This is a genomic window from Shewanella sp. SM74 (genome assembly GCF_025653725.1).
In the GTDB taxonomy this organism is placed as follows: Bacteria; Pseudomonadota; Gammaproteobacteria; order Enterobacterales; family Shewanellaceae; genus Shewanella; species Shewanella oncorhynchi.
Genome location: NZ_JAKKRZ010000003.1, coordinates 346,028 through 403,698, shown reverse-complemented (window position 1 = coordinate 403,698; position 57,671 = coordinate 346,028). Strand labels below are relative to the sequence as shown.

The following is a 57,671-nucleotide window of genomic DNA, read 5'->3' as shown; positions in this document are numbered from 1 at the left end:
TGCCGCTTCAATGTCTTTCGGATCTTTACCCGAATAGGTACAAAGGCCGCCAAACAGCAAACGACGATCTGCCGATAAGTGAAAGTAATCTAGGGCAATTCGCATATCTGCGAAGGCCATGTTTTGCGGGATAATACTCGCGCATTGGGCCTCAGTTAAGGGCTCTGTTGCCAATAAATAACTGCCTGCAGGTAATACTTTCCCCCCTACAAAGCTATTAAGTTTGTGGCCGATATAGGCATTGCCCGCCAGCACTAAGTATTGGCATGTGACTTCGCCCTTAGCGGTAATGACCTTAGGTTTGGCGCCTTGAATGATTTTTTCAGCAGCGCTGTACTCAAACAACCTAGCGCCGAGATTACGGGCGACGCGAGCTTCACCCAGAGCAAGATTCAGCGGGTGTAAATGGCCGCTACCCATATCAACTAGCGCGCCTTGATAAAAGTCTGAGCCTATGACTTCACCTAATTGCGCCTTAGTTAACAGCTTGATTTCTTGCTGATAACCCATGGCTTTGAGTGCGCTAAATTCTTCTTTAAGCTCATCCATGTGACGAGGTTTAACCGCTAAGTCGCAGTAACCCATTTGCAGATCGCAGTCGATACTGTGTTCTTGTATGCGATTTCGCACTATCTCGACGGCTTCAAAGCCCATCTGTTGAATTGCTTGAACACCTTCAATGCCGATTTCACTTTGAAATTGTGCAGGGTCATGGCCTATGCCGCGAATGAGTTCGCCGCCATTACGCCCCGATGCGCCCCAGCCAATTCGCCTCGCTTCTAACAGCACAACACTCATACCGCGCTGCGCGAGTTCTATGGCGGTATTGATACCGCTAAAGCCGCCGCCCACGATACAGACATCGGCATTGATATTGCCTTCGAGTTGTGGATGAGCGTAAATTTCTTTAGCAGTATCAACATAATAAGAGTGTGGATACTGTTCACTGTGCACTGGAGGTTTGCTTGCCATTATGGCTCCCAAAAATTGTTTTTATTGTAAATTGGACTTGTCTCAGTATACTCATCACACTTTTAACATGACGCAAAAAAGTGTTCGTTTTATTTAACACGCTTTTTATGTAGAATACAATGAAAGCAGTAAAACACGCGCTTTTTGGGCGAAAATGCGTTCTGGATGGTGTTTATCCTGAACAACCTGTTCGTCATCTATCGGGATTGACCCGAGCCTTTAGGGGGATGTGAAATTTGGATATTGGAGCCAGCCTCAAAACTGTTCGAAAAATGAAAGGCTTATCTCAACGAGAATTAGCCAAACGTGCTGGTGTGACTAACAGTACGATTTCAATGATCGAGAAAAACAGTGTTAGCCCGTCAGTCAGCTCTTTAAAAAAAGTGCTGTCGGGTATCCCGATGTCTTTAGTGGACTTTTTCTCCATTGAAGCCTCAACGGATAGTGAGCAAAAGGTCGTCTATCGATCCAATGAATTACTGAATATCGGTACTGGACCACTTGAATTTAAACTGATTGGCCGTGATTACCCGAACCGCGCAATGTCAGTGATGAATGAGATTTACCCACCCGGTTCAGATACGGGTGAAGAGATGCTAAAGCACGAAGGTGAAGAGGCCGCTATGGTGATAGAAGGTAAATTCGAACTCACTGTTGGGGATGAAGTGTATATTTTGGAAGCGGGTGACAGTTATTATTTTAACAGTGAATTGCCCCATAGATTCCGCAATCCCTTCGATGAACCTTGTCGCCTAGTGAGTGCGACTACGCCTGCAAACTTCTAATTAAGTCATTAACTTACCCTATTATTCAACATATTAGGCCACTTACTCACTAAAAGTGAGTGGCGTAATACTGTTATTCAACATTACTGCGGATTTATACCAATCACATTAAATATCTAATCAGTTCAGAGCCTCACAGGCATTTCAATCCAAGGCGCATTGACGCAGAAATGGTCATTCCCTTTTAAGTCAATGCAACACGGGAGTGGGATGCCTGTGAGGCTCCCGAAGGGCGGCTGATGTTCACTACATGGCAACGCGCTTTATACTACGTTCAAGGTTTTCGACAGAGCACCACTATGCCTTCAAGCCTTCGCCTTGTCTAAAGCGCGTTGAACTCCCGCTGAATGAACAGATATTTAATACGATTGGTATTACCTACTTTCTAACCCTGTCATATTGGTTATGTATCCTCTTCTTTGTGTAAATAATATTGGTTCAAATTTGCTTCGAATACGGTTTAATTTACTCGGTAACAAGTGAGTTTTATGCTGGTGTAACTGCCGGTTTATATACATGAATTAGCCTGAAATGGGGTAAATATATATTTAACTACATGTTATTTATGCTTATTAAGAATAAGTGGATTAAATAACCTTTAACAAGTGTTTAACCTCTTGCCTAGTGATAAATTTCGGTGTACTGTGTGAAAAAATGAACATTTAAAGGCAAAGTGTTCGTTATGCTAGTAAAATCAATTCTAAAGGTGAGATATGTCAGCCGATTTACCCCTCATAGGTGTTATTGCATGCAATCAACAATTGGGATCACACCCCTTTAATATTGTTGGTGAAAAATACCTTTTAGGCGTAGTTAATGGCGCGAAAGGCTGGCCGTTAGTGATCCCATCTTTAGGTGGCGATTTACCGATAGACGCTATTTTAGATCGTCTTGACGGTATTTTGTTTACTGGCTCTCCTTCTAATGTAGAACCCCATCTTTATGCAGGCCAGCCGAGTGAGCTTGGTACACTCCATGATCCTAAACGTGACGCGACAACTTTGCCGCTGATCCACGCTGCTATTGCTGCTGGGGTACCTGTATTAGGTATTTGTCGCGGTTTTCAAGAAATGAATGTGGCTTTTGGTGGCAGTTTGCATCAGAAGCTCCATGAGGTGGGTGGCTTTATTGAACATCGAGAAGATAAAACCACATCCTTAGATGTGCAGTATGGGGCTTCTCACAGTATTACTGTTGAGCCCGGGGGGCTTATTTACGAGGCCTGGGGCCGTAACTCTGCAGAGATTAACTCTGTACATACTCAAGGCGTGGAGCGCCTGGGTGTTGGGTTGCGGCCAGAAGCTTATGCTCCAGATGGGTTAGTGGAGGCTTTCTCCGTAATTGGTACTAAAGAATTTGCCCTCGGTGTGCAATGGCATCCAGAGTGGAAGGTGAGCGAGAATCCGTTTTACCTCTCCATTTTCAATGCCTTCGGTGATGCATGCCGACGTAGGGCTACAACTCGAGTGAAATAATAATGAATAAGCTAATCGCTTTTTTAAAAGAACGAAAAATCACAGAAGTCGAATGTGTTATCAGTGACATGACTGGCATCGCCCGCGGCAAGATTGCTCCAGTCGATAAGTTTCTCGATGAAAAAGGCATGCGTTTGCCCGAAAGTGTGTTGTTGCAAACTGTGACGGGTGATTTTGTCGACGAAGAGATTTACTACAGTTTGCTCGATGCAGCCGACATCGATTTTGTTTGTGTACCCGATGAAAATGCCGTTTTTATGTTGCCTTGGACCATCGAAGCCACGGCACAGGTTATCCACGATTGCTACGACAGAATGGGTAATCCTATTGAGCTTTCACCACGTAACGTATTGAAAAAAGTCTTGTCTCTCTATGACGAACAGGGCTGGGAACCTGTTATCGCTCCCGAAATGGAGTTCTATTTGACTCGTCGTAGTGACGACCACGATTTACCCCTAAAGCCTCCAATTGGTCGTTCAGGCCGCCCCGAAGCGGGTCGCCAGTCATTCTCTATTGATGCTGCCAACGAATACGATCCTATGTTTGAAGACATGTACGATTGGTGTGAGCTTCAAGGTTTAGATATCGATACTTTAATCCATGAAGATGGTCCCGCACAGATGGAGATTAACTTCAGCCATGGCAACGCATTATCTTTAGCTGATCAAGTGTTTATCTTTAAACGCACTTTACGTGAAGCCGCGCTGAAGCACGATGTTTGCGCCACTTTTATGGCAAAACCCGTGACGGATGAACCTGGCAGTGCGATGCATATTCATCAAAGCGTGATCAATAAAGAGACTGGCAAGAATATTTTCACTAATGAAGATGGTACTAAGAGCAAGCTATTCTTGGGATATATTGCAGGCCTACAAAAATTCATTCCTGAGTTACTGCCACTGATGGCGCCAAATGCGAACTCATTTCGTCGTTTCCTCCCCGGCACTTCGGCACCTGTAAACTTAGAATGGGGCGATGAAAACCGTACCTGTGGTTTACGCATTCCAGAATCTTCACCACAAAACCGTCGCATTGAGAACCGCATTCCCGGCGCCGATGCTAACTGTTATTTGGCGATTGCCGCGAGCTTGTTGTGTGGCTATATCGGCATGGTTGAGTCGCTAAAACCTTCGACGCCTGTGCAAGGTAAAGCCAATGAAAGCCGTAGCAATAATACCCATTGTTTACCGCTGACATTAGAGGAAGCATTAGCGGCGATGGAAGAAAGTGATGCCTGTAAGCAATATTTAGGCGAATCCTTCACCACTGGATTTGTGGCGGTAAAACAGGCTGAACTTGAAAACTTCCGCCGTGTTGTCAGCTCATGGGAACGTGAATTCCTATTACTCACTGTGTAATGTTTTGGATTGATTGCACTGACCGTGTTACCGCGTTAACCCAAGGAATAAGGGGTTAACGTTGGCCATAACGATACTGATGCGTGCACTGTTTTAGTGAGGTTGCACTTAACTGGTGCAACTCGCTTGTTAAATAATATGATGGTTTTTAATGGCTTGTCCGTTAAAGTGATTATTCAATTCCATTGCTTGTCTGCAAGGGAAGTAAAATAGGCTTAACAATTTTAGGTTGTTCGCTTACTAGCGTTACTAACTAATTGTTAGTCATATTTAAAATGTGTTTATCTAAGTGTTTTTTTGCGATTGCTTAGGGACTTGAGGCATTTGCCTTAATGTTGCAAAATGTACAAGCAGTGTCATATCTAGTCTATTTTTTTGAGTGTTAATGCAATACCGATGCCTCGAAAATTTGGCACGAAACCTGATACTTAACAAATTGCAGCAAGATATAAAGTAGGCATGGTTATCATGCCGTAGAGACTGCCGATGCGGTTTTTAAGGTGTAGCATTGGTCGAAAATAACAACAATATCCGGGCAGCCCGGTGACACAATGTCAGAATTTGCTTAAGCAGTTCTGCTACCCGAGAAAGGAGAAAGCATGAAGCTATTTAATAAGATGACCACATTAGCGCTGGTGACTGCGAGCGTATTTGCGAGCGCAGTGGCCCAAGCGGAAGAAGTGGTTCGCGTGTATAACTGGTCAGATTATATCGCGGAAGATACCTTAGAAAACTTCAAGAAAGAAACGAGCATTAGGGTAATTTACGATGTATTTGATAGTAACGAAGTGCTTGAGGCTAAATTACTGTCTGGTCGTAGTGGCTACGATATCGTTGTACCTTCTAACCACTTTCTCGCTAAGCAAATCAAAGCGGGTGCTTTCAAACCTTTAGACCGCGCTAAGTTACCTAACTTTAAAAATTTAAATCCAGCCCTGATGAAGTTGCTTGAAAAAGCCGATCCGGGTAACCAATATGCCGTGCCTTATTTATGGGGAACCAATGGCATTGGTTACAACATAGATAAAGTGAAAGCCGCTGTGGGGGAAGATGCGCCATTTAACTCAATGGAACTGATCTTCAATCCTAAATACGCTGAAAAAATTTCTAAGTGTGGCTTTGCTATGTTGGACTCTGCCGACGATATGGTGCCACAGGCGATGATTTATTTAGGCTTAGATCCTAACAGCACTAAGGCTGAAGACTATGAAAAAGCGGGTGAGTTACTGGAAAAAATTCGTCCTTATGTGACGTATTTCCATTCTTCACGTTATATTTCTGACTTAGCAAACGGTGACATCTGTGTCGCTTACGGTTTCTCCGGTGACGTATTCCAAGCGAAGGCCCGTGCTGAAGAAGCAAAAAATGGCAATAAGATTGGCTACTCCATTCCAAAAGAAGGTGCCAATCTGTGGTTCGATATGTTAGCTATCCCTGCTGACTCAACGAACGTCGATAATGCACTGACGTTGATTAACTATTTTCTGCGTCCAGAAGTCATAGCGCCTATCTCTAACTATGTGGCCTATGCTAACCCGAACGATCCCGCTCAACCTCTGGTTGATGAGGCTATCCGTACCGACCCTGCGATCTATCCACCACAAGAAGTGTTAGACAAACTTTATATCGGTGAAATTCGTCCTTTGAAAATTCAGCGCGTATTAACCCGTGTTTGGACCAAAGTGAAGTCAGGACAATAGTCGATAGGGGGCAAGCCTAGCTTGCCCCCAGCTTGGCAAACTTCTATGTCCAATCCTATGCATAGTTAATCCACGTATAGGATTTGACACAGTTTGTTGAACCACTTTTCATTCATTAATCGTGTTGAACCTAGAGTTTGAGCGTATCTACGCCTCATTTTCGGGTGGAGAAGTACTATGGCAATCACCTCGAGCGTCACCAATAAACCGACAACAAAGACGCAAGAAAAAGTACTGCTCAAGATTGAGCGGGTAAGCAAATTATTTGATGACGTGCGGGCTGTCGACGATGTGTCATTAACTATCAATAAAGGCGAAATTTTTGCCTTACTTGGCGGCTCGGGCTCGGGTAAGTCAACACTACTGCGCATGTTGGCGGGTTTTGAAAAGCCCACCTCTGGCCGTATTTTCCTTGATGGGGAAGATATCACCGATTTACCGCCATACGAACGTCCCATCAATATGATGTTTCAATCCTATGCTTTGTTTCCCCACATGACAGTGGCACAAAACATTGCATTTGGTTTGAAGCAAGACAAGTTGCCTAAAGCCGAAATTGAACAGCGTGTGCAAGATATGCTGAAACTCGTGCATATGGAGCAATACGGTAAGCGTAAACCGCATCAGTTATCTGGTGGTCAGCGCCAGCGTGTTGCACTGGCCCGTTCACTGGCGAAACGGCCTAAATTATTACTGCTCGATGAGCCTATGGGCGCATTGGATAAAAAACTGCGTACCCAAATGCAGCTAGAAGTGGTTGAAATCCTTGAGCGTGTCGGCGTGACCTGCGTGATGGTGACTCACGATCAGGAAGAAGCCATGACAATGGCAGGTCGAATTTCGATCATGAGTGATGGCTGGATTGCTCAAACTGGCTCACCAATGGATATTTACGAAAGCCCGAACAGCCGCATGATTGCTGAGTTTATCGGTACTGTGAATTTGTTTGGTGGCGCGATTGAAGTAGATGAAGTCGACCATCTGATCATTAAATCTAATGATTTGGCCCAACCTTTCTATGTCGGTTATGGCGTCACGACTAACGTTGAAGATAAGAATGTTTGGTTAGCAGTGCGTCCCGAAAAGACCATTATTAGCCGTGAACAGCCTGAAGGTCAGTACAACTGGGCGAAAGGAATCGTGCATGATATCGCGTATTTAGGCGGTATTTCAGTCTATTACATTCGTTTAGAGAATGGTCAAATCGTACAGTGCAGTATGACTAACCGTGAACGCCGCGCCGATCATGCCACATGGGATGACGAAGTGTTCATTAGTTGGGAGGACACCAGTGGCGTGGTGTTGAGATCATGAAGAAACCCATTAAATTAAAGTGGCTTAAGGGCCGCTTCTGGACCATAGGTATTCCCTACGCTTGGCTGCTGCTGTTTTTTGCCTTACCGTTTGCGATTGTCCTTAAACTGAGTTTTTCGACGGCGGCGATTGCTATCCCGCCCTATGAAGCAACATTCCAATATGCTGACGATGTATTAAATATCTTCCTGCATTTGGGTAACTATTTGATGTTGCTCGATGATTCGCTATATTACATGGCTTATCTTAGCTCATTGAAAATGGCGTTAATTTCGACCTTGGGCTGCTTGATTATTGGCTACCCAATGGCCTATTCCATTGCCCGTGCCCCCGCGCGGTTGCAAACCGTGCTGCTGCTGTTAGTTATGTTGCCTTCTTGGACCTCATTTTTAATCCGTGTTTACGCTTGGATGGGGATCTTAAGTAACACAGGGATCATTAACAATTCACTGATGTGGTTGGGGATTATTTCTGAGCCGTTACAGATCCTCAATACCAATATTGCTGTGTATATCGGCATCATCTATGCGTATTTACCCTTTATGATTCTGCCCTTGTACGCCACCTTAGTGAAACTTGATATGAGTTTGATTGAAGCTGCGTCTGACTTAGGTTCAAGCCGTTTGAATACCTTCTGGAAAATCACTTTCCCGCTGTCAAAAAGTGGTGTGATTGCTGGTTCTATGTTGGTGTTTATTCCTGCCGTGGGTGAGTTTGTGATCCCAGAGCTACTCGGTGGTCCCGATTCCTTGATGATAGGTCGAGTGTTATGGCAAGAGTTTTTCAATAACCGTGACTGGCCTGTGGCTTCGTCACTGGCGATTGTGATGTTGGGTCTATTGATTATTCCGATCACTTTATTCCATCGCTATCAGGCGCGTAGTTTGGAGAAAGACCTATGAAAAAATTAAGCTTTTCTTCAGTGATGCTCTGGTTTGGCTTGTTTTTCTTGTATGCACCTATGTTAGTGCTGGTGATTTATTCCTTTAACGACTCTAAATTAGTGACGGTATGGGGCGGATTTTCACCTAAATGGTATGGCGAGTTATTTCAAGACCAACAGATTTTAGATGCAGTATGGACCAGCCTGCGGATAGCGTTTTATAGCTCAACTATGGCGGTCATTATCGGCACTATGGCAGCCTTTGTGATGACACGCTTTAAGCGTTCATGGGAAAACTGACCCTGTCGAACATGATTACTGCACCGCTGGTAATGCCTGAAGTGATCACTGGTCTGTCTTTGCTTTTACTGTTTGTGCACATGGCAGATTTGTTGGGCTGGCCTAGGGAGCGTGGCATGATGACAGTGTGGATTGCACACTCAACATTTTGTGCTGCCTATGTGGCTGTGGTGGTGTCTTCAAGATTGCGCGAGCTTGATATGTCAATCGAAGAGGCGGCAATGGACTTAGGGGCAACACCGCTCAAGACTTTCTTCTTGATCACTGTGCCTATGATTTCGCCGGCGCTGGTGGCGGGTTGGTTGTTGTCATTCAGTTTGTCCTTAGACGATTTAGTGATCGCAAGTTTTGCCTCTGGTCCTGGTGCAACGACCCTGCCTATGGTGGTGTTCTCTTCGGTACGTTTAGGAGTTTCTCCTAAGATCAATGCCTTAGCGACGCTGATCATACTGTGTGTTTCACTCATCGCTTTCCTTTCTTGGTATATGGCAAGGCGGGCAGAGAAACGCGACCGTACACCAATGAACTAGTTAGCTTAATTTTGGGATGGCTTTGGTATTGCCAAAGCCATCCTTGATATTTGTCACCGCTCCCATCACCCGCTTTGCTTTGCAGGCTAGTCCTGTTACTCAAGATCACCAGAATTGAATCACAGAGCTAAAAATAATCGCGTGTTTGATATATCAAACAAAATGTAAATTATTACGCTTTTCTGGCTAGTGTTTCGTTTTATGAAGGTGTAGGATGTGATGGCTGTTTAAAATAATGAACATTAGAATTCAAGGGAACAACATGTCTGCCATCGCTCACGCTGGATCATATTATGCGGCATCGGCCAACGATAAGGTTGAACGTCCGCGTCTACAGGAATCGATTGAAGCCGATGTTTGTGTGATTGGCGCAGGTTATACAGGCCTTTCTGCCGCGCTGCATTTATTAGAATCTGGCATGAGTGTGGTGGTGTTAGAAGCCGCTCGCATCGGCTGGGGCGCCTCGGGCCGTAATGGCGGACAAATTGTTAATAGTTATAGCCGTGACATTGATACTATTGAAAAAACAGTCGGTAAAGAACAAGGTAAACTCTTTGGCCAAATGGCCTTTGAGGGCGGGCAAATCATCCGTGATCGTATTGCTAAGTATAATATTCAATGCGATCTAAAAGATGGCGGCGTGTTTGCCGCGATGAACGAAAAACAAATGGGCCATCTACGCCATCAAAAACAACTGTGGGAAAGCCACGGCCATGTTAATCAGCTCGAACTTCTCGATGCTAAAGGTATTCGCGGTGTGGTAAATACTGAGCGTTATGTCGGTGGTCTACTCGATAAAAGCGGTGGCCATATTCACCCGCTTAATTTAGCCCTAGGCGAAGCGCGCGCGGTTGAATCCCTCGGCGGTAAAATTTTTGAAGACTCATCAGTGCTGAGTGTCGATGAAGGCGATAGCCCAGTTGTGCATACGGCGCAGGGCAGTGTCAAAGCCAAGTTTGTGGTCGTGGCGGGTAACGCCTATCTGGGTAAATTAATGCCAGAGCTGCAGGCAAAATCTATGCCCTGCGGCACGCAAGTGATTACCACAGAGCCTTTGAGTGCCGATCTGGCTGCGAGCTTATTACCACAGGATTACTGCGTCGAAGATTGTAACTATCTGCTCGATTATTTCCGTCTGTCTGGCGACAAGCGGATGATTTACGGTGGCGGCGTAGTGTATGGCGCCCGCGATCCGGCGGATATCAAATCGATCATTATTCCGAATATGCTCAAAACCTTCCCGCAATTAAAGGATGTGAAGATCGATTATGCGTGGACAGGTAACTTCCTCCTGACGCTATCGCGCCTGCCACAGGTCGGTCGTATCGGTAAGAACATCTATTATTCACAGGGTTGCAGTGGCCACGGTGTCACTTATACCCATCTGGCGGGCAAGTTACTGGCCGAGATGCTCAACGGCCAAGCCACGCGCTTCGATGCCTTTGCTGCATTGCCACATTATCCTTTTCCCGGCGGTCACGCACTTCGCGTCCCTTTTAGTGCTATCGGAGCTTGGTATTACACGTTAAGAGACAAACTAGGTCTCTAACATCATCACTTTTAAGAAGCTAGGTAGCTTCACAATACGAGGAAATCCTTGTGCAATTAAATGATCCGAGTTTGCTACGTCAACAGTCTTTTATTAATGGTCAATGGTGTGATGCCGTTTCTGGTGACACGCTAAAGGTGGTTAATCCCGCAACCAATGCCCTGATTGGCTACGTTCCTAATATGGGACAAGTTGAAACTGAAATGGCGATTAAGTCGGCAGAAGCGGCTTTACCTGCATGGCGATCGCTCACAGCCAAAGAGCGCGGTGCTAAGTTAAGGCGTTGGTTTGAATTACTCAATGAAAACAGTGATGACTTAGCATTACTCATGACGACTGAGCAGGGTAAACCGCTGGCAGAAGCGAAAGGTGAAGTAACCTATGCCGCTTCGTTTATCGAGTGGTTTGCCGAAGAAGCGAAACGTATTTATGGCGATACCATTCCTGGGCATCAAGGGGATAAACGCTTGATGGTAATTAAGCAGCCTGTCGGTGTAACTGCTGCGATAACGCCGTGGAACTTTCCTGCCGCGATGATCACCCGTAAAGCCGCTCCAGCGTTAGCTGCGGGTTGCACTATGGTGGTAAAACCTGCGCACCAAACACCCTTTACCGCATTAGCGATGGCTGAACTTGCTAAGCGTGCCGGTATTCCTGCGGGCGTATTTAGTGTGTTAACGGGTGATGCGGTGCAGATTGGTAATGAAATGTGCAGCAACCCGATAGTGCGTAAGCTGTCTTTCACTGGCTCAACCAATATCGGTATTAAATTAATGGCGCAATGTGCGCCTACCTTAAAAAAACTGTCGCTAGAGCTTGGCGGCAATGCACCATTTATCGTATTTAACGATGCCAATATCGATGCCGCTGTCGAAGGCGCCATGATAGCTAAATATCGTAATGCCGGCCAAACCTGCGTCTGCGCTAACCGCATTTATGTGCAAGACGGTGTATACGACGAGTTTGCCTTAAAACTTAGCACTGCTGTTGGCAAGCTTAAGGTCGGAGAGGGCATCAACGAGGGCATCACTACGGGTCCGTTGATCAATGCTGCCGCGGTCGAGAAAGTACAAAGTCACCTTATCGATGCTATCGCTAAAGGCGCCTCTGTGATCGCGGGCGGCAAAGTTCATGATCTTGGCGGTAATTTCTTCGAGCCAACCGTGCTCACCAATGTCGATAAAAGCATGCTTGTTGCCCGCGAAGAAACCTTTGGTCCACTCGCGCCGCTGTTTAAATTCAGCGATGTCGACGATGTGATTAAACAAGCTAATGATACTGAATTTGGCCTCGCCGCCTATTTCTATGGTCGCGATATTTCATTGGTGTGGAAAGTCGCCGAAGCATTGGAATATGGCATGGTTGGGGTCAACACTGGCTTGATTTCGACGGAAGTCGCACCTTTTGGCGGGATGAAATCTTCAGGGCTTGGCCGCGAAGGCTCTAAGTTCGGTATCGAAGAATATCTAGAAATCAAATACATCTGCATGTCCGTTTAATACGGCCCGATTTGGCGAGTGAGGAAGACTAAATGACAACAACCAATGATTCATTGATGGCACGTCGCCAAGCCGCAGTTGCGGGTGGTGTCGGGCAAATTCACCCTATTTTTACCGCCCGCGCCGAAAATGCGACTGTGTGGGATGTTGAAGGTCGCGAGTTTATCGATTTTGCGGGCGGCATTGCCGTGCTCAATACGGGTCACCTTCATCCTAAAGTGAAGGCGGCGGTTGCGGCTCAGCTGGATAATTTTTCCCATACCTGTTTTATGGTGCTCGGCTACGAGAGCTATATCCAAGTATGTGAAAAGCTCAATCAACTGGTTCCTGGGGATTTTGCCAAGAAGACGGCACTATTCACTAGTGGTTCAGAAGCGGTTGAAAACGCAGTTAAAGTGGCGCGTGCCTATACCAAACGTGCTGGCGTGATTGCGTTTACCTCGGGCTACCATGGTCGCACTATTGCGGCTTTGGCATTGACCGGAAAAGTCGCGCCTTACAGTAAAGGTATGGGGCTGATGTCGGCGAATGTGTTCCGCGCTGAGTTCCCGTGCGAAATGCATGGCGTGTCCGATGATGATGCTATGGCCTCCATTGAACGTATCTTTAAAAATGATGCCGAGCCGAGTGATATCGCCGCCATTATTTTAGAGCCAGTGCAGGGCGAGGGCGGTTTCTACGCTGCATCGCCCGCCTTTATGCAACGTTTACGCGCACTATGCGACCGTGAAGGCATTATGCTGATCGCCGATGAAGTGCAAACAGGCGCGGGCCGTACTGGCACTTTCTTCGCTATGGAGCAAATGGGGGTTGCTGCAGATATCACGACCTTTGCTAAATCTATTGCGGGTGGTTTTCCACTCTCGGGCATTACCGGCCGCGCCCAAGTCATGGATGCAGTGGGTCCCGGTGGTCTTGGCGGTACTTATGGTGGTAATCCGTTAGCGTGCGCCGCTGCGCTTGCTGTCATTGAAGTGTTTGAAGAAGAAAAGTTGCTAGAAAGGGCTAATGCCATTGGTGAGCGCATTAAGTCTGCCCTAAATGTGATGCAGGTCGAACATCCACAAATCGCCGATGTGCGTGGTTTAGGCGCTATGATCGCCATCGAATTGATGGAAGAGGGTAAACCTGCACCGCACTATTGCGCGCAAGTGTTGAGCGATGCCCGTGACCGTGGATTGATTTTATTATCTTGCGGTACTTACGGTAATGTGCTGCGTATTTTGGTGCCATTAACGGCGCCGGATGCACAAATTGATGCAGGCCTTGGTATTCTTAACGCCAGCTTTAATGCCGTACTGAAAAGCTAATATCACTTTGATATAAAAACGGTTTTAGATAAAAGCTTTGCCCAATAAAAATCCCGCTTCGGCGGGATTTTTATTGGGGGCGATTGTTTTGGAATTGGCTGTTTTTACTGCTAGTGACTTTTAGTACCTATGACGGTTACTGAATCGCTACTTTTTAATCTCCATTAGGATCTGTAATGCTTTTTTGCGTTTATCAAGGTCATACAAGTCGTTGGTAAAAATAAACTCATTCACGCCGAGTTCTTTTACGATCATTTCCAAACGATGCTTAATCGTCGCTGGGCCACCAGTAACGGATAAACCTAAGAAATTATCGACATAGGTTTCTTCTTGCACACTCCATAAGCCATCCATAGTGTTAACCGGTGGCTTTAGCCATAACTCGTGACCACGGATAAGTGCCAGCACGCGCTGTTTTGAGGTCGTGCCCAAATATTGCGCCTCTTCATCTGTATCGGCGGCAACTAACGGTAAGCCAAGCATCACATACGGCTTATCAAGCACTTGAGAAGGTTTAAAGTCGCGGCGATAGATTTCAATCGCATCGTAGAGAAAACGTGGTGCAAAGTGGCCCGCAAACACATAGGGTAAACCGCGCTGCGCCGCTAACTGTGCGCTAAAGAGACTCGAGCCCAATAACCAAATTGGCACATTAGTGCCTTCTCCGGGAATCGCTCGCACCGCATGGCGACCATTGTAAGGGCCAAGTAGAGTTTGTAATTCACTGACTTCTTCGGGGAATTGTTCGGCGCGACTGGTATCACGGTTCAGTGCTCGACTGGTAATTTGATCGCTGCCGGGCGCGCGGCCCAGTCCTAAATCGATTCGACCAGGATATAAGCTTTCAAGGGTACCGAACTGTTCGGCGACCACTAAAGGCGCATGGTTTGGCAGCATAATCCCACCCGCGCCGACGCGAATACGCTGAGTATTGCCAGCAATATAGCCAATTAATACCGAGGTCGCCGCGCTAGCGATACCGGGCATATTATGGTGTTCGGCAAACCAAAAACGATTAAAGCCGAGTCTGTCGGCTTCCTTGGCATACTGCAAACTGCTGTGCAGCGTTTCACCCACGGTTGAGCCTTGGCGCATGGGCGCGAGTTCCAATAGCGAGAAGGGAATATCGGCCAATATTGATGTCTGTTGTGACATAGTGTCTCCAAGTGACTGCCGTTTTTGCTAGCAACAACAAGAGGCGCTAACTGTGTTAGGCGTATTGTTTGTTGCATTGCTAGCTAGGCTCATTGCTAAGAAAAAGCGTTAACGGCTCAGTCTTAATGAATAAAAGGTATTCAGTGTTATTGATATGGGGCTAAGTTCCGTGCTTCTCAAGCTTGAACGGCTAACTCTTTTCCCTTCGTTATTTCATTAGTCATGTCAATTTGAGTTTGTACTTGAGCAGCGCTATTAAACCGAGTGCGTCCGAGTTCATACTTTCTTTGTAACAAATCGAGACGGTGAAGTCATCCCTGTATGAGGGCCGATAATGTGGAACTGAAGTTCTTATTCTCAGCAACTCAGCGCTAAGCCAGTCACAGTGGGATTGCATGACTTTCGCTAAAGCTCATTTGGCTATGAGTAGCAATATAAGGGTATAAACGATGTTGAATGAAGTGATAAAAAAACTGCCGATAGCAGGGCTATCGGCAGTTAATGTTATGCAATAGATAAATCGCTATTGTCAGTCGAGCATTACTGCTCGGCTTTCACATCCCGTAGCGATGCTGCAGCACTTTCATTAATATCATGATCAGCCGCATTGCTATGTGAATGGTGAGTCTCAGTCAGGCGACGCATCAGAGGTAATACCGCAAGTGCGATAAAGGTACAGACCACAGCGGCTATACCTAGTTTATTAAACAGACTTGTGTATACGGGTAAGGTTTGCAGTGGGTCGACTAAATCCTTGGGTACACTGGCGAAGTTAGCAACCACACCGCCTAAATACTGGGAAATACCTGATGCGACGAAATAGGCACCCATCATAAAGCCGCCCATGCGTGCAGGTACGTAACGAGCAATCATGGCAAGTCCAAGACCACTCACCAGCAATTCCCCTAAAGAGTAAGAGGCATAGCCCCAGATCATGATCCATGAAGAGGTTTTACCATTGACGGCAAATTGGCCCGCAAAGCCATAGATAAAGAAGCCAATCGCCACAACGGCAAAACCGAGAGCAAATTTCGCCGCGATAGAAAAGTCTTTATCATTGCGTCCAGCCCACGAATAGCTCCATGCGAGTACTGGACTTAATACCATAATCCATAATGGATTTAATGCTTGGAACTGGGCAGGTGACCAAGTCCACAAGTGGGTACCAAAAACTTGAAAATCCCAATCCACGTTACGCAGGGCAAACAGCGCGAGTGACGTTGACATTTGTTGATAGAAAATAAAGAAGAACACAGTTTGCACGGTAAGGATCAGTGCTGCAATCAGTCCCGCTCTTTCACTGGTTTCGCTGGTGCGGATCAAGTGGAAGAAGATTGCCAATACGGCTACGCCTGCTGCATAAACGAAGACGCGCGCAACAGCTTCGTATTCAAGAATAATGGCTGAAGCGACAACCGACAATGCGGATAGACCCAATACAATCGCGAGGTTTTTCTTGTTCACTGGGCGAGTATCTGGCTCAGAACCGTAATGGACTAGACTCTTACGCATGAGTGCATAGTTACCTAACCCCACCAATATACCGACACAGCACACAGCAAAGGCCGCGTGCCAGCCAAATTCGTTGCCATATTGGGCGTTAACGTAATCTTTAATCCAAGGCGTGAGCAACATAGAGAAGGTCGAACCCACGTTTACCGCCATGTAATAGATGGTAAAAGCACTGTCGATTTTAGAATCGTCACCTTCGTAAATCTTACGAACTAAGTTACCCGCATTCGGCTTGAATAGGCCGTTACCGACCACAATCACGCCGAGCGCTGAAAACATAAACCACGTATTTTCAGTGGGTACGGCCATTAGCGCATAACCCAGAGAGAGGATCCCCGCACCGAGCAGCATAGTGCGTTTGGTGCCGAGAATTTTATCCCCAACCCAGCCACCAATCGCTGGTGATACATAAATAAGTGCCGCACAGGCACTCCATACTAAGTTTGCACGTGAGTCATCAAAGCCAAGGCGCTGCACCATAAAGTACACAATCAGCGCTTGCATGCCGTAATAACCAAAGCGTTCCCATAATTCGATAAGAGACACTGTCATAAATGAATGTGTTTTACTTACCGGAGCAGTCCCAATAGTCATATCGCTTGCTTCCAACATTGTTGTTTTAATATTTGAGCTCAAAAGTATAAGGCGATAACCAATTCAAACCAATGGCAGACATAGGCAAAAACAGACTTTGTTACAAATGACCTTATCAATTTTAAGGTGGATTTAAGCGGAGACAGTTTTATCCAAGTTTTTCTGCTGCGGATAAATCAAGGAACATTCGCAGTACTATCGGATAAGCAGATAATGGCATGTGCGGGTATGCGCTATGGTGTATTTAAATACATTGAGGTTGATTGCTGTTTGTCCAGCAGGCATAGTGCGCTTGGAAATTCTAATGTAGATCACTTTAAAACGAAAAGTTCTACTTAGCAGCGTCTCTACAGTTGCAGATATGCATCAGGTTGTTAATGCACCGCTTTGCGTTAAATATATTTAAACGGAGTATATGAATGTTACGAATTGGTATCGATCTTGGTGGCACAAAAATCGAGGTAGTCGCATTAGATAGCGATGGTAACGAAGTCTTTCGTAAACGCATCCCGACACCGAGAGAATATGTTGCGACAGTCAATGCTTTGGTTGCATTGGTAACTGAAGTCGAAGACAGCCTGCAGCAAACCGCCACTATCGGAATAGGTATTCCTGGGGTTGTTTCTCCTTTTACTGGCCTAGTAAAAAACGCTAATTCAACTTGGATCAATGGTCATCCACTTGATGTGGATCTGGGGACTCGATTAAATCGTAAAGTAAAAATTGCTAATGATGCGAACTGTTTTGCCGTATCAGAAGCGGTAGATGGCGCTGCCGCAGGAAAGTCAGTTGTATTTGGTGCCATTATTGGAACGGGATGTGGTGCTGGTATCGCAATTAAAGGCCAAGTACATGACGGTGGCAATGGTATTGGTGGTGAGTGGGGCCATAATCCTTTACCGTGGATGAAAGCCGATGAATTTAATACCACGACGTGTTTTTGTGGTAATAGAGACTGCATCGAAACGTTTATATCTGGAACAGGCTTTGTTCGCGACTTTCGCGCTGCGGGCGGTGTTGCTGACAGCGGTATTGAAATTGCCCAAATGATGCAAGCGGGAGATCCGCTGGCAACTCAAGCATTTAACCGTTTTATTGACCGTTTAGCCCGTTCATTGGCCCATGTGATCAATATGATGGATCCTGATGTTATCGTCCTTGGCGGCGGTGTGTCTAACATTGATGCTATTTACACCGAATTACCAAAAATTTTGCCGCTATATGTGGTCGGCCGAGAGTGCCACACTCCCGTTGTTAAAAATTATTATGGTGCTTCATCGGGAGTGCGTGGCGCCGCTTGGTTGTGGGGACGCTAATCCTAGACTCAATCAAGAATAGTGTTTGATATTAAAGGCTGAATTCATTTATTTGAATTTGGCCTTTTTTTGATTTAGTCATTCAAAAGTTTTACATTCCATTGACAACTCTTTATCTTAAGTACTGGTAATTCTTACCCTAAGTGCTATTTTTAATGCTGTATAGAAAGTATAAAAATAAAGTAGATCAAAATAATTACGCTATTGTCGTTCTCTTGGGAGTTTACTAGATGAAGCATTTGTCCATCAGTACTAAGTTGTTGTGGATTACATCAGCATTATTTTTATCGATAGTGGCTATTTTATCTATCAGTTTATGGTGGACACTGTCGGCTCAAAACGCGCAATTATCGGATCAAGTTCAAAATACCCTACAAACTGAAACGCGGGATAAACTCGAAGCCCGCGCTGGTGAATATGGCGAAATGGTCGCTGGATTTATTAACGAAGCCTATCGTATTCCTTACTCTTTTGCCGGTATGGTGGAGAGTACGGCAGAAGAACTTCCCTTAAAGCGTGATCGTTTAGAACTCACTGTGGCGGCTGTGCTTAAGAAGAATGCGCAAGTTTCCTCCATGTATGCCCAGTTTGAACCTAATGGTTATGATGGGCTCGATACTGAGTTTCTGAATATTAATTCCAGCCACAGTGTAACGACATCAGGTGCCCTAGAGGTTTACTATACCCGTGATGACAATGGCACTGTTGCACATCAACAGGTTGAAGATTCGTCAGAAAAATACCTTACTAGCCTAAATGAATTTGGGATCCGTGATGCAGAATGGTATTTATGCGGTAAAGAAACCTTAAAGCCCTGTCTAATGGAGCCGTATTTATACGAAATCACTCCCGGTAACAAAGCATTAATGACCTCGCTAACTGTTCCTGTGCTTAAGCGTAAACAGTTTATCGGTGTGGTCGGTGTTGATTTAAACTTACCCGTCTTTCAAACCCTTATCGATAAGTTATCTAAGAGCCTCTACGATGGGCAAGCGAAAGTAACTTTATTGAGTACCCGCGGTTTAGTGGTTGCAGCAAGTCATTACAGTAAAAAGGCTCGTCCTTTAGCTGAGTCTATAAATCCAGCTATTGCCTCACAAATCATATCGTTACACAAGAACTCGGGTTACATGGTTAATGATGATGAAATTATTGTTGCCTACCCAATTAAGATCCCTTTAGCGAATGCCGAGTGGTCCTTAGTGATCCAAGTGCCGACTGCGCAGGCGTACAAGAGTTCGATTGTGTTGAATAATGATATGGATGAAATGGCAACTTCCTTGGGAAGTTTGTTGCTCATGGTCGGTGTTGTCGTGTCGATTGCTGCTGTGATTACGATTAGCCTAGTGATCCGTAGCATTATTTCACCCTTAAAGATGATCCAAGGGCGTGTAGAACACTTGGCAAGCGCTGATGGCGATTTAACGCAATCGATAGAAGTGGACTCCCATGCAGAGTTGATTGCGTTAGCAAAAGGTTTCAACTCCTTTATTTATAAACTGAAAAACCTGATTGCCGAGCTTAAAACCCTCGCGAGTCGTTCTCAGGAAGAAAGCCAAGCTTCAGCGAAAATTGCCCAGCTCACGCGTGATAGTGTCAATCGTCAATATGGTGAAATTGAGAGTGTGGTAACGGCCGTAAACCAAATGAGTGCCACCGCACTTGAGGTTGCTAAGGCGTCTGAGCAAACCGCTGCAGAAACAGAAGCTATGTCACGCAACATTCGTCACAGTGAAGAAAGTCTGACTAAGGCGATGGGCTTTGTGGCGACTATGTCTAAAGAGTCAATGGAAGCTAAGCTGGCCGTGAGTAAAGTCGCAGACAGCAGTATGAATATTAGTCGTATTCTTGAGGTGATCAGTTCCATTGCCGCACAAACAAACCTGCTGGCATTAAATGCGGCGATTGAAGCGGCGAGGGCGGGTGAACAAGGACGGGGTTTTGCCGTGGTGGCTGACGAAGTCCGTGCGTTGGCATCTAAGACTCAAAGCTCGACGAATGATATTAGTACTCTTATTGATGCACTACAAAAAGAAGTTCAAAGTGCTTCTGGCATCATAGATAAAGGCGCGGAACGGGCACAAATGGCCGTATCTCAAACTGAGCAAGCGCTGAACTCATTGAACTCTATGGTGAGTCAGATTGAAGAAATTTCGGGCCAAGTGACCCATATCGCGGCAGCAGCAGAAGAGCAGAGCGCGGTGACTGAAGAGGTTAATCGCAATATTACAGGCATTTCTGATTCGGCTTCTGAACTTGCGCGTCTTGCGGGTGAAGCGCAACAGAGCAGTGTAGTTTTAGCAAACTTAGTGAAGCAGCAACATGAGCAGTTAGGCAAGTTAAAAACCTAGCACTCAGATATTTGTGGAGTTAGCTCATTGATTTTAAATAGGCTTTTTGATTGTGTTGCAGCTTAACACTTATCAAAGAGCCTATTTTTATGGATATTTAAATAGCATCGAATAGGCTAAAAATTTAAAACAGTTCAGCGAGGGGAATGTGTAAATACACGGATATTGTGTGATAAATTGCGGAGATCAGTTTTTAGATACGAAAAAGCCCATTGAATCAATGGGCTTTTTCGTTGAATCGGGTGGTGGCCCCTCACGGACTTGAACCGTGGACCTAACGATTATGAGTCGTGTGCTCTAACCAACTGAGCTAAGGGGCCGACTTAAGGTAATCGTCATTACCTGAAGCGGGAGGAAGTATACTAAGCTTACTTACGCTTGTCACCCGTGTTTTGGCTGGAAATTCACGCAACTGATTCAATTGGTTATCTGTTAATCAACTTAAATGCTATCGTTGCCTAAATTTAAGGCTTCGATACTGTGCTTGTACATAAATTGAGGTGATAAAGACAATAAAAAGCCCTGCATGGGCAGGGCTTCAATCCATCTTAGATGACTTTAGGCTTCAGCCTATTCATCTAGGAACGATTTTAAGATTTCTGAGCGTGAAGGGTGACGCAGTTTGCGCAGTGCCTTAGCTTCAATCTGACGAATACGTTCACGGGTCACGTCGAACTGTTTACCCACTTCTTCAAGTGTGTGGTCAGTGTTCATATCGATACCAAAACGCATACGCAGTACTTTCGCTTCACGGGCGGTTAGACCTGCTAACACTTCGTGAGTGGCGTTTTTCAAGCTTTCGCTGGTCGCTGAATCCAGTGGTAATTCGAGGGTAGTATCCTCGATAAAATCACCTAAATGCGAATCTTCATCGTCACCGATTGGGGTTTCCATGGAGATAGGTTCTTTAGCTATTTTCAGTACCTTACGGATCTTATCTTCCGGCATCATCATACGCTCAGCCAGTTCTTCAGGTGAAGGCTCGCGGCCCATTTCCTGTAGCATTTGGCGAGAGATACGGTTCAGCTTGTTGATCGTTTCGATCATATGTACTGGAATACGAATCGTGCGCGCTTGATCGGCGATAGAACGGGTAATCGCCTGACGGATCCACCAAGTTGCATAGGTCGAAAATTTGTAACCACGACGGTATTCGAATTTATCTACGGCTTTCATTAAGCCAATGTTACCTTCTTGGATTAAGTCCAAGAATTGCAGACCACGGTTGGTGTATTTCTTCGCGATAGAAATTACTAGACGTAAGTTCGCTTCAACCATTTCTTTCTTCGCACGGCGTGCTTTGGCTTCACCGATTGACATACGACGGTTGATGTCTTTTATGGCAGAAATCGCTAAGCCAGTTTCTTCTTCTACTGCAGCAAGTTTGCTGCGACAACGAATGACATCATCTTCAACCATTCTTAGGCCTTCGGCATAAGGTTTCGTTGAGGCTTTCTCAGTATTGAACCAATCGAGGTTGGTTTCGTTGCCGGTAAAGAATTTGACGAAGTTTTTCTTCGGCATTTTGGCTTGTTCAACGCACAGTTTTAATACTAAACGTTCTTGAACACGCACGCGGTCCATCATAGTGCGCATGCTTTTGACTAAACGGTCAAACTGCTTAGGCACTAAGCGGAATTCTTTGAAGATTTCGCCGATTTCGAAGAGGGCTTTTACCGATTCAGGGTGTTCACGGCCCTTAGCTTCGATAATTTTCAGTGCGCTTTCGTAAGCGGCTCTAAGTTGACCGAATCTTTCTCGAGCTTCTTCAGGATCAGGCCCTTTGTTGCCTTCTTCTTCATCTTCGCTGTCATCGTCATCCTCTTCGTCATCTTCATCGTCCAGCTCTTCTTCAGATAATTCTGAGCCGATGTGAGTGGCCGTCGGGGCGACGTCATCTTCGTCCGGGTTTACAAATCCAGAGATAATATCAGATAAGCGCAGTTCGTCGGCTTCAAATTGGTCGAATTGCTCAAGGATCATAGCGATCGCTTGTGGATATTCGGCGACTGAACTTTGAACTGTGTTGATGCCTTCTTCGATGCGTTTGGCGATAACAATTTCGCCTTCGCGGGTCAGAAGCTCAACGGTACCCATTTCACGCATGTACATGCGTACGGGATCGGTTGTGCGGCCAAGTTCGCTTTCTACTGTTGCCAGTGCTGCGGCGGCTTCTTCTGCTGCATCTTCGTCTGTGTTGTCTTCCGACATCATCATGTCATCGGCATCGGGGGCTTCTTCGAACACCCGGATACCCATGTCATTTATCATCTGGATAATATCTTCGATCTGGTCAGAATCGACCATGTCTGCAGGTAAGTGATCGTTCACTTCTGCATAGGTTAAGTAACCTTGCTCTTTACCTTTGGCAAGCAACAGCTTAAGTTGCGACTGCGGAGTATGATCCATAGATATCATCCAAGTTGGGAAACTGTTACAACGACGGACACTTAGCATAAGCCAAGTGCCGCGCAAATCGTCAATTATAGCCGTGTGCACATATCTGTGCTAGTCACTGGGGTAGCGAATGAGGACATTTTTGCCTCAGTTTAACCCTTTCATGACTGAGATCAGCTTCGAGAGCTGCATCTTCTCTTCTTTTGTATGAGTCTGTTTTAGACTCAATTCCTGATATCGTTGTTCAATATATTGATTGTTCAACCAAACCAGGGTTTGTTTAAACTTTTCGAGCAAGTTTTCATCCGCCACTTGATGGTCCCATTGGGCCAATTTATGGAGAGTGCCGCTGTAAGGGTGCTCTCTGAATTGTTCAAGTAGTTGTGCGCTGTTTAACGTTTGCTCTCGAGTCATCTCCAATAACAGTGGCAGCAATTCTATGCCTGGCATCTGCAAGTGGGCGAGTGCGGGTTGTGGGGGTAAACCCATACCCAGTTTAGGATGTTGTACTAGCAGTGCGATGGCGAGTCGCAATGGTGTACCGCGTCCTTTTAATCCTTTACTTGCCATTGGTTTAGCTTGTTTCACGCTAAAGCCTAGCTTCTTTTTCATATCTTCAGAGCTGTTCATTCCTAGCTTGTGAGCTAAGTTCTCAAGTAGTAAATTTTGCAGCACAGTGTCTTGAATTTTTTCAATTAAGATAAAAGCTTGTTTCGCTAAGTTGCCTTTATCTGTACCGTATTTTGTCGCTAACGTATCAAACAGAAACTCGGGTAGTGCAATGGCAGAGTCCATTAAGGTTTCAAATGCATCTTTACCAATTTTACGTACCATAGAATCAGGATCTTCGGCCTGAGGCAGGAACATAAATCGCACTTGATCGCCCGGCTTTAATAATGGCAATGCTGTTTCTAAGGCGCGCCATGCCGCTTCAATACCTGCCCTGTCGCCGTCGTAACAGCAAATCACTTCTTTAGCGCTGCGCAGCAAAAGCTGAAATTGCTCTGCTGTGGTCGAGGTGCCTAATGATGCGACAGCGTAATCGACGCCAAATTGCGCTAATGCCACCACATCCATATAGCCTTCAACGATCAGTACTTTGTCTGGATCGCGATAGCGCTGCTTTAGTTCATAGAGACCATAAAGCTCATTGCCCTTATGAAATATGGGCGTTTCTGGAGAATTCAAGTATTTGGGTGTGCCATCACCTAAAACTCTGCCACCAAAACCAATGACTCGTCCGCGCCTGTCGCGGATAGGAAACATGAGGCGGTCACGAAATCTGTCGTAACGTTTCCCACTGTCGTTGCTAATTAACATACCTGCAGTCAGTAACTTATCCTGTACATCTTGATTCTGACGATAGCGGCCCAATAAGCCATCCCAACCGTCTGGCGCAAAGCCAATACCAAAATGTTCTACTACATCATCGGATAAACCGCGATAGGCAAGATAATCGATAACTTTTTGTTTATCTTGGTGTTGTCTAAGTTGGTTTTGAAAGTAAAGGCTCGCTTCTTCCATGAGTTGATATAAGTCACGACTTAAACCGTCATCATGTCGCTTGCCTGTGCCTTGTTCTCTGGGAACCTCTAATCCAAGCTGGCCCGCCAAATCTTCAATGGCATCAATAAAATCGAGTCGGTCATACTCCATCACAAAATCGATGGCGTTGCCGTGAGCACCGCAGCCAAAGCAATGATAGAACTGTTTATCACGGCTGACGGTAAACGAAGGTGATTTTTCGCTATGAAAAGGACAACAGGCCGAGTAGTTCTTACCCGCCTTTTTCAAGGGCACTTTACGATCGATAAGTTCGACTATGTCAGTGCGAGCGATTAGCTCATTGATAAAATCACGAGGTATTGCCATTGAGTGCTTAAAATCCCGCCTTGCGCGAATTTAAACAAACAAGCCGCGCATAGGCACGGCTTGTTCATACAGTGAAACGCTAATTATTGCAATTTAGCACGGATCATAGCGCCAATAGCGCCCATGTCTGCACGTCCTTGCACTTTAGATTTCAATGCTCCCATTACTTTGCCCATATCCGCCATGGCGGATGCACCTACTTCTACAATAGTTGCATCGATGAGCGCCGCGATTTCCGCCTCTGTAAGAGGGGTAGGCAGGAAAGCTTCAATAACTTGAATCTCTGCTGCTTCCACGTCGGCCAACTCGTTACGACCCGCTGCTTCAAATTGAGCAATCGAGTCACGACGTTGTTTCACCATTTTGGTTAAGACCGCTATAACCTGTTCATCAGTCAGAGATTCGCGGGTATCCACTTCAATCTGTTTGATGGCGGCTAATGCCATACGAATAGTGCTCAAGCGCGCCTTCTCTTTGGCGATCATGGCCTGTTTCATATGGTCTTTTAGCTGATCAATTAGGCTCATATGAGATTAATATAAACGTACGCGACGTGCGTTTTCGCGAGAAAGCTTCTTAGCTAAACGTTTAACTGCAGCTGCTTTTGCGCGCTTACGTGCAGTAGTTGGCTTCTCGTAGAATTCACGAGCACGCACGTCGGCTAAAATACCAGCTTTTTCACAAGAGCGCTTGAAACGACGCAGAGCTACGTCGAATGGTTCGTTTTCACGTACTTTAATAATTGGCATACGCCATCACCCCTTAGGTGTAGGTTGTTCTGGTTCAATTGCTCGAACCAAGTCTATTTAAAATGGTGCGGAATTTTATACCGAGACACCTAGGCTTGTAAAGCCCTAAAACTGAGCTCAGTCCTATAGTGGGCTCAATATGGTCTGCGCGACTGGAGTAATCGAGCGCTTGCAGGTAGAATTGGCGCCCTTTAGTTAGCAATTGATGAGACACCATGCGGGTTTTAGGTATTGAAACATCCTGTGACGAGACAGGTATCGCCGTCTATGACGATGAACTGGGCTTATTATCGCACACTTTATACAGTCAGGTTAAGCTGCATGCTGACTATGGTGGTGTGGTGCCTGAGTTGGCGTCGCGTGACCATGTACGCAAAATTGTGCCGCTTATTCGTCAAGCGCTGAAAGATGCAAATACTGAAATGGTTGATCTCGATGGGATTGCCTATACCAAGGGGCCTGGTTTGATTGGTGCTTTGCTTGTTGGCGCTTGTGTGGGGCGGTCACTGGCGTTTGCTTGGGACAAGCCTGCAATCGGTGTTCACCATATGGAAGGACATCTACTGGCGCCTATGCTTGAAGATGACGCACCCGAGTTCCCATTTGTGGCCTTATTGGTCTCTGGTGGCCATTCTATGTTGGTTAAAGTCGATGGAATTGGCCGCTATGAAGTATTAGGCGAGTCTGTTGATGATGCTGCGGGTGAAGCGTTTGATAAAACAGCTAAGCTAATGGGGCTGGATTATCCCGGCGGTCCGCGTTTAGCAAAGCTTGCTGCTAAAGGTTTACCTGCAGGGTATAAGTTTCCGCGGCCTATGACCGATAGACCTGGACTCGATTTTAGCTTTTCGGGTCTAAAAACTTTTACCGCTAATACCATTGCTGCCGAACCTGACGATGAACAGACTCGAGCCAATATTGCTCGTGCTTTTGAAGAAGCTGTGGTTGATACGCTAGCGATTAAATGCCGCCGTGCACTGAAGCAAACAGGCTATAACCGCTTAGTGATTGCCGGTGGCGTGAGTGCGAATACGCGCTTAAGAGAAACCTTGGCTGAAATGATGAGCTCGCTTGGTGGACAAGTGTTTTATCCCCGTGGTGAGTTTTGTACCGATAACGGCGCCATGATTGCCTTTGCAGGATTGCAGCGTTTAAAGGCGGGGCAGCACGAAGATTTGGCGGTAAAAGGTCAGCCAAGATGGCCGTTAGATACCTTGCCACCTGTGGCATAAAACGCCTTTGATGTTGATAGGTTATGTTGAAACAAAAAAACTGCGCTTATAGCGCAGTTTTTTATTGGGATAATGTTGTCACATTAAGATTTTTTAGGCGTTTTTTTTACGTGAAACTTTGGACTCTTCACCTTTAAGTAGCCGTTGGATATTGTCTTTATGACGAATAATGATAAGCGTCGATAGCATGGCAACGGGAATGGTAAATCTGTCGTCTAACCACCAAGTATAAAGTGGTGCAAGTAAGGCCGTCAGAATGGCAGCAAGGGACGAGTAGCGGCTAATTAAGAGGAGGACAATCCAAGATGCCATTAAGCAAATGGCTAAATCATCGCCAATGGGAGCCATAGCACCAAAAGCTGTTGCGACACCTTTCCCCCCCTTAAATCCAAAAAATACGGGATAAATATGCCCAAGGCAGGCGGCGATAGCGATAAGCCCGAGTGATACTGCATCTATGCCCATCAGATAGGCTAAATAAGATGGCAGGGCGCCTTTGAGCATGTCAAAAAACAACACCATGGCAGCCGAACTCGCGCCGCCAATTCGCAGTACATTGGTAGCTCCCGGATTACCTGAACCCTGTAATCTTGGATCGGGTAAACCCCTCATTCTACAAACCAGCACAGCACTCGAGATTGAACCTGCCAAATAGGCGGCCAAAATCATCAAAAGTGTCAGTGTTAATGAACTCACATTGGTTTCCTTACGCGTCTTAAGGTATTATCGCGCAACAATTTAAAAAGCTGACTCAGTTGTCAATCCCGCTATAGGTTTGTGGAATAACTCGCCCATTTGAGGTTGAGATATTTTCTGAATGAGCAAATCCTTTTAGGGCGTTATCCTACTGTGGATTGGCTCGAGTAGAAAGCAAATTAGTTATCTGTCAGAAGATTGCGGATTATACAGCTAGGATCGCTTTTAGCTTATCAGACCTCATAGTAGTAAGTTAGTTGGAGAAAGCATGGATAAAGTACTTATACGGCAATTACGCGTTGATACTGTGATTGGTGTCTATGAGTGGGAAAAGACAATCCATCAGAGTCTGTTGCTAGATTTAGATATGGCGTGGGATAACAAACCTGCCGCCGCGACAGACGATTATCAATATGCGCTTTGCTATGAGACAGTTTCCAATCGATTAACAGAACTTATTACTGAGCATCCAATCGAGTTAATCGAAACGGTTGCCGAGCGCGTAGCGGATTGCTTACTTCAAGAATTTAACGTGACTTGGGTGAAAGTTGTCGTGATGAAGCAGGGGGCGGTAGCGACTGCCGCATCGGTTGGCGTTGAGATAGAGCGTTCACGTTAGATAAGAGTTTGATTAACTTGACTGTTGATTAAGAAATCATGTTTATCTTCAGATAAATCGGACATTGCATGGCACGTATTTATATCAGTCTAGGTAGCAATATCGAGCCTGAACAGCATCTGCAAGCGGGATTAATATCGCTGCGAGCGTGTTTTGGGCCGCTGCGCCTCTCTTCTATGTATGAAAGTGAAGCGGTAGGTTTTAGTGGCACTAACTTTTTGAATATGGTTGCTAGTGTTGAAACTGACCTTAATATTGCTGCGGTAGTTGCGCAGTTTAAGCAAATCGAGCAGAATCACGGCCGGCTTGTCGGGGCGAAGAAATTTAGCCCAAGAACTTTAGATTTAGACCTGCTGCTTTATGACCATGTGGTATGTGAAACGCCCGTTACGCTCCCCCGTGCAGAGATAGTTAATAATGCCTTTGTGTTATGGCCATTAGCCGAGTTAGCGCCGGAATTGATTCATCCTGTGGTTGATAAAAGCTATGCCAGTTTGTGGCAAGAGTATGATAAAGAGTCGCAGCGGCTTTGGCCTGTGATGTTTGAATGGCCCCAAGGGCTGACGTTTTAATTTATTGATAGGATTGTCATGGATACGTTTCAGGTCATTATTTTAGCGCTTATTCAAGGGCTAACTGAGTTTTTGCCTATTTCTAGTTCTGCCCACTTAATTCTGCCTGCTCAGCTTTTAGGCTGGGAAGATCAAGGTTTGTCATTCGACGTGGCGGTGAATACAGGGTCGTTATTTGCTGTGGTGATTTATTTTAGACACGAGTTATGGACTATGTTTAATGCTTGGGTTGCAAGCATTTTTAAAGGTCAGCAATCCGAAGACAGCAAGCTGGCATGGTGGATTATTCTGGCGACGTTACCCGCTGTATTTTTTGGTTTTATGGCTAAGGATTTTATTGCAACTCACCTACGTAATACAGAGGTTATCGCGGTCACGACAGTCGTTTTTGGTTTATTGCTGTGGTGGGCTGATAAGATGTCGCGCCGCGATTTAACAATCTATCAGACTGGATGGCGCAAAGCCTTGTTAATTGGTTTCGCCCAGGCGCTTGCTTTAATCCCTGGAACTTCACGTTCTGGTGCCACTATGACCGCGGCGCTAATGCTAGGTTTGAGTCGAGATGCTGCGGCTCGCTTTTCATTCTTAATGTCAGTGCCTGTGAGCTTAGGCGCGGCAATTTTAGTGGGTAAAGATTTGGCGGAAAGCGCGCTGCCAATTGATTATCAAGCATTGATCTTAGGCACTTTGATCTCCTTTGTTGCAGCTTATGCATGTATTCATTATTTCTTGAAAATCATCAGCCGCATGGGAATGACCCCGTTTGTTATTTACCGTTTGGCACTGGGTGCTGTGTTGTGTGGATTTATTTTTTTGTAGTCATTCCAGTTTAGTCATTATAGTGAAATTATGAATAATAGAATCGGGTCAAGTACCCGATTTTTGTTTTTGGAGCTTCCTCTTTTTTCTGAAGCTTAACTTATTTTTGGAGCTTTATATGGGTCTCGAATATCAGTGTCCAACCTGCGGACTTGCATTAAAACAACACAAAGCCTCCCAAGGTTTTTATTGTGCGAATAAGCATCACTTTGATCGAAATGAGCAAGGGTATTGGGTTTTTACTAAACCACAACGCCAAAAGCCGACAGGGGATTCGCGCGAGCAAGTTAGGGCTAAGCGTTTTCTTCTCGAATCAGGCATCTTTTCGCCTTTAATCGATAAATTGGCTGAGTTAATCACCGGCTCTATCAAGCCTGACGCTTGTTTATTGGATTATGAATGCGCTGAGGGCTTCTATTTGCGCGCTTTAGCTTCCAAGTTGGCAGAGGTCGAAAATCCGCGAAACGTCCAGTACGTGGGTGTAGCGGACGCAGAAAATGCTATTTTTGCTGCAGCAAAAGCGCAGACTCCTGGGATCTTGTGTTTAAGCTCTTCTAAAAAATTACCCTTTGCCGATAATTGTGTGGATTTTATTACTGTTATTGATAGGCCGTTAAAGGGAAAAGAGTCTGTCAGGGTATTGAAAGATGATGGGACCATGTTACTGGTTATGCCTGGGCCACGACATCTATGGCAACTCAGAGAATATATTTATTCCGACTTGGCTGAAAAACCTTTCCAAGTGAATTTACCCTCAGCATTATTGGTAAAAGAAACTCAGTCACTGCGCTTTACTTTATCAATTACAGGTGAACAGGCATTAACGTTATTGGATATGGCACCCTATGCGTGGCGTGCAACTGACAAGATGAAACATGATATTCAAGCTAATCATTTTGAGTCGCTAGAAATTGACTATGTATTAGTCTTGGCACATAAACGCGTGAGTGAATCGCTATAGGTTAAAACTTGCAGTCGATGCAGTTAATTTTAAGACAATTCATAGGTTTAGTTAGATGGTTTTTTGATGCTTTAAAAGGCTATATTACTCAAACCTATGATTCTGTTTGATGTTTTTATGTTGCTCTTATGTTGGATAGGCTGAAGGTGTTATTATTTTTAACTTTAGGCCTATTTGTTCAGTGACAAAGACAACCTTCTTATTGCTTTTGTTTTCCATATAGCCTCGATTTTTTTATCTATAGCTGTTCTTTAAATTACTAGCTTTCACTTCCCATAAATACATTTTTTATGATAAATGAGGCTGATTGTTAGGGATGCTTAAAAACGCAAACGAGAACTTTAGATTAATAACGCGACTTTATTTAAAAGAGGAATAACACTCGTTTATACAGAAGTATGTCAAGGCTAACTTTTAGAGGGAGGTAGGCGAATCGCCTTTAACATGCCTTTGGAAGTTTAAAACCAATTTAGCGATTTTGTATTGTCGCATTCGCTATTCTTAGCATGGCAATCTTGAATTGCAGGCATAAAAAAAGGCTTAGATTGATGTGCTTATCGCTTTCATCTTTCTTAAGCCTTTTGTCTTAACTTACTAAATAGTAAGCTAAATTACCTTTCATTACTTCTTGTAACGAGAAGCAACGTTGTCTAAACGGTCGTTTGCGCGTTTAGCTTCTGCTTGTGCGTCCATAGATGCTGCTTTTGCATCTTTAACGTCTGCAGACAGTTTGCTTTGCTCTGATTTCAGAGAACCAACATCAGCTGACAATTGATCAACTTTGTTGCCCAGAGTTGCAACGCTTTCTTCCAGAGCAGTAGTGTTCGCGCAACCACCTAGTAGGGCAGTCATTGCTAAACCAGCAATCATCAGTACTTTTTTGTTCATTGTAAAAAATCCCTTAAAATAGGTTGGATTTGAATGTTTCGTTACTTTGTAAGCGAAACTGCCTAATTATGACATAGCTATTTTAATTTGCTACGAATATTAATGTGTTTAACCACTATAGGCATATAAATTTTTTTTAAAAGCTTTTTTTCTATGTGATATCGACATTTCTAATCGTAAAAAGGGGCATTATTCACCATGCAGTGATGCACGACTTACAAATCCTTTACAAATTACTGGTTGTCCATCGGCAGTTTTGTTTGCATTTTTTGTTTAAACTGACTGACGGCTTCAACTCGATGTAAATTTAAGGCTTGTTTTATCTCTGCGCCTTGGAAACCAGTGGCAATGATGGCGGCAATATCGACATTATTGGCGACAGTGAAGCACTGAGTTAAATACTCTCCCTGAGGATATGGGATGTTTTCAAATCCTGTGCGGCCGCGCATATCTGCGGTGCAAGCTAATATAAGTTGCGTTAAGCGCTCTGGTTTACGCCAAAAGTCAGCTTTATCGAATATTTTAACGATAGTTTCGGCTCTGAGCTCGAATGCCTGATGGACGTTCTGATGTTGGTCGCTGACGAGTAACGCCAGATCGCGTGCCTCATTGGGTACTCGTAAACGTGTACAGAGGGCTTTTATGAGTGGCAAGCCTTTCTGGCCATGGCCGTGATGCTTTGGTAAATGCTCTTTTGGACTCAGTGCTTTGCCCAAATCATGTACTAGGGCGGCAAACCGAACGCTTTTATCCTCAGTCAGCAGTGCGGCTTGAGCGAGCACCATTAAGGTATGCACGCCAGTATCTATTTCAGGATGCCATTTTTCAGGTTGAGGTATGCCAAATAAGGCGTGAATTTCAGGGAATAGGACTTCGAGTGCGCCACATTGGTGAAGTACCTCAAAAAAGACCTCTGGGTGAGGTCCGCCTAAACTTTTATCAACTTCTTGCCAAACTCGCTCCGCCGTTAAAGCGCTAAGCTCATCGCTTGCGCTAATTTGACGCATCAGTGCCAGGGTTTCTGCGGCAATTTGAAATCCTAAGGCATGAAACCTTGCGGCAAAGCGGGCGACGCGTAACACTCGCAGTGGATCTTCAACGAAAGCATCCGACACATGGCGTAACAGGCGCGCGTTAATATCCTCAATACCATTAAAAGGATCATATAAGTTGCCCTTTTCATCTTGGGCGATCGCATTGATGGTTAGATCTCGGCGCAACAAATCTTGTTCTAAAGTCACATCAGGGCTGGCGTGGCAGCTAAAACCACCATAACCCAGACCAATTTTTCGTTCGGTTCGGGCTAAAGCATATTCTTGTTGATTTTTGGGATGTAGAAATACGGGGAAATCTTTACCCACTTGGCGGTAACCCTGATGCAACATTTGTTCTGGTGTTGCTCCAACGACGAGGTAATCTTTATCTTTAATGGGAAGATTGAGCAGGCTGTCACGTACAGCACCGCCGACGAGATATATTTTCACAGGCAAGATTCGGCTAATGTGTCATAAACATAGCTTATCACGCTCATTAAGATGATGGATAAAGTCGTCGCGAGATATTTGCGCACTTATCTGTCACATTGATGTTGCAGATATTTTGACAATAACATTGGGACGCTTTAACGTGGGGCGTTATTTTTAAATTAGGATGATTGGTGGTATGTACAAGGCCTTTTACGGACTCAGCGATAACCCTTTTTCAATTGCACCCAATCCCCATTATTTGTTTCTGAGTGATAGGCACAGAGAGGCGTTAGCCCATTTAACCTATGGGTTAGGGGAAACGGGCGGCTTTGTGTTGTTAACAGGGGAAGTCGGCACGGGTAAAACAACAGTATCTCGCTGTTTACTTGGGCAATTGCCCGACAATACCGATACTGCTTTTATCCTTAATCCGTCGTTAACTGAGCTTGAATTACTCGCAACGCTTTGTGATGAGCTTAAGATTTCCTACGGCGACAATCCTACACTCAAGCAATTGACTGATCACTTGAGCCGTTTTTTATTGGCGAATCACAGCAAAGGTCGTAATACCGTGCTCATTATCGATGAAGCACAGCATTTACGTCCTGAGGTGCTGGAGCAATTGCGTCTTCTGACTAATTTGGAGACGGACACTAAGAAGTTATTGCAGGTGATTTTAATCGGTCAGCCGGAATTACAGCTGTTATTGAAGCGCCAAGAATTGCGTCAGTTAGCCCAGCGGATCACGGCTCGTTATCATTTATTGCCGCTCAATGAAGATGAAATCGCCCTCTATGTGCTGCATCGTTTGCAAGTGGCTGGGCGGTTTGAGCCTTTATTCACCCGTAAAGCCGTTAACGTTTTGCAGAAATACAGTGGCGGCATCCCTCGATTGATTAACCTTTTATGTGAACGTTCACTGATGGCAGGCTATGCACAATCGCGGGTGCCCATAGATCATCATATGGTGCGGCAAGCCGCGGCTGAAGTATTTGGTGAAGAAGAACCGACTCAAAATAGGTATTTGTGGCCGACAGCAACCGCTGCGGCGTTATGTGTTGCGTTTGGTGTGTCTTATTGGTTATTTACTGATAAGTCAGTCAATACGATGCCAGCGTCCAATTTGGTTTCTGAGTCTGTGCCAACTAATGTGGCGTCATTAAATGCTCAAACCTTAGGCGGGGAAGACATCGCTGATAAGTCAGTAAAACCGACTAATCAACCAAGCGGCCAGACTTCCATTCCCGATCCTAATCAACGTCTGTTAAACGAGGCGATTAATCAGAGTCGCAATATTGATACTGCTTTTGCAGGTTTGTTTAGCGTGTGGGGCAAAGTGCCCTATAAAGGCTTGACGGCTTGCCAATCGGCGGTTGAGCAAGGATTAGCTTGCTATCAACAGCAGGGTAACTGGATGTCACTGACTCGGCTTAATTATCCGGCTGTCGTGTATTTGGTTGATGACAAGCAACAAGATTTTTATGGTGCAGTGCTTGCGGTAGAGGGGGAACAATTACTGATGCAACTGGGTGAGCAGCAACTTTGGGTTGATAGAGCTTGGTTTAATCAACATTTCAGTGGCACCTTCGAAATATTATGGCAAGCACCTAATTTGCCTATGATGGATATCAGTCAAAAATCGAGTCCTGGTCAATTACAGTGGTTAGAGAATGCGTTAGCCCATGTGAATGGTCGTAGCCCCCGTCGGGTTAATCAATTTGATGTGCAATTGGAAAATGATCTTAAAACCTTCCAAAGTCAGCATGGATTAAAAGCCGATGGTATTGCAGGGAATCAAACATTAGTGAGATTAAATTTGTATTTAAGTCAGCAAGGCCCACGGTTAACTGATGATGGGGCGCGCAGCTGATGTCCATTTTACTCGATGCCGTAACCCGCAATAAACAACAGCAACAATCACCGTTACCTGATGCTGTGATGACGCCAAGGGCGAATTATCCACAGCCTCGTAAATCGGGTGTGCCGATAGGAAAACTGTCTTTATTAGTCGTCGCAGTTGCCGCAGGAATCGGTGTGGCTTGGGGATTAAGCGTTTGGAATAAAACTCGACTTCCCCAAAGTGATACTGTGGCAGTGGCTAATGTACTGCCATCAACTTCATCATTGCCACCCACGACTGCGATTAAAAATGAGCTTCAGTCTACGGTAGGAGCTGCCTCTGAGCTCCAAGTTGAGCCTAGTGCTGCTTCAGGTGTTCGGCTTGCTGGGAAAGTGGCGCTTCCTCGGACGCAGACTTTACCCGAGCTAACGGTATCGCCACAATTTCAGGCTGAGACTGTAGTATCAAATGCGCCTCAAATGAATGCTAGCGCGAATATAACGACCAATTCTGTTGGCATGCCGGCTCAAAGTGATAGCAATTCGGGTTTTAGTGATTCAAGCTACGCAGATTATATGTCGACGTCAGCCCAAGTCGATGCGGCAATTCAGGAAGCGGTTGTGCCAGCAGAGACGCAAGCACAGCAGCCTATGATGTTAGGTGCTAATGCCAATGAGTCGGGTCTAGCGAGTCTTGAAGCCCTGCGTCAGCAAGTCAGTGCCGCGGCGGAAGATGTCGGTTTAGAGACCAATAAAAGTCGCGATGAAGATAAGTTAGTGGCTTCCTTTCAAAATGCATTAAAGGATGTGGAATATGTTAATGCTGCAGAGACGAATGTCACTGAAGCTAAATTAGATCCTATCCCCAAAACTGCTGTGGATGAAATTCCGAAATACGGCCAATTACCTGCAGGTCTGCAATTACAAGTGCCTGAATTTAATATCGTTGCTCATGTTTATTCCAGCGACCCTGCCCAGAGATGGCTGAATGTAGACGGTGCAGAGTTACAAGAAGGGGATATGATTGCTGGTAAGCTGAAAATCATCTCTATTCGTCCAAGGGACATAGTGTTAGATATTCAAGGAACCCAGTTTAAGGTGCCCGCAATCTAATCAGGTATTACGATAAGTCATGCTAGCGGTTATTTGTGGTAACAATAAATAAGTAGTTGATAAAAAAGGCGCACTAGGCGCCTTTTTTGATCTTAGTGAATCTCAACTTAATCAAACAGTCTGTTGGCTAAGAATAGGGTCAGTGCGTAACCGACGCTGTAGCAGAGGAAAAGTGCAGGAACATATTTCAAGTAACTCACAAAAGTCAGTTCTTTTACTTTACTCATGGCTACAATACCTGATGCTGAACCGATAATCAGCAGTGAACCACCGACTCCGACGCTGTAAGTCAAGCCAAGCCATTCAGGAGTACTCAGCACTGGATTGGCTTTTAACAATGCCGCTGTTAGCGGTACGTTATCAATTAAGGCTGAGCCCATACCCGTGACGAAGTTAGAGATGTTTGGATTAAACTGAGTATAAGCTTCAGTCAACATGTCTAAGGTGCCAATTTCTTTAAGCATACCAACGAGCAGTAAAATACCTAAGAAGAACAACAGGGTGTCGTATTCAACTTGGCGAATATACTCTAGGATCTTGATTTCTTCTTTATCACTGCGCGTGGTATGGCCAATCAGGAACATAATTGATAGACCCGTTAAGAAGGTTAACACTGGCGGGATACCAAACAATATGTTGAGTAGCATGGTCATTAAAATGGTGCAGAAGAAGACGAGGGCAATCAATACATCAACGGTTTGATAAGTATGTTTGATTGGCGTCGTGCTCACAACACCTTCGGCTTTGAGTGAGAACAGGGTTGCCAGTAAAATCACGCTCACGGCCGATGGGATAAATAACATCAGCAGTTCAGACATATGCACATGTCCAGCTAAGAAGATCATCAGTGTCGTCACATCGCCAGTGATCAGGGCTACACCGCCTGAGTTCACCGCGAATATAATCAACACTGCCATTCTACGGCGCATTTGCTTGTCGAGTTTAAAGGTGGTTAATAAACCTAAAGACACTAAAGTCGCGGTGACGTTATCACAAAATGCTGAGAGCACGAGTGCAAATAGGGCGACTTGGATCATTAACATACGCACTGATACTTTCTGCGGAAACAGCTTTTGCACCATGATTTGGATCATACCCTTAGCATTCAAATATGCTACGAAGGTCATGGTCGACATCAGAAAGAGCCAAAGTGTGGCAATCTCGAGCAAATTTTCATTGAGCTGATGGGCAACGATTTTCTCATTAGCCGGTTCCCCTGCAGCCATAAACAGCGCTACCCAAGAGATACAACCAAAGAATAAGGTGGTTTTTGCTTTATTAAGGTGGGTCACTTCTTCGAAAATAATACTGAGCAATGCGAGCACGGCCAGTAAGATGAGAAAGGTATTTAACATAACTGCAATTCCAACTGCTGTTTTGATGTCGTAGGGCGACTTGAGTCAACCTAAAGATTGGGCATATCAAGGCTAAATTAAGCTAGCCGTGTTAGCGCGTGCGGATCAGAACATAATGGGCTAGAGAACGCAACTGTTAGCTGTAACTCAATTTAATGCTTCTTTGTGATGTCTATCTCATGCTTTTGGGTTGCGAATTAGTTTTATATATTGTTTATTGTGATTATTTTAGCGTTATTAACTGTATTGTTTGATTTGATTACCGCGTTAAAAGTGAGATCTACGATTAAAGTCTAAGCAGTTAGTTTGCATATTCTTTAATTAATTTTTATTCAGGTCGATATTCCTGAATTGTCATGCCTATGTAGGCAGGCATTTTTAATGCTTGCCTTTTGAATTAGTGCCCGCTCGGAAGTAGAGTGCTCTTAGCACTCAGTCCTGCAGAATTCTGCGTCTTGAGCTTGTTTGGGTATCAATACTGGATATTGTGTTTTTGAAGTAGAGGAAAATGACATTTGTTATCTGGAGTCTTTTGCTTTTAGGCTCACTCGTTTAGTTAACGTATTGTGGTAAGCAACTTATTGCGCTGGGCGTGATGGGTTGGCCTTAGCACGTTATTGAGCATATCCATTTGACCTTACAATTCATGGTGGCTGCGAAAATATTTAAATCGGCTTTAGGTTCTAAAAAGTCTGATCGTTATTAAAGTGACACAAAGCTAATTAAATCGGATAAAAGCAAAGGGACGCATTGGCGTCCCTTTGTTATGTTTAAACGGCTTAAATACTAAAGCTTAGGCTTAGCTTGCCGCTTTCATGCTAGCCAATACGCGATCTGCCGCTTCTAAGGTTAAGCGCATCTCTTCTTCGCCATGGGCCATTGACAGGAAGCCAGCTTCATAGGCACTTGGTGCTAAGTAAACACCTTCATCTAGCATGCCGTGGTAGAAAATACGGAACTGTTCGATGTTGCATTGGGTCACTTGATCGAAACGAGTGATCTTGGGTTGTTCCGTGAAGAAGAAACCGAACATGCCACCAACATAGTTGATCGCCATTGGAATACCGTGCTTATCCGCAGCCGCTTTAAAGCCTTCTGCAATACGTTTGGTTTTCGCGCTCAGCGCTTCGTACAGACCTTCTTCACACAGGGCCTCCATTTGTGCCAGACCCGCTGACATCGCAATGGGGTTACCCGATAACGTACCCGCTTGGTAAACCGGACCCGTAGGGGCGATAAATTGCATCACATCTTTACGGCCGCCGAAAGCCCCCACTGGCATACCGCCACCAATCACTTTACCGAGTGTGGTTAAGTCTGGTGTGACGCCGTAGTAACCTTGAGCGCCACTTAGTGATACGCGAAAACCTGTCATCACTTCATCGATAATCAACAGCGCGCCAAACTCATCACACATATCACGCAGGCCTTGAAGGAAACCTGGGACAGGTGGAATACAGTTCATGTTGCCAGCAACAGGCTCTATGATGATGCAAGAAATCTCAGTTGGATACTGCTCGAACAGGGTTCTAACTGAATCTAAATCGTTATACACAGCGGTTAAGGTGTGCTTGGCAAAATCTTCAGGAATACCGGGTGAGCTAGGTTGACCTAAAGTTAGAGCACCAGAACCTGCTTTCACTAACAGGCAATCGGCGTGGCCGTGGTAACAACCTTCAAATTTTAAGATCTTGTCACGACTGGTAAAACCGCGCGCTAAACGAATGGCGCTCATAGTGGCTTCAGTACCTGAGCTCACCATACGAACTTGCTCGATAGAAGGCACCATAGAGATGACTTTTTCGGCCATTTGCACTTCAAGCTCAGTTGGCGCACCAAAAGATAAGCCATTTTCCACCGCCGCTAATACTGCAGCACGGATTTTAGGGTGGTTGTGGCCGAGGATCATCGGGCCCCAAGAACCGACATAGTCGATATAAGCTTTGCCATCGGCATCGTAAATATAAGCGCCGTTAGCTTTTTCAATAAACAGGGGCGAACCGCCTACACCATTAAATGCACGAACCGGAGAGTTAACGCCGCCGGGGATGGTTTTTTTAGCCTGTTCAAATAGCGCTTCGGAACGGGTCATGTTTAGTCCTTAAAGTCTGTAGCCAATTAGCGATCGGCTTTACGTGAATACCAATTAACCGGACACTCATATTTTTCGAGTTGATTATCAACGCCGAGTGTCAATGCAAACAAAGCCATGCGAATTAACAGCCCATTATCCGCCTGTCTGAAGATAGCAAGATTGGGATGGCTATTTAAATCATTATCTAACTCATTGGCTTGCGCACGTGAATCCCTTGGAAGCGGATGCATAATGACAGTGTTAGATTTGCAATGCTGAGTGTAAATACTGCGATTTAAGCGGAACTTGCCGCGATACTTATTTGCTTCTTCCTGTGAAGGGAAGCGTTCTTCTTGAATGCGAGTGAGATACAAAATATCTGCTTGATCTAAATGGCCTTCAAGTTGGTCGGTTATTTTGATGCTATGGCCAGCATTTTCAATGTCGGAGATCACATAATCAGGCATAGCTAATTCAGCAGGTGAAATCAGTGTGAAACTGATGTTCTTATACATGCAGAGTAAGCGCGACAGTGAATGCACAGTACGGCCAAATTTTAAGTCGCCGACCATAGCGATGTGCATGCCATCGATACCGCGGCCAGCACACTTGAGTTCTTTTTGGATAGTGTATAAATCGAGTAGAGCTTGTGTCGGATGTTCGTTCGAACCATCGCCGCCGTTGATCACTGGGACGCGGCTGCCTTCAGCAAACTCTTTGACCGAGTAAGAGTCTGGATGGCGCATGGCAATGACATCAGAATAGGTGGATAACACCCGCGCCGTATCGTACAGGGATTCACCTTTAGATAAAGACGATGAAGCCATGCCTGTGGTTTCACGTACATGGCCGCCGAGCAAGTTAAAGGCACAACCAAAACTCACGCGGGTACGGGTACTCGGTTCGAAAAACAGGTTACCTAAAATGGCGCCATCGAGCACATTATTGCGCTTCTCTCGAAGTGCATAGGGCATCATGCGGCTAGCGACATTAAAAATAGTTTGGATTGAGTCAAGATCTAACTGGTTTACGGAGAGGATATGGGATCCTTCGAACTGATTCATCAGCCTGTTTTCCAATTTGCTAGGGGGCATTTTAAGCTGCGGTATCGCGCTTATCTGCCCTGATGTTATGTAGGGTGGCTGAGGCGCGATTGTAGCAGAAGCACTGGGGCAACGAAATAGCCACATTACCACTGTGTTAGATTTTTGCGATGAAGCCCAAAGCTTTTAATCTGCCGCCTCAGGTTTTGAAGCGATATTAGGCTTGGCCTGAACGAATCTCCTGTTGTAGGTTCGACCAACTGATCACTCCAACCACATTGTCTGGTGTATCTTGATAGATAAACACCTCACCGCAGCGTTTGGGCGACAATAGTGAATAGACTTCATTGAGGGTGGTGCTGTCGCTTAGCCCTTGCATGGGATTGCGTGATAGCGTGGTACTGTCATCATAGGATTGAATTTCAAGACTAAGCATTTCGATAATGCCATCGGCATTGCGGACTAGCACAGGGCGACCTTCGGCGCGTTTTAGCACTTCGAGTAACAATTCATCGTTGTTTTTGACGATAACAAAGCGTTTATCCATTAAGGCTCGTACGCCTTTTTTCTGCAGTGCTAAATTCACAGGGGCGACCTTATAACCTAGTCCCATAATTTCTAATTGCTTAAAGAAAATGGAGTCAGTCTTAAAACCCTGATAAGCAATTAAAAAAGCCGGAATTGTTACAAACATTGCCGGTAAAATAATGCTGGCGTCATTAGTCATTTCTAACAGGGCGACTAAGGCGGCCAGCGGCGCGCTTAAACACACGCCCATCATGGCTGTCATGCCGATCACAGTGTAAAGCCCTACATAAGGGGCGATGGACGGGAATAAGATAGCGCTGATCAGCGCCAAAATCGCCCCGAGCAGCGCGCCGATACCATAAAGTGGACCAATCAAACCACCGGGAATACCTAAGCCAATCGCCGCAATAGTGGCGATGGTTTTGGCAAATAACAGGGCGATTAACAGCAACAGGCTTGGATGTTGGCTAATGGCTTCGCTAATGGCGAGATCGCCCGTGCCAAGGGCTTGCGGCAACACGAGACCGATTAGGGTGGTGACACTACCCGCCAATAATAGTCGGTAAATCAGTGGCCAGTTTTGCCCCGTCGCGGTGACTTTTAAGAGTGAGTAATTAAACAGCGCCGCAGCGCAGCCTAATACCACGCCGCCAATGGCGAGAATAGGGTAATGGTCTAAGGGAATGTGGATCACTTGAATACGGTCAAATTCGTGCACATTACCAAACACCAGTTGGCTTGAAACTGCGCCACAAATTGCGGAGAGCATAATCGGGAAAAAGTAATGGATTTTATATTCACGTACTATCACTTCGAGTACAAAAATCACCGCCGCCAAGGGCGCGTTAAAAGTGGCGGCAATCCCTGCTGCAATGCCACTGGCACACATGATGCGTACGCTATTATCGGGAAGATTGAATTTTTCAGCGAGAAAACTGGCGCTGACAGCACCCAGATGAATGGCAGGACCTTCACGGCCGACTGAGAAATTTGTGCCTAGGGCAAAGAGTGCTTGAAAAAATTGCCCAGCGGCGGATTGTAGGGGGATTTTACCATAATGCAGTTTAACTCTATGTAACACATAGGCTATTCCCATACGTTTGTAGCGTTTGGAGCCCAACTTCGCCACTATCCAAATTAATATTGCGCCTAAAAGGGGTAACAGGACTCGCCAGTCGGCGACGTTCCCCGTAAAATCCAGCGCCTGTATTTGGGTGTAATGATTAGCCCAAACGAGCAAGAGTCGAAACAGTAAGATCACACAGGATGCAAAAATAGCAAATAACAGTGCCAGTATGCACAGCTGTGCACTGATGCGGGCTTGAGATAAATGGTCACGTAGCTCATTGGTTAAATACTTTTTGGCTGTGACTATGGCATGTTGGATAGCGACTTTATTTATCGTTAATTGCACTACATTGGCCTGAGTTGTATTGTATCGAACTCGTTCTTGAGTTGATTGTATTTTATATAAGGGGCTGTTACCTAATGCCAAATTATCATCGTTGGCTAGATCGGCTGCAAGTGATGGATCTCAAGTATCGTCCATCTTCAGTATATTTATCGCTTTTAGTGTTAGTTTCTATTCTTTTTGGGGCTTGGATAAGTTTTCTGCTATTAAGCAGCGATGAGCCTGTTGTTAAGCATATCAGCAGCAAGACTCAACGCTTGACCGCTGAGTTAGAGGCACAGACCCAACTACTTGCAACCCGAAATTTAGAGCTGTCCGTCGAGCGAGAGGCTAATACCCAAATGCAAGAAATGTTTGGCCAGCAAATGAAAAAGCAAAAAGAATTGGAACATGAGCTGGCATTTTACCGCAGCATTATGACACCGGATGATAATGCTGAAGGTGTCGCTATTCACGGACTTGAAATGACGCCGGGCGCTTTGGCCGATGAATATCATCTCAAGTTGGTGTTGACTCAGTTGCAAAAGCGTAAGCAAGCTATTCAAGGTCGAACTGAATTGACGCTCATTGGTGTGCAAGATGGCAAATCTGTTAGCTTGAGTGTGAACAAACTCACGGGTTCTAAGTTGGAATTTGATTTTCGCTATTTTCAAGTCATAGATACCAAGGTCACTGTTCCTGCTGGCTTTAATTTACAACAAGTGAAAGTCAAAGTGCTGGTGCCTTCGAGCCGCTGGACTAAGAATTCGCAGACCGAACATGTCTATAGTGCCCCTGAGTTATTACAGGGTGAAAAAGAACCACGGGTAATACTTGAACAAAACAGTCAGGTAAAGGATAATTTGCCCCAGAAAACTGATGTAAGAGGTAGTAATGACTGATCAAGCTGATACAGCAATGCCAATCCAATTTACCGATGCGGCAGCCGCTAAGGTGAAAGGTTTGCTGGAAGAAGAGCAAAATCCTGCACTTAAGCTACGAGTCTATGTGACTGGTGGTGGTTGTTCTGGATTTCAGTACGGCTTTACCTTTGATGAAAAGGTTAATGACGGCGATTTTACGATAGAAAAACAAGGCGTTCTCTTGGTTGTCGATCCTATGAGCCTACAATATTTAGTCGGTGGTGAAGTGGATTACACTTCAGGACTGGAAGGTTCTCGCTTCTTCGTGAAAAACCCTAACGCAACCACAACTTGTGGCTGTGGTGCCAGTTTCTCTGTGTAAAAATTTTTTCTGTTTAATGATGACTAACTTTGCATCTTTTTAGGCGTGGAGTGAGATCAAAAAAGCCGTCGCAATGACGGCTTTTTGTTGGGCTAAATTTATTTTCTACAAGAGCTTAGCTCATGATGTTCAGGTTAAGCTTAGGCTTAAACCATGCCTTTACCTTTTTATCAAAGGCTATCCAAACTTGCAGCAATGACAAGACGATCAAAGCGATAAAAATTATATAGTCAGGCAGTTTTCCCTGCCATTCACCTAAGTACACTGTCGTTGGACCTACCACTAAGTTGCCCGGATCGTACATGATCACTGGCAGCATGCTAATCAATCCAAGCTGCACGACTGTGTAGCCGCGCAGCATGATAAGCCCTGCTTTTTGCCGACCGATAATGGCAATCACCATCAGGAGGGTTAGCAGACAAAATAACACCCCTTGTTTAGCGATTAAGCCACTCACTGACGCAACAACATACACTAGCAATAGGGCAATGAGTCGTTTCGGAAAGTGCTGACTAAGGGCTGTACTTGCCTCTGGTGTCGGTATCGCCGATTTTTGCTCGCTCATAGGCATTCTCGTTTAGCGATAGCGATTAGTGGCTTTGCTTAGGCGCTAATCTTTGATCTAACTCATAAGGTGGGATTACCACACCTAAATCATCTAATACTGGGAATACGGCGACAAAGAGGTCGTCATCTTCCATGCCTGGCACCCATCTTTCGTGAAATTCGTCGAGTGGAATCGCTAACGTTTGGCAATCACTCCATTCATCCACAGCCCAAGAATCAGCGGCTTCTTCGGTTGGCCACATTGGGATGCAATCTTCTTCTTCAGTGGTTAACATCACGCAACCGTCTTGATCTTGTAATGTCCAAAGTATTTTGTGTTCTTTAACTTGTTCAACGAGGTAATCGTAACGGGCTTCTGGCGTCATTGCTGCTGTCTCAGCGAGGTTTTTAACAGTCTTGCTCATGAAAAATATCTCTTTTGCTTGGATAGGGCGAAGCCTGTTGTGTATTTAGTCGCACAGCAAAATTCGCCAGTTGGCTAAATGGTAACATTAGAGCGGGATTAGAAAAAGAACAACAGCGCCAAGAGAGCGCTGTTGTGTTAGATCTTCGGCTTTTATTCTGCCGCGCGGAAGTAGCGATAGATAAAGCCCGCCAAAATAGCGCCGACAATCGGTGCTACCCAGAACAACCAGAGTTGTGATACCGCCCAGTCACCGACAAACAGTGCAGGGCCTGTGCTACGCGCTGGGTTCACCGAAGTATTGGACACAGGAATACTAATAAGGTGAATTAAGGTTAAACCTAACCCTATGGCAATTGGGGCAAATCCCTTAGGTGCTCGCTCATCGGTGGCGCCTAAAATAATAATCAAGAAGAACAGTGTCATAACGATTTCGCAAATCATCACCGACAGCATGCTATAGCCACCCGGTGAGTGCTCACCAAAACCGTTAGAGGCAAATCCGCCCGCGAGTGAAAATCCCTCTTGTCCTGAAGCGATGAGATACAAGATGCCAGCGCCCACAATTCCACCCGCGACTTGGGCTATGATATAGGGCAATAATTCTGCTGCCGGAAAACGTCCCACAGCCCAAAGGCCGAATGACACTGCAGGGTTGAGATGACAACCTGAAATATGGCCAATCGCAAAGGCCATGGTTAATACAGTTAATCCAAAAGCTAAAGCGACGCCGAGTAAGCCTATGCCTACTTCTGGAAATGCGGCTGCAAGTACAGCACTACCACAGCCTCCAAGGACTAACCACAAGGTGCCGAGAAATTCTGCCGCCATTTTTTGTGACATGTTCATTGTTTGATTTCCTATTTAGTCGATTTATGTCTGTGTGGCTTTTTGACGCCATTACATAAACCCTTGTTTATCTGGCTGATTAAGTTTAGCTAGATAAATAACTATTCCCTTAATTGAAGTTTTGCACGCCCAGATTGTTCATGCCAAAGCTGGCCATAACAATCAGAGTGTTGTGTTTTTACTGCTTAGTTAACAATCACTTTAGTTCGTTTACATGGCACAACTGTGATCAAGCATAGATGGCTTTTTATATTGTGCATTTTTGATAATGCTTTATAGGGACAATTTGCTCCGTTTTTAGGGGAGGCTTCAAGCTTATCCTCTTACTCGCTTGGGGTTTCGTTGTAAAAAGGCGTTTATTTTTGAGTTAGGCACTATCAGTTTCTAAGCATTTCATAATCGATTTATTGTCTTTTTATTCTTTAATTATTTGAAAATAAAAGAATAGATATTTAATAGATATAAAACGGGGAAATAAACGAGGGTCATTTCGTTGCTGCTCTTCACTAAGCAAAGTAAAAGAAAAAGGTTACTTAAATGTTAATCATGTATTTGCGGTGTTGCTAACCCATGGTTAATCCAAAAACCTAGGAGATGAAAATCGCAGGCTAAGGCATTGGGCTAATTTAAGTAACCGCTCTACATAACAACAAAAATGGTTTGCGATGTCTAAAAGTGAAGGTGGGAAGGATGAAGAAGAAACTATTGACCTTAGCAATACAAGTATCGATGTTTGGTATTGTTCCTTCGGTAGCTTGGGCTGCCGATCCTATAGAAGTGAATACAGTTAACGAAAATGCAGCTCGAGTTGAGGTTGAAGGCGCGGATAAGAACGACGGTATAGAAAAAGTCACCGTAACGGGTTCGCGTATTAAGCGAGATAGTTTTTCCTTAAGTACGCCTTTACAGGGCCTTGACGCAAAGGATATTGCAGATAGTGGTATCGGCTCATTGGCGGATATTTTAGTTGATCAAATTCCGGCATTGGCTGAAGGGGTTAGCAGCACCAATAGCCAATCGAGTGTGCAAAATACCGGCTTATCAACCATTGATCTACGGAACTTAGGCACAGATCGTACCTTAACGCTTATTGATGGTCGTCGTGTTGTTTCTAACAGTTACAGTGGCAACTATGTCAGTTTAAGCACTATTCCTGCGGCCATGGTCGATAAGGTCGAAATCATCACCGGTGGTGCGTCAGCTGTGTATGGTTCGGATGCGATTGCAGGTGTGGTCAATATTATCACCCAGCAAAACAAGACTGGGTTTGAGATTAATGCCCGTGGTGGTGAAACGACTGAAGGTGGTGGCCGTGAAACCACAGTAGATGTGGGTTATGGAGCTGATTTCAATAGTGATAAGGGTTATATTTACGCAAGTGCCACCTATGACAAACAGCATGGATTATTCGCCACTGACAGGGAACGAGCCCTGTATGAGTCGAGCTTTGCTTACGATGAAAAGCAAATGTGTAACACCATGAATACCGTTGATGGCTATCAATGTATGCGGGATATTACGCGGGACGATTGGCGTGAGCGCAGCAATGACATCGTCGGCGGCCGCTTTAAGTCGAATGCTTGGTGGTACGATGGTACAGAACTTAAAACTGACTTTAAAGAAGAGCGTGATGGTTATAACGGCTATACCACTGGTCTGCTAAAGGTACCAGAGGATACTTTAGCCGCAGCGGTCAAAATGAACTATGACCTTAGTGAAGATGTGCGCGCCAATGTACAAGTACAATTCAGCCGTAATACCGCGTTTCGCCGTACCGACGCAGAAGGTCAAGACTATAACGATGCTGAGCTGTATATCGATCCAATCACTGGGTTACCAGGGATGATTGATGCGGGTAGTATTTTAGCCAATAACCCTTATATACCAGCTGAAATTGCAGCGACAGGAGGGGGTAAGAGTATTACCTGGGATCGTCGTTTCGAAGAAGTTGGGCCTGTTGAAAGTGATAACGAGCGTACCACGCTTCGTACTTGGGCGGGTTTACAGGGGGATTTGTTTGAAACTTGGACTTGGGATGCGTCAGTAGGTTACGGCCAGTTCGAGCAGCGTCAACGCCGTAGCAATGAGATCAGCATTCGTCGTTTAAGAAATGCTTTGAATGCTGTATATGCCGCTGATGGTGTCACTATTCAATGTGCCAGTGAAGCAGCCAGAGCTGAAGGCTGTGTGCCCGTCAATATTTTTGGTGAAGGCTCTATCAGCAAGGAAGGGGCTGACTATATTCGCGCTAATCCCTATATCAATACCGATATAACTCAATTCAATGCGTTAGGGTATATTTCTGGCGAGTTGTTTGAGCTACCCGCAGGTGGTGTGCAATCGGCATTCGGGATGGAGTATCGCCGTGATACTCAAGCTGTCGATACCGATAAGGCGATGCGTGGCGATGCGATTACCTTTAACGATGTTCCTCCCTTTGAAGGTAATGTCACAGTATGGGAAGCCTTTGGTGAGGCGAATCTGCCACTGTTAAGGGATATGGATTTCGCCAATAAGCTTGATGTGGATGTGTCCTTGCGTCTTGCGGATTACAGTCAGAAAAACATTGATTTAATGTCGAGCTACCGTACAGGCATACTGTGGGAACCCATTGCAAACTATGCTTTACGTGCCAACTACTCTCGTTCACAACGTGCGCCGAATATCACTGAGCTTATCTCTCCACCCCGTGGTGATTACGACAGTATTCGCGATATTTGTAATGGTGTGACGGCAACCTCAACAGGCGCTGGACATGATAGTTGTCGTCTCGATCCTGGGATTGCTGCTGCCATTGCGAGTACTGGCACCTTTAAGGCGGAAACGGGCTCTAAGTATTCTCCTAACGCAGGTAATGAAAACCTGACCGAAGAAACGGCGGATACCTACACCTTAGGCTTTACCATGGCGCCAGCCTTCCTTGAAGGCTTTAATCTGGCGGTTGATTACTACGATATCAAAGTCGCTGATGCTATTGGTTCATTAAGTAACGAGGATATTCTGGCTGAGTGTTATAACTCGAGTAATCCCTATGGAGCCGATAATGAGTACTGTCAGGCTATCACGCGCGATACCGAGGGCCAAATCACCCAGATTATTCAGCAGGAACTGAACCTGAATGACATAGTTACTCGTGGTATCGACTTCGCAATGGCCTACGAGTGGGAACTGGCTGATTACGGTGAACTGAGCTTAAACACTAACTGGACCCATGTGTTGGAATACAGCTCAAGTTACTACGGTGCTGATGGTATAGTGGAAGAGGATTATGTTGGTGAGCTTGCCAGTGGGATTTTTGAAGACAGAGGCACGCTTTCATTAACTTGGAGTAACGATGATTGGCGTGTGCGTTGGAGCGCGAAGTATAAGAGCGCTATGGTCGATAGTCACGACAGAGTCGAAGAATGGAACACCCTGCAAGCACTGAACCAAACTAAACTCGATGCCGGTGATGTAAGCGCTGTGGCGAATCCTGAAACACCAGCCTTCCTGTTCTATGGCTCGTATATCACTCATGATTTGTCAGTGTCTTACACCATGGACGTGAGTCAGGCTGAATTACGTTTATATGGCGGTTTACGCAATATTTTCGACAATCAAGGTCCTTGGGTAGCTGATGGTGGCGACTTAATTGAAACCGGTAATGGTAACTACAGCAGTGCCTACGGCGGTGGTGTAGGGCGTTATGCCTACCTAGGTGCAGAGCTTAAGTTCTAAAGGTCAGTTAACTTAAGTTGGTTAAACCGCATGTGGCTCCCTGCATGCGGTTTTTTTATTGGCAATTAAATGGCTTAAGCAAGAAAGGAACAGTTGTTGGCTATGGTTCCATCAGATAGTTAAGCGGTTTTAACGGGGAGTTTACGCAAAAGTTTTAGCTAAGCGAGTTCGGCTGGTCAGTTAAGTTGGGGCTGGGGGCAAAATGGTGTAGGTTCAACAATACACTTTAAGCTAATGTTTTTACAGGCTTGATGGTATGAACTGATATTACCTTAGCGGCGAGTATGTATGCCGCCAGGGTATCGTTGGGAGCTATCTTGACAATATGTTAAGCGTTAATGCGAACTTATCGATTCATTACAGCATTGAATGACAAGTTACTTGGAGGGTAAATTCGCCTTTAAGAACTGGCTTTGTTCAAACAGTAGATGTTCTAGGGATTCCTTAGCCGTATAACTGTGCCCTTCAAATGCTAAGATAACTAATCTCGCTTTCCCTCCCAATCCTTGAATCGCATCAAACAGACGCTCAGATTGCAGCGGGAAAGTGCCCGAGTTTTGATCCATTTCGCCATGAATAAGCAGCAAAGGCGATTTGATCTTATCCGCATAATTAAATGGCGACATTTGTTGGTAAATATCATTGGCTTGCCAGTAGGTGCGTTCTTCATTTTGAAAACCAAATGGCGTTAGGCTGCGATTATAAGCTCCGCTACGGGCGATACCTGCATAGAATAAATCCGTATGCGCCAGTAAGTTGGCGACCATAAAGGCACCATAGGAATGCCCGCCAACGGCAATTTGCTTGCGATCAGCAATACCTAAATCGACTAAGGTATCGATAGCGGCTTGTGCGTTGGCCGTCAATTGCTCCCGAAAGGTGTCATTAGGCTCTTTATCCCCTTGGGCAATGATAGGCATTGAGACTTTATCAAACACCGCAAAGCCTTCAGCGACCAAAGGTATTGGGCCCCTTGGGCTGATGGTGGGATATTTATTGGCGCTAAAGCTAATTTGGCCGGCAACCTCGGGATCGTTAAATTCCCGCGGGTAAGCCCACATCAATACGGGTAAGGTTCCTTGTTCCTTGGTGTAATTGGCGGGTAGGTACAGCGTCCCTGAAAGAGGTACACCATCTGCTCTTTTGAAGGTTATAAGCTGTTTTTGCATGCCCAGATAAGAACTCAGTCCATCGGGTTGCTCGTAAAGTACGCTTTCTTTGGTGCCATTGAGTAGGACAAGGCTAGGGGGGGCTGTTGGGCTTTCACGATTGATGATGAGTTGTAATGGGTCAAGATTTAACACATAACGCACTGATTCTAATCTGTTGGATGCGGATTGCCATAGTAGTGATGACTCAGTTGTTATGAGTGAAGTGCGCTTTAAAAAAGGCTTGTCGCCCTGTGGGGTGGCACCTTGACCATAGTGAATTAGTCCTGTGGTTTTAGCCCCTTGTTGCAAACTAACGACTTGTCCTTTTCCTGGATAATAGTGTTTTGCAAAGAGTCCTAGGTCTTGGTACTTATCGCGCAGATTACGCTCGTTTAAGGTATGCAGTGAGCTTTCCCCAAGACGGGTGTTTAGACTGCTGAGTCTGATCTGTTGAGCTTTGCTATTACGCTCAGTGATTAAGGTTAAGTGGTTTTCAGCCCAGTCAATATCTGTAATCCTCCACTGGGTTTGTGCAACGCGAGTGGCTTGTTGAGTAAAGGGGGCGTCGAGTAGCCAAAGGCTATCACGCAGTGGCGCATCTCGCTGGCTATCTCCCTGATCTAGGGCTTTGGTAAACGCTAAGGTTGCCGCTTGACCTTGTACCCAATGCAACATACGCGGACCAGGCAGGACTGAATCTTTTCCCTGTGGTTGAGATTCCCCTCCTTGGCTCTGGTGTAACAGGGTAATCAGTTGGCCATTAAGGTTATAAATCTCTGTTAAGGTTGGAAAATCATCATACTTTACCTGAGTTGAGAAGGGCGTTGTGATTTGGCGGCTCAAAATATACTGGCCATCGGGAGACACCGAGAAATCTTCAATAATCCCCGGCGCCCCGATTTTCGTGAGTTTGCCTTCTAAATCTACTAGCGCAAGTTGACTGGTAGTCAGGCTGCTAAATAACTGCTTATCTGCCGAGGTTTTCAGTAAGTCTTGATAGGTGCGCTGCGGACTATTTTTGCCTGATGTTTCCTTGGTTTTCGGGCTGATGGAAACGTGGGGCTGACTTGCGCTTATGTCTTGCGCTATTACAAAGCGAGCAAGCAGAGTTTTATTATTAGCCCATTGATAATCAAGACTAATAGTGCCGTTTAAACGCTCATTTGACAGCTGTTGATGACGATCTTTAGCGATATTATAAACACATAAATAGCCGCCCTCGGGCGTTAAACTTACGTAAGAGAGATTACGGCTATCGGGAGAAAACCTAAGTTCAGTAATATCATATCCACCTGGCAAGGTGATGACTCGGTGCCCGTTGTCTTTGATATTGATAAGCGTGAGCTGATGATAACGCTGGGTAATACGGCTCGGTAAAAATTGCTCTGCTGCGATACGTAGCCCCGCCAGTTTGTGCTCTGGCATAGCAAGGGTAGCAATGCTAGGGGCCGAAATGGGACTGAGCAATGCCAGCCATTGGTTATCGTTTGAGAGTCGAGTCGTGAGGCTGGTACTGTGGGTAATGGTTTGCTGCAATGCTGGGGAAGGTTTTTGGTAGTCCTGCGCTAAGGTTTTTGGCGTAAAAATAGGGCAGAGCATCATCCAGATGCAAATCAAGGCTAAACGAAGCATATATGGGTTCCTACAAAGGGCATATCCCCTGCTACATAAATGATCGGCAGGAGTAAGGCTTTGACTCTTATGTTTTTATTGGTCATGCAGTTGTAATCAATCTGTTGCTTAGTCGCAATCTTTCCTGGCTCGATTCTATATTGTTTAAATCTCTTTTTTAGATTTTTAACAAGCTAATATTTTGAATTTTAAATAATTACTTTAAATCATTAGATTGCCAACCTTGTTAAGTCTTAGGTAGTATTTAGCGACATGATGTACTCATTACCGTAACCATAAAATGAATAACAAGGGTGTGAGAAAATATGAAGGATAAGAGTAAGTTGAGTTTTTGTTTGGGGCGTTGTCGTATTGATCCTTCTGATAACTCAATTTCATTTCAAACGTCGGGCGATGAACTTCACCAAAACGAATTCGCTAAAGTCTCGCTTCAACCCAAGTTTATTGAAGTTCTTAGCTATCTTGCCCTTCGTTATCCTGATGTGGTTACCCGCGATGAGCTGATTGATAAAGTATGGGAGGGCAACGTCTACGTGGGAACTAAGGCGCTCACCAACGCGATTTGGCATTTACGGCAGCAATTATCCCCCTTCGCTCAGGAAAGCGGCGTGATTGAAACCGTGCGTAAAACCGGATATCGATTGTTATTGCCGCCTATTTACGACACCTTTGATGACGGTGAAGAGCAACGACAAACTACCGAGGCTAAATTGCTGCATACGACTCAGCGTATGCGCTTGATGGCGATGCTAATGGGAGCCGTTATTTTAGTCTCAGGCGTATTTATTAGTGTACATTTGTACCAAGATAAACAGAGGATGACGGATACTCAACTTACCGTGCTCACCCGAGACCCTGGGTCTGAACGTTACCCCCGACTATCTCACGATAGACGTTGGCTAATATATGGAGCGAGTCGACCTGGAGCCACCTCTAGCCTTTATCTTAAAGATTTTAAACGTGAAGATATTCCCGCTCGCCAGTTAACGCCTTCAACGTCCTCTGAGCTGCGCGCAGTTTGGAGCCTAGATGATACGGCATTATTTTTTGCATCCCGCAGTCATGCCACAGGAAAGTGCACCATCACTCAGCTGATTTTAGCGACCAATGAGATGTTGGCTTTAGCACCCTGTAGTTCGGATATGACAGCGATAGATATTTCACCCGACGGTCAATATCTTACTTATATCTCTGCCCATGAGTTAGATAAGATTGGCGGAATTTATCGTTTATCTCTTAAATCAAACGAAGCTACAGCAGAACGATTATCCTGCGATACCCCCTGTAACTATGAAGATCGGGATTTAGCGTACAGCCCCGATGGACGCTGGCTGGCGATAGCAAGGCGCTTTAGTAATATCTCGGAAGATATTTTTATTAGGGACTTAGCTAGTGCCCATGAAAAACGCCTCACACAAGGGTTAGAAGATATTCGTGGTTTAAGCTGGACACTCGACAGTCAGGCGTTAGTCTTCGCGACAGAAGATTCTGGCAGCCGCAATGGCTTTACCATTGATATTGACACTGCGCGTATTCGCCCACTTGATGTGGAAGGAATGAGTTATCCCAGTAGCGTGTCTGAAGAGGGAGAGCTGGTTTATCACCAATATCGTCGCCAATTCCAGATGGCCTATTTTTCCCTCGGCGATACTGTACCGGGGAGCTTGTTTCCGCTGCTGTATTCCAGCATCAGCCACCGTAATCCAGATTATTCTCCCGAGGCGAAACGGATAGTGTTTGTTTCTAGTGAGACGGGTTATAACGAGATTTGGACCTCAGATATCAATGGCCAAAAACTAGAACAACTTACTCAACTTAAGTCACGAGTCGCTTATCCACGCTGGTCACCCGATGGTTCTAAAATCGCATTTATTGCTCCAGATGATCGAAATGAAGGCAATCGAATTTTTATTTTAGATTTAGCCAATAAAAACATTACCGCGTTAGCCTCGAGTTATCACAACCATGGTCGTCCAAGCTGGAATTGGCAGGGGACTGCTGTGTTCGCCTCAACCTCTGATGGCATTACGGAGTTTTACTTAGACAATCGTGCACCTAGGGTGATTAGTTCATTGAGTATGGGGGTGGGGTTTGCAAAATCGGCCACCGAATTGGTCTTTAGCCGTGATGGTGAGAATGGACTGTGGCAGATTAATTTAGCGCATCCCGAGCACGTTGAGCAGTTAATATCAACTAAAGCGTTTCGCGCGGGTAATAACTGGGTGCTTACGGCAAGCGGGGTTTATTTTAAATCGAGTAATGGTAACGAGCAGTTATTGAATTATTGGGAGGCGAACAGTAAACAGGTGACACCACTCCTGAGGGTACCACGTTCGAGCTTAAGCGGTTTTGGCTCCATGACGTATATTCCGGAGGCAAACCGCTTAGTGATGACGCTCGATGGATTCCCACAGCGTGATATCATCTTACTTAAACACAAGTTACTTAAATAACGTGCGTTTTGTGGATTACTTAGCGCTAAATCGTCCGCCGAGTACGGCTTCGCGGGAGGCGCCTGTTACTGCAGGGAGATTAGCGGGTAAACCTAAGTGATTGCGCATGGCGAGCCAGGCAAAGGCGATGCCTTCTGCCCACTTAGGATCGACGCCAAGGGCCGAGGTAGTATCCAGCTTATAACCTGGTAATAAGGCTGCAAGACGCTGCATCAGTTGACCATTAAATGCACCGCCACCACAGACGAATAATTCCCCTTCATTGGATAGTTTAATAATGTCTTGGGCTATGCTGTGGCAGGTTAAATCCAATAAAGTTGATTGAATATCTTCTTCATCTAAATGATTAAAGGGCGATAATTGCTGCTCTAACCAAGCTTGGTTAAACAGTTCGCGACCGGTGCTTTTAGGGTAAGCAAGGGAGAAATACGGATGCGAAAGCAGCTGAGTTAATAAGCTTTGATCAGTTTTTCCGGATGCAGCCCATTCGCCATTTTTATCGAAGGGCTCACTTTTAACCTGTTGCATCCAGGCATCAATTAAGGTGTTGCCTGGTCCTGTATCAAAGCCTAAGACTTCTTCACTATTGCCCGGCAGATAGGTGATATTGGCAATACCACCAATATTGAGGATGACACGTTTTTTACCGACTTGGGCAAAGGTTTGCTGGTGGAATGCGGGTACTAAGGGCGCGCCTTGGCCACCAAGGGCAATATCTTTGCGACGAAAATCGGCAATGACATCTATGCCTGTTTCGGTCGCAATAGTATTAGGATCGCCAATTTGTAAGGTAAAACCCACTTCGAGGTTTGGCATATGGCGCACGGTTTGACCATGGCTACCAATGGCGATGACATCTTCTTTCGCAATAGCACATTTAGCCATCAGATTATTGACTGCTAAAGCAAACAGCTGACCCACATTACGATCTAAACGGCCGAGGCGGTTAATTTCATCTGAGCTGGGTAAGCACAGGCGCTGTAGACCTTTGAGCAAATGGCTCGGAATAGCTTCGGTATGGCTGGCGATAAGCTGCGGCTGCGCGCCTGAAAAGTCGACCAATACTGCATCGACACCGTCCATGCTGGTGCCTGACATAAGTCCAATATAATAAGCGTTTTTCATTGGGAGGAATCCATCCGTCGTTATTGCATTGCCAATTGCGTTTGCTTGTTTTGCGAAAGTGTAGTCATCAATTGCTTGCTAAGTGTATCGAATTGATTTTTTTCTTTTCTCGCAATTGATTCGGATTTCGGTAGCGTAATCGTTCTCGGGTTGCGGTGTACGCCATTGACGATAAATTCGTAATGTAAATGAGCCCCAGTGACACGGCCTGTTTTACCTAAAGTACCAATAATTTGTCCTTGCTTAACGTTGGCGCCTTTGCTGACATTACGTTTTGTGAGGTGTAGATATTTGGTGGTATAGGTATCGTTATGTTTGATAAACACATAGTTACCGTTGAATTGATTATAACCAGACTCAATAACGCGTCCACTACCCGCAGCTTTAATGGGCGTGCCAATGGCTGCGACATAGTCTACACCGCGATGGGCTTTGACTTGGCCTGTCACTGGGTGCAAACGTCTTGGGTTAAAGTTGGAGCTGACATACTTAAAATCGACCGGTGAGCGCAGGAAGGCTTTACGCATGCTAGTGCCATTTTCGGAATAATAGTTACCGTCGGTATAGCGAATGGCAGTATAGCGCTCATCTTGGTTAACAAATTCTGCAGCTAAGATATTGCCATTACGCAAAAATTCACCATCGGCATATTCTTGCTCGTAAATAATGGCGAAGCTGTCGCCTTCGCGTAAGTCTAAGGCAAAGTCGATATCCCAGCCGAATACGGTCGATAATTGTAATATCTGGTTAGCAGACATGCCTGCATCCACAGCGGCATTCCAGAAATTGCTCTTAATTTTGGCACTGGTGAAATGGTTGCGGATTTCCACATCCTTTTCGGAGATTTTTTCGTTGTATTGCTCTTGGCTTTTAGTGATGACTAGCGTGGAAATAGCATCGACCCGATAACGTACTTCAGTCAAATTACCGTTTGCATCCTTTGAAATCACAATTTCTTCGCCCGGCATTATCTTAAGTAAGTTTTGCTTGGCTAAAGGCAACTGGGTGATTTCATAAACGTCTTTGCTGGTTAAGCCAGCGCGGTCAAATACCGCGGCTAAAGTATCACCATTTTTGACGTTAAAATGTTCGACATCTCTGTGGAGAGCGCTTTCGTGGGATCCTGCGGCTTGATTATTAGCTCCAGCTGCAGCGAGCGCATCGGGTGAGGATAACGGTTCAGCCGTTGTCGGAGCATTATCTGTTTGACCTTCTAGTAACTCAGGGCGTTCAGGCGAGCGAAAAGCTAAGGGCACATCATAACGGGTGTTGATTTGAGCTTGGTCATCAATGCTAGTGGTTTGTCTTGAAGCTTGCGCTTCTTCAGAAGGTAGAAGCATGGTTATCATTGTGATAACTGAAAGAATGCTAAGGAGAATTTGATGCTTTTTAGGCAACAATTTAAATAACGTTATAACCTTTCCCATTGACGCCGATACCAATAACCAGAGACTTAAATAATCCCGTTAGTGTACACACTTTCAATTGTGGTGGCTAACAAGTAACATAAGTCTCTTCATTTTATGATCATGGCCTTAGGAGTCCCTGCCGAGATGGCTGATTTAGACCAAGTATTAGCAGAAATTAGACGTGGTACCGATGAGATTTTACTCGAAGCGGATCTGCTGGAAAAACTCAAAGAAGGACGTCCACTCCGTATTAAGTTAGGCGCTGACCCTACCGCTCCGGATATCCATCTTGGACACACAGTAATCTTGAATAAATTAAGATTATTCCAAGAGTTAGGTCATGAAGTCATTTTTTTGATTGGTGACTTTACTGGTATGGTGGGGGACCCAAGTGGTAAAAATAGCACACGTCCGCCGCTCACCCGTGAACAAGTTTTAGCGAACGCAGAAACCTATAAAGAACAGGTTTACAAGATCCTCGATCCTGCTAAGACTCGTATCGAATTCAACTCAAGCTGGTTAGAGCCATTGGGCGCCGCTGGTATGATCCGTCTCGCGTCTAAGCAAACTGTGGCTCGTATGATGGAGCGCGATGACTTTAAGAAGCGTTATGCTTCGGGTCAGTCTATTGCGATTCATGAGTTTATGTATCCTTTACTTCAGGGCTATGACTCAGTTGCGCTACAGGCCGATGTTGAGCTGGGTGGTACAGATCAAAAGTTCAACCTGTTAATGGGCCGTGAACTGCAAAAAGCCGAAGGCCAAAAGCCACAAGCTGTGATCATGATGCCGCTGCTTGAAGGTTTAGACGGCGTGAAGAAAATGTCTAAATCGGCGCATAACTATATTGGCGTGAGCGAACCTGCCAACGAAATGTTTGGCAAGCTGATGTCAATTTCGGATG

43 protein-coding genes, 1 tRNA gene and 1 pseudogene (2 of these 45 running past the window's edge) are annotated in these 57,671 nt (G+C 45.3%); 24 read left to right on the top strand and 21 right to left on the bottom strand.

Features of this window, described 5'->3' with window-relative positions; all coding sequences use genetic code 11:
* Positions 1–972, bottom strand: the 5' portion of a protein-coding gene (locus tag L5M49_RS05620) for an NAD(P)/FAD-dependent oxidoreductase (protein ID WP_263265604.1). It extends 336 nt beyond the left edge of the window; the window shows 972 of its 1,308 coding nt (coding positions 1–972); it begins with the start codon at positions 970–972; its stop codon lies off the left edge, out of view.
* A gap of 236 nt (positions 973–1,208) precedes the next feature.
* Here L5M49_RS05620 and L5M49_RS05615 point away from each other — a divergent pair, with 236 nt between their 5' ends.
* The 10 genes and pseudogenes from L5M49_RS05615 to gabT all read left to right on the top strand — a co-directional run bounded on the left by L5M49_RS05615 (position 1,209) and on the right by gabT (position 13,675).
* Positions 1,209–1,757: a cupin domain-containing protein gene (locus L5M49_RS05615; protein ID WP_028760885.1), complete on the top strand. Its 549-nt coding sequence runs from the start codon at positions 1,209–1,211 to the stop codon at positions 1,755–1,757.
* 713 nt (positions 1,758–2,470) lie between these two features.
* On the top strand, positions 2,471–3,232 hold the full coding sequence (locus tag L5M49_RS05610) for a gamma-glutamyl-gamma-aminobutyrate hydrolase family protein (RefSeq protein WP_263265603.1): 762 nt from the start codon (positions 2,471–2,473) through the stop codon (positions 3,230–3,232).
* Positions 3,233–3,234: 2 nt separating this feature from the next.
* Positions 3,235–4,590: a glutamine synthetase family protein gene (locus L5M49_RS05605; RefSeq protein WP_028760883.1), complete on the top strand. Its 1,356-nt coding sequence runs from the start codon at positions 3,235–3,237 to the stop codon at positions 4,588–4,590.
* A gap of 599 nt (positions 4,591–5,189) precedes the next feature.
* Positions 5,190–6,290: a polyamine ABC transporter substrate-binding protein gene (locus L5M49_RS05600; RefSeq protein ID WP_028760882.1), complete on the top strand. Its 1,101-nt coding sequence runs from the start codon at positions 5,190–5,192 to the stop codon at positions 6,288–6,290.
* 177 nt (positions 6,291–6,467) lie between these two features.
* The gene (potA, locus tag L5M49_RS05595; RefSeq protein ID WP_028760881.1) at positions 6,468–7,604 is read left to right on the top strand and encodes a polyamine ABC transporter ATP-binding protein; all 1,137 of its coding nucleotides are present in this window, start codon (positions 6,468–6,470) and stop codon (positions 7,602–7,604) included.
* Complete coding sequence (locus L5M49_RS05590) at positions 7,601–8,506, top strand: ABC transporter permease subunit (RefSeq protein ID WP_263265602.1); 906 nt, start codon at positions 7,601–7,603, stop codon at positions 8,504–8,506. Before potA ends, L5M49_RS05590 begins: the two co-directional genes overlap by 4 nt.
* Positions 8,503–9,317 (top strand): annotated as a pseudogene (locus L5M49_RS05585) (ABC transporter permease subunit). The gene L5M49_RS05590 and the pseudogene L5M49_RS05585 overlap by 4 nt, the downstream one beginning before the upstream one ends.
* Before the next feature lie 262 nt (positions 9,318–9,579).
* Positions 9,580–10,866 (top strand): NAD(P)/FAD-dependent oxidoreductase, encoded by a 1,287-nt coding sequence (locus L5M49_RS05580; RefSeq protein WP_263265601.1) that lies wholly within the window; start codon positions 9,580–9,582, stop codon positions 10,864–10,866.
* Positions 10,867–10,916: 50 nt separating this feature from the next.
* Positions 10,917–12,365 carry an NADP-dependent succinate-semialdehyde dehydrogenase gene (gabD, locus tag L5M49_RS05575; protein WP_263173325.1) on the top strand — a complete coding sequence of 483 codons (1,449 nt, stop codon included), beginning with the start codon at positions 10,917–10,919 and terminating at the stop codon, positions 12,363–12,365.
* Between the two features lie 32 nt (positions 12,366–12,397).
* Positions 12,398–13,675, top strand: coding sequence for a 4-aminobutyrate--2-oxoglutarate transaminase (gene gabT, locus L5M49_RS05570; protein WP_263265600.1), 1,278 nt, complete (start codon positions 12,398–12,400; stop codon positions 13,673–13,675).
* A gap of 147 nt (positions 13,676–13,822) precedes the next feature.
* Here the strand turns inward: gabT and L5M49_RS05565 are convergent, their stop codons facing one another.
* Positions 13,823–14,830, bottom strand: coding sequence for an LLM class flavin-dependent oxidoreductase (locus tag L5M49_RS05565; RefSeq protein WP_263146009.1), 1,008 nt, complete (start codon positions 14,828–14,830; stop codon positions 13,823–13,825).
* Between the two features lie 540 nt (positions 14,831–15,370).
* On the bottom strand, positions 15,371–16,936 hold the full coding sequence (locus L5M49_RS05560; protein WP_263146012.1) for a peptide MFS transporter: 1,566 nt from the start codon (positions 16,934–16,936) through the stop codon (positions 15,371–15,373).
* Between the two features lie 419 nt (positions 16,937–17,355).
* Here L5M49_RS05560 and mak point away from each other — a divergent pair, with 419 nt between their 5' ends.
* Together mak and L5M49_RS05550 are read left to right on the top strand one after the other, a co-directional pair.
* Positions 17,356–18,252, top strand: coding sequence for a fructokinase (gene mak / locus L5M49_RS05555; protein ID WP_028760873.1), 897 nt, complete (start codon positions 17,356–17,358; stop codon positions 18,250–18,252).
* A gap of 230 nt (positions 18,253–18,482) precedes the next feature.
* Positions 18,483–20,603 (top strand): methyl-accepting chemotaxis protein, encoded by a 2,121-nt coding sequence (locus L5M49_RS05550; RefSeq protein ID WP_105249900.1) that lies wholly within the window; start codon positions 18,483–18,485, stop codon positions 20,601–20,603.
* 243 nt (positions 20,604–20,846) lie between these two features.
* Here the strand turns inward: L5M49_RS05550 and L5M49_RS05545 are convergent.
* From L5M49_RS05545 to rpsU, 5 genes are all read right to left on the bottom strand, one after another.
* A tRNA-Ile gene (locus tag L5M49_RS05545) sits at positions 20,847–20,923 on the bottom strand.
* Between the two features lie 250 nt (positions 20,924–21,173).
* The gene (gene rpoD / locus L5M49_RS05540) at positions 21,174–23,012 is read right to left on the bottom strand and encodes an RNA polymerase sigma factor RpoD (RefSeq protein WP_131523063.1); all 1,839 of its coding nucleotides are present in this window, start codon (positions 23,010–23,012) and stop codon (positions 21,174–21,176) included.
* 135 nt (positions 23,013–23,147) lie between these two features.
* Positions 23,148–24,872, bottom strand: a complete 1,725-nt coding sequence (gene dnaG, locus L5M49_RS05535) for a DNA primase (protein WP_263265599.1) — start codon at positions 24,870–24,872, stop codon at positions 23,148–23,150.
* Positions 24,873–24,955: 83 nt separating this feature from the next.
* A complete protein-coding gene (locus L5M49_RS05530; RefSeq protein WP_028760869.1) occupies positions 24,956–25,399 on the bottom strand; it encodes a GatB/YqeY domain-containing protein in 444 nt (147 codons plus the stop codon).
* A 6-nt stretch (positions 25,400–25,405) separates the two neighbouring features.
* Positions 25,406–25,621, bottom strand: a complete 216-nt coding sequence (gene rpsU / locus L5M49_RS05525) for a 30S ribosomal protein S21 (RefSeq protein WP_006080725.1) — start codon at positions 25,619–25,621, stop codon at positions 25,406–25,408.
* Between the two features lie 215 nt (positions 25,622–25,836).
* Between rpsU and tsaD the strand changes: the two genes are divergently transcribed.
* The gene (tsaD, locus tag L5M49_RS05520; protein ID WP_263265598.1) at positions 25,837–26,853 is read left to right on the top strand and encodes a tRNA (adenosine(37)-N6)-threonylcarbamoyltransferase complex transferase subunit TsaD; all 1,017 of its coding nucleotides are present in this window, start codon (positions 25,837–25,839) and stop codon (positions 26,851–26,853) included.
* Positions 26,854–26,946: 93 nt separating this feature from the next.
* On the opposite strand, the gene plsY is transcribed toward tsaD, so the two are convergent.
* On the bottom strand, positions 26,947–27,549 hold the full coding sequence (gene plsY / locus L5M49_RS05515; RefSeq protein ID WP_263265597.1) for a glycerol-3-phosphate 1-O-acyltransferase PlsY: 603 nt from the start codon (positions 27,547–27,549) through the stop codon (positions 26,947–26,949).
* Positions 27,550–27,817: 268 nt separating this feature from the next.
* On the opposite strand from plsY, the gene folB reads away from it, so the two are divergent.
* The 4 genes from folB to L5M49_RS05495 all read left to right on the top strand — a co-directional run bounded on the left by folB (position 27,818) and on the right by L5M49_RS05495 (position 30,520).
* A complete protein-coding gene (folB, locus tag L5M49_RS05510) occupies positions 27,818–28,168 on the top strand; it encodes a dihydroneopterin aldolase (protein WP_263180794.1) in 351 nt (116 codons plus the stop codon).
* Positions 28,169–28,236: 68 nt separating this feature from the next.
* Positions 28,237–28,740, top strand: coding sequence for a 2-amino-4-hydroxy-6-hydroxymethyldihydropteridine diphosphokinase (gene folK, locus L5M49_RS05505; RefSeq protein WP_263180795.1), 504 nt, complete (start codon positions 28,237–28,239; stop codon positions 28,738–28,740).
* Between the two features lie 18 nt (positions 28,741–28,758).
* Complete coding sequence (locus tag L5M49_RS05500; RefSeq protein ID WP_173246178.1) at positions 28,759–29,559, top strand: undecaprenyl-diphosphate phosphatase; 801 nt, start codon at positions 28,759–28,761, stop codon at positions 29,557–29,559.
* Positions 29,560–29,677: 118 nt separating this feature from the next.
* Entirely contained in the window at positions 29,678–30,520 is an 843-nt protein-coding gene (locus L5M49_RS05495) for a putative RNA methyltransferase (protein WP_263175530.1), read from the top strand.
* A gap of 621 nt (positions 30,521–31,141) precedes the next feature.
* Here L5M49_RS05495 and L5M49_RS05490 read toward each other — a convergent pair.
* Both L5M49_RS05490 and L5M49_RS05485 read right to left on the bottom strand, forming a co-directional pair.
* Positions 31,142–31,408, bottom strand: coding sequence for an Lpp/OprI family alanine-zipper lipoprotein (locus L5M49_RS05490; protein ID WP_006080732.1), 267 nt, complete (start codon positions 31,406–31,408; stop codon positions 31,142–31,144).
* A 233-nt stretch (positions 31,409–31,641) separates the two neighbouring features.
* Positions 31,642–32,892, bottom strand: a complete 1,251-nt coding sequence (locus L5M49_RS05485) for a multifunctional CCA addition/repair protein (RefSeq protein WP_263175529.1) — start codon at positions 32,890–32,892, stop codon at positions 31,642–31,644.
* 178 nt (positions 32,893–33,070) lie between these two features.
* On the opposite strand from L5M49_RS05485, the gene L5M49_RS05480 reads away from it, so the two are divergent.
* Entirely contained in the window at positions 33,071–34,744 is a 1,674-nt protein-coding gene (locus L5M49_RS05480) for an ExeA family protein (RefSeq protein WP_263265596.1), read from the top strand.
* Complete coding sequence (locus L5M49_RS05475) at positions 34,744–35,826, top strand: general secretion pathway protein GspB (RefSeq protein WP_263175527.1); 1,083 nt, start codon at positions 34,744–34,746, stop codon at positions 35,824–35,826. Before L5M49_RS05480 ends, L5M49_RS05475 begins: the two co-directional genes overlap by 1 nt.
* Positions 35,827–35,933: 107 nt before the next feature.
* Here the strand turns inward: L5M49_RS05475 and nhaD are convergent, their stop codons facing one another.
* The 4 genes from nhaD to L5M49_RS05455 form a co-directional block, all read right to left on the bottom strand.
* Positions 35,934–37,181 (bottom strand): sodium:proton antiporter NhaD, encoded by a 1,248-nt coding sequence (gene nhaD / locus L5M49_RS05470; RefSeq protein ID WP_028760859.1) that lies wholly within the window; start codon positions 37,179–37,181, stop codon positions 35,934–35,936.
* 799 nt (positions 37,182–37,980) lie between these two features.
* Positions 37,981–39,273, bottom strand: a complete 1,293-nt coding sequence (gene hemL / locus L5M49_RS05465; protein ID WP_263175526.1) for a glutamate-1-semialdehyde 2,1-aminomutase — start codon at positions 39,271–39,273, stop codon at positions 37,981–37,983.
* 26 nt (positions 39,274–39,299) lie between these two features.
* A complete protein-coding gene (locus tag L5M49_RS05460; RefSeq protein WP_105249881.1) occupies positions 39,300–40,319 on the bottom strand; it encodes an aspartate carbamoyltransferase in 1,020 nt (339 codons plus the stop codon).
* A gap of 196 nt (positions 40,320–40,515) precedes the next feature.
* Positions 40,516–42,240, bottom strand: coding sequence for a chloride channel protein (locus L5M49_RS05455; protein ID WP_263265595.1), 1,725 nt, complete (start codon positions 42,238–42,240; stop codon positions 40,516–40,518).
* A gap of 74 nt (positions 42,241–42,314) precedes the next feature.
* Between L5M49_RS05455 and L5M49_RS05450 the strand changes: the two genes are divergently transcribed.
* Together L5M49_RS05450 and erpA are read left to right on the top strand one after the other, a co-directional pair.
* Positions 42,315–43,118, top strand: a complete 804-nt coding sequence (locus L5M49_RS05450) for a DUF6776 family protein (protein WP_105249880.1) — start codon at positions 42,315–42,317, stop codon at positions 43,116–43,118.
* Positions 43,111–43,461 carry an iron-sulfur cluster insertion protein ErpA gene (gene erpA / locus L5M49_RS05445; RefSeq protein WP_006080742.1) on the top strand — a complete coding sequence of 117 codons (351 nt, stop codon included), beginning with the start codon at positions 43,111–43,113 and terminating at the stop codon, positions 43,459–43,461. The genes L5M49_RS05450 and erpA overlap by 8 nt, the downstream gene beginning before the upstream one ends.
* Positions 43,462–43,576: 115 nt before the next feature.
* Here the strand turns inward: erpA and L5M49_RS05440 are convergent, their stop codons facing one another.
* From L5M49_RS05440 to aqpZ, 3 genes are all read right to left on the bottom strand, one after another.
* Positions 43,577–44,026: a hypothetical protein gene (locus tag L5M49_RS05440; protein WP_212599970.1), complete on the bottom strand. Its 450-nt coding sequence runs from the start codon at positions 44,024–44,026 to the stop codon at positions 43,577–43,579.
* 25 nt (positions 44,027–44,051) lie between these two features.
* Positions 44,052–44,432 (bottom strand): DUF2750 domain-containing protein, encoded by a 381-nt coding sequence (locus L5M49_RS05435; RefSeq protein ID WP_028760853.1) that lies wholly within the window; start codon positions 44,430–44,432, stop codon positions 44,052–44,054.
* Between the two features lie 152 nt (positions 44,433–44,584).
* Positions 44,585–45,280: an aquaporin Z gene (aqpZ, locus tag L5M49_RS05430; RefSeq protein WP_263265594.1), complete on the bottom strand. Its 696-nt coding sequence runs from the start codon at positions 45,278–45,280 to the stop codon at positions 44,585–44,587.
* A 690-nt stretch (positions 45,281–45,970) separates the two neighbouring features.
* Between aqpZ and L5M49_RS05425 the strand changes: the two genes are divergently transcribed.
* Positions 45,971–48,997, top strand: a complete 3,027-nt coding sequence (locus L5M49_RS05425) for a TonB-dependent receptor domain-containing protein (RefSeq protein WP_219250076.1) — start codon at positions 45,971–45,973, stop codon at positions 48,995–48,997.
* A gap of 377 nt (positions 48,998–49,374) precedes the next feature.
* On the opposite strand, the gene L5M49_RS05420 is transcribed toward L5M49_RS05425, so the two are convergent.
* Positions 49,375–51,780, bottom strand: coding sequence for a prolyl oligopeptidase family serine peptidase (locus L5M49_RS05420; RefSeq protein ID WP_263265593.1), 2,406 nt, complete (start codon positions 51,778–51,780; stop codon positions 49,375–49,377).
* A 305-nt stretch (positions 51,781–52,085) separates the two neighbouring features.
* Here L5M49_RS05420 and L5M49_RS05415 point away from each other — a divergent pair, with 305 nt between their 5' ends.
* Entirely contained in the window at positions 52,086–54,233 is a 2,148-nt protein-coding gene (locus L5M49_RS05415) for a winged helix-turn-helix domain-containing protein (protein ID WP_263265592.1), read from the top strand.
* Between the two features lie 15 nt (positions 54,234–54,248).
* Here L5M49_RS05415 and L5M49_RS05410 read toward each other — a convergent pair whose 3' ends face one another.
* Positions 54,249–55,358, bottom strand: coding sequence for an anhydro-N-acetylmuramic acid kinase (locus L5M49_RS05410; RefSeq protein WP_028760851.1), 1,110 nt, complete (start codon positions 55,356–55,358; stop codon positions 54,249–54,251).
* Positions 55,359–55,378: 20 nt separating this feature from the next.
* Complete coding sequence (locus L5M49_RS05405; protein WP_263265591.1) at positions 55,379–56,785, bottom strand: peptidoglycan DD-metalloendopeptidase family protein; 1,407 nt, start codon at positions 56,783–56,785, stop codon at positions 55,379–55,381.
* Between the two features lie 126 nt (positions 56,786–56,911).
* Between L5M49_RS05405 and tyrS the strand changes: the two genes are divergently transcribed.
* On the top strand, positions 56,912–57,671 hold the 5' portion of the coding sequence (tyrS, locus tag L5M49_RS05400) for a tyrosine--tRNA ligase (RefSeq protein ID WP_219250080.1). It continues 434 nt past the right edge of the window; only the first 760 of its 1,194 coding nucleotides appear in the window; its start codon is at positions 56,912–56,914; its stop codon lies beyond the right edge, outside the window.

Coding starts and splice junctions, on each gene's coding strand:
- L5M49_RS05420 (WP_263265593.1), bottom strand. CDS start 51,780: ATGCTTCGTTTAGCCTTGATTTGCATCTGGATGATGCTCTGCCCTATT.
- L5M49_RS05530 (WP_028760869.1), bottom strand. CDS start 25,399: ATGAGCCTAATTGATCAGCTAAAAGACCATATGAAACAGGCCATGATC.
- L5M49_RS05560 (WP_263146012.1), bottom strand. CDS start 16,936: ATGACTATTGGGACTGCTCCGGTAAGTAAAACACATTCATTTATGACA.
- L5M49_RS05565 (WP_263146009.1), bottom strand. CDS start 14,830: ATGTCACAACAGACATCAATATTGGCCGATATTCCCTTCTCGCTATTG.
- L5M49_RS05410 (WP_028760851.1), bottom strand. CDS start 55,358: ATGAAAAACGCTTATTATATTGGACTTATGTCAGGCACCAGCATGGAC.
- nhaD (WP_028760859.1), bottom strand. CDS start 37,181: ATGTTAAATACCTTTCTCATCTTACTGGCCGTGCTCGCATTGCTCAGT.
- mak (WP_028760873.1), top strand. CDS start 17,356: ATGTTACGAATTGGTATCGATCTTGGTGGCACAAAAATCGAGGTAGTC.
- folK (WP_263180795.1), top strand. CDS start 28,237: ATGGCACGTATTTATATCAGTCTAGGTAGCAATATCGAGCCTGAACAG.
- aqpZ (WP_263265594.1), bottom strand. CDS start 45,280: ATGAACATGTCACAAAAAATGGCGGCAGAATTTCTCGGCACCTTGTGG.
- L5M49_RS05405 (WP_263265591.1), bottom strand. CDS start 56,785: ATGGGAAAGGTTATAACGTTATTTAAATTGTTGCCTAAAAAGCATCAA.
- L5M49_RS05610 (WP_263265603.1), top strand. CDS start 2,471: ATGTCAGCCGATTTACCCCTCATAGGTGTTATTGCATGCAATCAACAA.
- gabT (WP_263265600.1), top strand. CDS start 12,398: ATGACAACAACCAATGATTCATTGATGGCACGTCGCCAAGCCGCAGTT.
- L5M49_RS05500 (WP_173246178.1), top strand. CDS start 28,759: ATGGATACGTTTCAGGTCATTATTTTAGCGCTTATTCAAGGGCTAACT.
- tsaD (WP_263265598.1), top strand. CDS start 25,837: ATGCGGGTTTTAGGTATTGAAACATCCTGTGACGAGACAGGTATCGCC.
- L5M49_RS05605 (WP_028760883.1), top strand. CDS start 3,235: ATGAATAAGCTAATCGCTTTTTTAAAAGAACGAAAAATCACAGAAGTC.
- L5M49_RS05480 (WP_263265596.1), top strand. CDS start 33,071: ATGTACAAGGCCTTTTACGGACTCAGCGATAACCCTTTTTCAATTGCA.
- erpA (WP_006080742.1), top strand. CDS start 43,111: ATGACTGATCAAGCTGATACAGCAATGCCAATCCAATTTACCGATGCG.
- L5M49_RS05550 (WP_105249900.1), top strand. CDS start 18,483: ATGAAGCATTTGTCCATCAGTACTAAGTTGTTGTGGATTACATCAGCA.
- potA (WP_028760881.1), top strand. CDS start 6,468: ATGGCAATCACCTCGAGCGTCACCAATAAACCGACAACAAAGACGCAA.
- L5M49_RS05580 (WP_263265601.1), top strand. CDS start 9,580: ATGTCTGCCATCGCTCACGCTGGATCATATTATGCGGCATCGGCCAAC.
- L5M49_RS05435 (WP_028760853.1), bottom strand. CDS start 44,432: ATGAGCAAGACTGTTAAAAACCTCGCTGAGACAGCAGCAATGACGCCA.
- dnaG (WP_263265599.1), bottom strand. CDS start 24,872: ATGGCAATACCTCGTGATTTTATCAATGAGCTAATCGCTCGCACTGAC.
- rpoD (WP_131523063.1), bottom strand. CDS start 23,012: ATGGATCATACTCCGCAGTCGCAACTTAAGCTGTTGCTTGCCAAAGGT.
- hemL (WP_263175526.1), bottom strand. CDS start 39,273: ATGACCCGTTCCGAAGCGCTATTTGAACAGGCTAAAAAAACCATCCCC.
- L5M49_RS05440 (WP_212599970.1), bottom strand. CDS start 44,026: ATGAGCGAGCAAAAATCGGCGATACCGACACCAGAGGCAAGTACAGCC.
- L5M49_RS05415 (WP_263265592.1), top strand. CDS start 52,086: ATGAAGGATAAGAGTAAGTTGAGTTTTTGTTTGGGGCGTTGTCGTATT.
- L5M49_RS05495 (WP_263175530.1), top strand. CDS start 29,678: ATGGGTCTCGAATATCAGTGTCCAACCTGCGGACTTGCATTAAAACAA.
- folB (WP_263180794.1), top strand. CDS start 27,818: ATGGATAAAGTACTTATACGGCAATTACGCGTTGATACTGTGATTGGT.
- L5M49_RS05460 (WP_105249881.1), bottom strand. CDS start 40,319: ATGAATCAGTTCGAAGGATCCCATATCCTCTCCGTAAACCAGTTAGAT.
- L5M49_RS05450 (WP_105249880.1), top strand. CDS start 42,315: ATGCCAAATTATCATCGTTGGCTAGATCGGCTGCAAGTGATGGATCTC.
- L5M49_RS05475 (WP_263175527.1), top strand. CDS start 34,744: ATGTCCATTTTACTCGATGCCGTAACCCGCAATAAACAACAGCAACAA.
- L5M49_RS05600 (WP_028760882.1), top strand. CDS start 5,190: ATGAAGCTATTTAATAAGATGACCACATTAGCGCTGGTGACTGCGAGC.
- L5M49_RS05590 (WP_263265602.1), top strand. CDS start 7,601: ATGAAGAAACCCATTAAATTAAAGTGGCTTAAGGGCCGCTTCTGGACC.
- rpsU (WP_006080725.1), bottom strand. CDS start 25,621: ATGCCAATTATTAAAGTACGTGAAAACGAACCATTCGACGTAGCTCTG.
- L5M49_RS05425 (WP_219250076.1), top strand. CDS start 45,971: ATGAAGAAGAAACTATTGACCTTAGCAATACAAGTATCGATGTTTGGT.
- L5M49_RS05490 (WP_006080732.1), bottom strand. CDS start 31,408: ATGAACAAAAAAGTACTGATGATTGCTGGTTTAGCAATGACTGCCCTA.